The sequence below is a fragment of the Actinomyces sp. 432 genome (genome assembly GCF_009930875.1).
Classification (GTDB): domain Bacteria; phylum Actinomycetota; class Actinomycetes; order Actinomycetales; family Actinomycetaceae; genus Actinomyces.
Window position 1 is genome coordinate 634,387 of the sequence record NZ_CP025249.1, and the last position, 57,671, is coordinate 692,057.

The 57,671-nt window shown below is 69.2% G+C and carries 40 protein-coding genes and 7 pseudogenes (2 of these 47 only partly in view); 30 read left to right on the top strand and 17 right to left on the bottom strand.

Annotated elements, in window-relative coordinates; translation table 11 throughout:
* The 16 genes and pseudogenes from CWT12_RS02580 to pth form a co-directional block, all read left to right on the top strand.
* A protein-coding gene (locus tag CWT12_RS02580; protein ID WP_237564278.1) for a LamG-like jellyroll fold domain-containing protein crosses the window boundary here: on the top strand, window positions 1-3,045 show its 3' portion. 51 nt of this gene lie to the left of the window's left edge; the window shows 3,045 of its 3,096 coding nt (coding positions 52-3,096); the start codon falls outside the window, past its left edge; the stop codon is at window positions 3,043-3,045.
* A gap of 3 nt (window positions 3,046-3,048) precedes the next feature.
* The gene (locus CWT12_RS02585; RefSeq protein ID WP_161923587.1) at window positions 3,049-3,720 is read left to right on the top strand and encodes a hypothetical protein; all 672 of its coding nucleotides are present in this window, start codon (window positions 3,049-3,051) and stop codon (window positions 3,718-3,720) included.
* An 84-nt stretch (window positions 3,721-3,804) separates the two neighbouring features.
* Window positions 3,805-5,154: a hypothetical protein gene (locus CWT12_RS02590; protein WP_161923588.1), complete on the top strand. Its 1,350-nt coding sequence runs from the start codon at window positions 3,805-3,807 to the stop codon at window positions 5,152-5,154.
* A gap of 1 nt (window position 5,155) precedes the next feature.
* Window positions 5,156-6,118: a glycosyltransferase family 2 protein gene (locus tag CWT12_RS02595; protein ID WP_161923589.1), complete on the top strand. Its 963-nt coding sequence runs from the start codon at window positions 5,156-5,158 to the stop codon at window positions 6,116-6,118.
* Window positions 6,119-6,232: 114 nt separating this feature from the next.
* On the top strand, window positions 6,233-7,321 hold the full coding sequence (locus CWT12_RS02600) for a polysaccharide pyruvyl transferase family protein (RefSeq protein WP_161923590.1): 1,089 nt from the start codon (window positions 6,233-6,235) through the stop codon (window positions 7,319-7,321).
* Between the two features lie 83 nt (window positions 7,322-7,404).
* Complete coding sequence (locus CWT12_RS02605) at window positions 7,405-8,922, top strand: lipopolysaccharide biosynthesis protein (protein WP_161923591.1); 1,518 nt, start codon at window positions 7,405-7,407, stop codon at window positions 8,920-8,922.
* 68 nt (window positions 8,923-8,990) lie between these two features.
* Entirely contained in the window at window positions 8,991-10,280 is a 1,290-nt protein-coding gene (locus CWT12_RS02610; protein WP_161923592.1) for a Coenzyme F420 hydrogenase/dehydrogenase, beta subunit C-terminal domain, read from the top strand.
* 63 nt (window positions 10,281-10,343) lie between these two features.
* Window positions 10,344-14,084: a transcription-repair coupling factor gene (gene mfd, locus CWT12_RS02615; RefSeq protein WP_161923593.1), complete on the top strand. Its 3,741-nt coding sequence runs from the start codon at window positions 10,344-10,346 to the stop codon at window positions 14,082-14,084.
* A 329-nt stretch (window positions 14,085-14,413) separates the two neighbouring features.
* Window positions 14,414-14,971 (top strand): hypothetical protein, encoded by a 558-nt coding sequence (locus CWT12_RS02620; RefSeq protein ID WP_161923594.1) that lies wholly within the window; start codon window positions 14,414-14,416, stop codon window positions 14,969-14,971.
* A 218-nt stretch (window positions 14,972-15,189) separates the two neighbouring features.
* Window positions 15,190-16,476, top strand: a complete 1,287-nt coding sequence (eno, locus tag CWT12_RS02625) for a phosphopyruvate hydratase (protein WP_161923595.1) — start codon at window positions 15,190-15,192, stop codon at window positions 16,474-16,476.
* Window positions 16,477-17,154: 678 nt separating this feature from the next.
* The gene (locus CWT12_RS02630; protein WP_237564279.1) at window positions 17,155-17,886 is read left to right on the top strand and encodes an FtsB family cell division protein; all 732 of its coding nucleotides are present in this window, start codon (window positions 17,155-17,157) and stop codon (window positions 17,884-17,886) included.
* On the top strand, window positions 17,883-18,374 hold the full coding sequence (locus CWT12_RS02635; RefSeq protein ID WP_161923596.1) for a DUF501 domain-containing protein: 492 nt from the start codon (window positions 17,883-17,885) through the stop codon (window positions 18,372-18,374). Before CWT12_RS02630 ends, CWT12_RS02635 begins: the two co-directional genes overlap by 4 nt.
* A 60-nt stretch (window positions 18,375-18,434) precedes the next feature.
* Window positions 18,435-19,465 (top strand): annotated as a pseudogene (locus tag CWT12_RS02640) (Ppx/GppA phosphatase family protein).
* Between the two features lie 47 nt (window positions 19,466-19,512).
* A complete protein-coding gene (locus tag CWT12_RS02645; protein ID WP_161923597.1) occupies window positions 19,513-20,475 on the top strand; it encodes a type I 3-dehydroquinate dehydratase in 963 nt (320 codons plus the stop codon).
* 283 nt (window positions 20,476-20,758) lie between these two features.
* Complete coding sequence (locus tag CWT12_RS02650; protein WP_161923598.1) at window positions 20,759-21,367, top strand: 50S ribosomal protein L25/general stress protein Ctc; 609 nt, start codon at window positions 20,759-20,761, stop codon at window positions 21,365-21,367.
* Window positions 21,368-21,389: 22 nt separating this feature from the next.
* Window positions 21,390-21,985: pseudogene (gene pth, locus CWT12_RS02655) on the top strand (aminoacyl-tRNA hydrolase).
* Between the two features lie 56 nt (window positions 21,986-22,041).
* Here the strand turns inward: pth and CWT12_RS02660 are convergent.
* The 4 genes and pseudogenes from CWT12_RS02660 to CWT12_RS02675 all read right to left on the bottom strand — a co-directional run bounded on the left by CWT12_RS02660 (window position 22,042) and on the right by CWT12_RS02675 (window position 26,471).
* Window positions 22,042-22,779 (bottom strand): response regulator, encoded by a 738-nt coding sequence (locus CWT12_RS02660; RefSeq protein ID WP_442862541.1) that lies wholly within the window; start codon window positions 22,777-22,779, stop codon window positions 22,042-22,044.
* 145 nt (window positions 22,780-22,924) lie between these two features.
* Entirely contained in the window at window positions 22,925-24,319 is a 1,395-nt protein-coding gene (locus tag CWT12_RS02665) for a sensor histidine kinase (protein WP_237564280.1), read from the bottom strand.
* A gap of 155 nt (window positions 24,320-24,474) precedes the next feature.
* Entirely contained in the window at window positions 24,475-25,452 is a 978-nt protein-coding gene (locus CWT12_RS02670) for an ABC transporter permease subunit (RefSeq protein WP_161923600.1), read from the bottom strand.
* 81 nt (window positions 25,453-25,533) lie between these two features.
* Window positions 25,534-26,471 (bottom strand): annotated as a pseudogene (locus tag CWT12_RS02675) (ABC transporter ATP-binding protein).
* 322 nt (window positions 26,472-26,793) lie between these two features.
* On the opposite strand from CWT12_RS02675, the gene CWT12_RS02680 reads away from it, so the two are divergent.
* Both CWT12_RS02680 and CWT12_RS02685 read left to right on the top strand, forming a co-directional pair.
* A complete protein-coding gene (locus tag CWT12_RS02680; protein WP_161923601.1) occupies window positions 26,794-27,765 on the top strand; it encodes a Bax inhibitor-1/YccA family protein in 972 nt (323 codons plus the stop codon).
* A gap of 178 nt (window positions 27,766-27,943) precedes the next feature.
* Window positions 27,944-28,351: an FKBP-type peptidyl-prolyl cis-trans isomerase gene (locus CWT12_RS02685; RefSeq protein WP_161923602.1), complete on the top strand. Its 408-nt coding sequence runs from the start codon at window positions 27,944-27,946 to the stop codon at window positions 28,349-28,351.
* A gap of 329 nt (window positions 28,352-28,680) precedes the next feature.
* Here the strand turns inward: CWT12_RS02685 and CWT12_RS02690 are convergent, their stop codons facing one another.
* The gene (locus CWT12_RS02690) at window positions 28,681-30,048 is read right to left on the bottom strand and encodes an amidase (RefSeq protein ID WP_161923603.1); all 1,368 of its coding nucleotides are present in this window, start codon (window positions 30,046-30,048) and stop codon (window positions 28,681-28,683) included.
* A gap of 294 nt (window positions 30,049-30,342) precedes the next feature.
* Here CWT12_RS02690 and ilvD point away from each other — a divergent pair, with 294 nt between their 5' ends.
* Window positions 30,343-32,238, top strand: coding sequence for a dihydroxy-acid dehydratase (gene ilvD / locus CWT12_RS02695; RefSeq protein ID WP_161923604.1), 1,896 nt, complete (start codon window positions 30,343-30,345; stop codon window positions 32,236-32,238).
* Between the two features lie 72 nt (window positions 32,239-32,310).
* Here ilvD and CWT12_RS14300 read toward each other — a convergent pair whose 3' ends face one another.
* Both CWT12_RS14300 and ilvA read right to left on the bottom strand, forming a co-directional pair.
* Window positions 32,311-32,436 (bottom strand): hypothetical protein, encoded by a 126-nt coding sequence (locus CWT12_RS14300; RefSeq protein WP_272927762.1) that lies wholly within the window; start codon window positions 32,434-32,436, stop codon window positions 32,311-32,313.
* Between the two features lie 706 nt (window positions 32,437-33,142).
* Window positions 33,143-34,717, bottom strand: coding sequence for a threonine ammonia-lyase, biosynthetic (ilvA, locus tag CWT12_RS02700; RefSeq protein WP_161923605.1), 1,575 nt, complete (start codon window positions 34,715-34,717; stop codon window positions 33,143-33,145).
* A 165-nt stretch (window positions 34,718-34,882) separates the two neighbouring features.
* Here ilvA and CWT12_RS02705 point away from each other — a divergent pair, with 165 nt between their 5' ends.
* Window positions 34,883-35,440, top strand: coding sequence for an NADPH-dependent FMN reductase (locus CWT12_RS02705; RefSeq protein WP_161923606.1), 558 nt, complete (start codon window positions 34,883-34,885; stop codon window positions 35,438-35,440).
* Window positions 35,441-35,727: 287 nt separating this feature from the next.
* On the opposite strand, the pseudogene CWT12_RS14630 reads toward CWT12_RS02705, so the two are convergent.
* Window positions 35,728-37,035, bottom strand: a pseudogene (locus CWT12_RS14630) (P-loop domain-containing protein); the annotation flags it as partial.
* Window positions 37,036-37,500: 465 nt separating this feature from the next.
* Window positions 37,501-38,703: pseudogene (locus CWT12_RS14635) on the bottom strand (ABC-ATPase domain-containing protein); the annotation flags it as partial.
* Here CWT12_RS14635 and CWT12_RS02715 point away from each other — a divergent pair.
* A complete protein-coding gene (locus CWT12_RS02715) occupies window positions 38,668-39,387 on the top strand; it encodes a LysE/ArgO family amino acid transporter (RefSeq protein WP_161923607.1) in 720 nt (239 codons plus the stop codon). The pseudogene CWT12_RS14635 and the gene CWT12_RS02715 sit on opposite strands and share 36 nt — an antisense overlap.
* A 181-nt stretch (window positions 39,388-39,568) precedes the next feature.
* Here CWT12_RS02715 and msrA read toward each other — a convergent pair whose 3' ends face one another.
* From msrA to trhA, 3 genes are all read right to left on the bottom strand, one after another.
* Complete coding sequence (gene msrA, locus CWT12_RS02720) at window positions 39,569-40,312, bottom strand: peptide-methionine (S)-S-oxide reductase MsrA (RefSeq protein ID WP_161923608.1); 744 nt, start codon at window positions 40,310-40,312, stop codon at window positions 39,569-39,571.
* Between the two features lie 197 nt (window positions 40,313-40,509).
* The gene (locus CWT12_RS02725) at window positions 40,510-41,004 is read right to left on the bottom strand and encodes a GreA/GreB family elongation factor (protein ID WP_161923609.1); all 495 of its coding nucleotides are present in this window, start codon (window positions 41,002-41,004) and stop codon (window positions 40,510-40,512) included.
* 487 nt (window positions 41,005-41,491) lie between these two features.
* A complete protein-coding gene (gene trhA / locus CWT12_RS02730) occupies window positions 41,492-42,193 on the bottom strand; it encodes a PAQR family membrane homeostasis protein TrhA (RefSeq protein WP_161923610.1) in 702 nt (233 codons plus the stop codon).
* 184 nt (window positions 42,194-42,377) lie between these two features.
* Between trhA and CWT12_RS02735 the strand changes: the two genes are divergently transcribed.
* A complete protein-coding gene (locus CWT12_RS02735; RefSeq protein ID WP_161923611.1) occupies window positions 42,378-43,229 on the top strand; it encodes an undecaprenyl diphosphate synthase family protein in 852 nt (283 codons plus the stop codon).
* Between the two features lie 251 nt (window positions 43,230-43,480).
* Entirely contained in the window at window positions 43,481-44,818 is a 1,338-nt protein-coding gene (locus CWT12_RS02740) for a PhoH family protein (RefSeq protein ID WP_161923612.1), read from the top strand.
* A 111-nt stretch (window positions 44,819-44,929) separates the two neighbouring features.
* Here CWT12_RS02740 and CWT12_RS02745 read toward each other — a convergent pair whose 3' ends face one another.
* Window positions 44,930-45,886: a carbohydrate kinase family protein gene (locus tag CWT12_RS02745; RefSeq protein ID WP_161923613.1), complete on the bottom strand. Its 957-nt coding sequence runs from the start codon at window positions 45,884-45,886 to the stop codon at window positions 44,930-44,932.
* Window positions 45,887-45,958: 72 nt separating this feature from the next.
* Complete coding sequence (locus tag CWT12_RS02750) at window positions 45,959-46,249, bottom strand: exodeoxyribonuclease VII small subunit (protein ID WP_161923614.1); 291 nt, start codon at window positions 46,247-46,249, stop codon at window positions 45,959-45,961.
* Between the two features lie 360 nt (window positions 46,250-46,609).
* On the opposite strand from CWT12_RS02750, the gene CWT12_RS02755 reads away from it, so the two are divergent.
* From CWT12_RS02755 to CWT12_RS02780, 6 genes and pseudogenes are all read left to right on the top strand, one after another.
* Entirely contained in the window at window positions 46,610-47,419 is an 810-nt protein-coding gene (locus CWT12_RS02755; protein ID WP_237564282.1) for an ABC transporter permease, read from the top strand.
* A 28-nt stretch (window positions 47,420-47,447) separates the two neighbouring features.
* Complete coding sequence (locus tag CWT12_RS02760) at window positions 47,448-48,401, top strand: carbohydrate ABC transporter permease (RefSeq protein ID WP_161923615.1); 954 nt, start codon at window positions 47,448-47,450, stop codon at window positions 48,399-48,401.
* A gap of 12 nt (window positions 48,402-48,413) precedes the next feature.
* Window positions 48,414-50,135 carry an extracellular solute-binding protein gene (locus CWT12_RS02765; RefSeq protein ID WP_161923616.1) on the top strand — a complete coding sequence of 574 codons (1,722 nt, stop codon included), beginning with the start codon at window positions 48,414-48,416 and terminating at the stop codon, window positions 50,133-50,135.
* A gap of 143 nt (window positions 50,136-50,278) precedes the next feature.
* Window positions 50,279-51,138: pseudogene (locus CWT12_RS02770) on the top strand (glycoside hydrolase family 32 protein); the annotation flags it as partial.
* Window positions 51,139-51,165: 27 nt separating this feature from the next.
* On the top strand, window positions 51,166-51,765 hold the full coding sequence (locus tag CWT12_RS02775; RefSeq protein WP_237564355.1) for a GH32 C-terminal domain-containing protein: 600 nt from the start codon (window positions 51,166-51,168) through the stop codon (window positions 51,763-51,765).
* Between the two features lie 247 nt (window positions 51,766-52,012).
* Window positions 52,013-53,038, top strand: coding sequence for a LacI family DNA-binding transcriptional regulator (locus CWT12_RS02780; RefSeq protein WP_161923619.1), 1,026 nt, complete (start codon window positions 52,013-52,015; stop codon window positions 53,036-53,038).
* Between the two features lie 100 nt (window positions 53,039-53,138).
* Here CWT12_RS02780 and xseA read toward each other — a convergent pair whose 3' ends face one another.
* Window positions 53,139-54,512 carry an exodeoxyribonuclease VII large subunit gene (xseA, locus tag CWT12_RS02785; RefSeq protein ID WP_374939188.1) on the bottom strand — a complete coding sequence of 458 codons (1,374 nt, stop codon included), beginning with the start codon at window positions 54,510-54,512 and terminating at the stop codon, window positions 53,139-53,141.
* A gap of 70 nt (window positions 54,513-54,582) precedes the next feature.
* Here xseA and CWT12_RS02790 point away from each other — a divergent pair, with 70 nt between their 5' ends.
* Complete coding sequence (locus tag CWT12_RS02790; RefSeq protein WP_161923620.1) at window positions 54,583-55,629, top strand: 4-hydroxy-3-methylbut-2-enyl diphosphate reductase; 1,047 nt, start codon at window positions 54,583-54,585, stop codon at window positions 55,627-55,629.
* Between the two features lie 61 nt (window positions 55,630-55,690).
* Here CWT12_RS02790 and CWT12_RS02795 read toward each other — a convergent pair whose 3' ends face one another.
* The gene (locus tag CWT12_RS02795) at window positions 55,691-56,368 is read right to left on the bottom strand and encodes a hypothetical protein (protein ID WP_161923621.1); all 678 of its coding nucleotides are present in this window, start codon (window positions 56,366-56,368) and stop codon (window positions 55,691-55,693) included.
* Between the two features lie 135 nt (window positions 56,369-56,503).
* Window positions 56,504-57,671 (bottom strand): annotated as a pseudogene (locus CWT12_RS02800) (DNA recombination protein RmuC); it runs 167 nt beyond the window's last position.

Below are 57,671 nucleotides of genomic sequence, written 5' to 3' on the forward strand. Positions count from 1 at the left end.
GATGTCGTCTATGTTGTGGGGCAGTTCAACAATGCGCGCCCCGCTGGGGCCGCTGCCGGTCGGAATGAGACGCCGCGCCGCAACATTCTTGCCTATGACTTGAACAGCGGTGAGCTCATCGAGGATTTCGCTCCCGAGCTCAACAATGCGGGGCGATCCCTGGCGCTGTCCCCCGATAGGACGACGCTCTACGTGGCGGGATCATTTGACAAGGTCAACGGTGAATGGCACGGTCGCGTCGCCGCGTTCGACCTGACGGCCGGGCACGGCACCCTGATCTCAACGTTCCGGCCCATGTTCTCCACCACCGTTAATGACATTGCCGTCACGGAGACGACCGTCTACGCCGGCGGGGCGTTCAAGACCGTGAACGGCGTCGCCCGTACCAAGCTGGCCGCCGTCGATGCCGGCACCGGCGGGACGCTGGACTGGGCGCCGAGCGCCGAGGGGGACAACTCCCAGGTCTATGCCGTCGCGGTGTCGCCGGACGGCAGCAAGGTGGTGGCGGCCGGGTCGTTCCAGACGCTGAACGGCTCCTCCAATCCTGGCTACGGGCTGGCGCTGCTGAGCTCCGCCGACGGCTCGCTGCTACCAGCCCCGGTCAACGACCACATCCGCAACGGCGGACGCAATGCCGCGCTCAATGACATCGCAGTCGACGAGACCGGGTTCTACGGCGTGGGCTGGTCTCAACGGCAGACCGAGGGCAGACTCGAAGGCGCATTCAAGGCGGACTGGGAAGGCAACCTGAGCTGGGTGGAACCCTGCCACGGGGACTCCTACGGAATCGTCCCCGACGGCGATCAGGTCTACGTCACCAACCACGCGCACTCCTGCGAGACCATCTACGGCTTCCCGGACGTCACCTGGCAGCAGAACGGGACGACTCTCACGAAGTACTACCGCGCCATGGCCTTCACGAACAGCGGCGAGGTCCAGGTGCGCTACCAGGGTACCGGCGGCTACTACAACTGGACCGGCTACACCAGCCCGGACATCATCGACTGGTACCCGGACCTTACCGCCGGAACCTTCACCGGCATGGGACAGGCCGCCTACGACGTCACGATCAGCGAAGATGGCCAGTACCTGCTGATGGGGGGAGAATTCGTGCGGGCCAATGGGGCCGCGCAGCAGGGCCTAGTGCGCTACGCCAGACGCGATGCCGCGAATGGCAACCCGCCCGAGGGAAGCGGCTCGGACCTGGCCTTCCAAGCGCGGGCCACAGCCACCGGGGTGTCATTCACCTTCACCCCCACTTGGGACCGCGACGACTCCACGCTTACCTACTCCGTATATCGTGACGCAGAATCCTCCCCGGTCGCGTCCACGACGGTATCCGACCGGCACTGGAACATCTCGGGGCGCAGCCTCCTCGATAGCGGCGCATCCGCCGGAGAGCACAGCTACCGGCTGGTTGTCACCGATCCGGCGGGCAACAGCCTGAGCTCCGATCCGGTTACCGTTACGGTAGGAGGCGCGCAAGAAGTCTCAGCCTACGATCAGCGCAGCCTGGACCTCGGGGCGATTCACCTGTGGACCTTCGATGAGACTGAGGGCAACACGCTTGCGGACATCGCGGGGAACGCGGACCTTACGATCGCCAGCGGTGTCACCCTGGGTGCTACGGGCGCCAGGACCGGATCTGCGGCGGTCTCCCTGTCCGGTTACTACTCGGGCGTGGCCACCTCCAGCGTGACGGACCGTGACATACAGACCTTCACGGTGGAGACCTGGGTGCGCACGAGCTCCCGCCGGGGCGGCGGGATCTTCGGATACACGTCCGGAAGCATGCGCGACCGGATTGTGTACATGGATACGAGCGGCCGCATCCGCTTCGGTGTATACCCCGGCGCCGTAAAGGTGATCACGTCCCCACGCAGCTACAACGACAACAAGTGGCACCACGTTGTGGCGAGCCTTGGCGCGCAGGGCCAGCGCCTGTACGTCGACGGCGAGGAAGTCGCTGCGGACGCGAGCGTGACCAGTGCCCAGTCATTCTTTGGGAACTGGACCCTGGGAGTGGGCTCGCTGTCCGGATGGCCCGGAGGCTCGGTCAGCGGGGTGCTCGCGGCGGCAGTCGACGGCGCCGCCGTGTACCCCAGCCAGCTCTCTGCGGAAGAGATTTCCGCCCACTACGGCCTCAACGAGGCGACAGTCCCGACGGCGGCCTTCACAGCGGATACGCAAGACTTCGTCGTAACCGTCGACGGGTCCGGCTCATCCGTGGCGGGCGGCTCGATCGCGTCCTGGAGCTGGGACTTCGGTGATGGCGCCACCGGCGAGGGCGTCACTGCCGCGCACACCTACGCCGAGACCGGCACCTACACGATTCGGCTCACGGTCACCAGTGACACCGGAGCGACTGCTGCCAGCGCGCAACCGGTGCTGATAGGTCCGGCAGATCCGACGATCGCTGCCGACGACTTCGACCGGACAACCCCCAACGGTTGGGCAGACGCGGCAGCCGGAGGTACCTGGACCGTGAACCCGGCAAGCCGCTTCTCCGTGGCCGACGGGACCGCCACGATCGCGCTCAACCGCGCCGGCTCCACGGCAACGGCCGCACTCGCTGGGGTCTCCTCCGACTCCACCGAACTGACCGCGTCCTACACGCTTAGCGAGCAGCCGACGGGCGGTGGGATCTACACGGCCTTCGCGGCGAGGACCAGCGGGTCGAGCAGCTACAACCTGCGGATCCACTCCAGCGCGAAGGGAGTGCACGTGGCGAGCATAACCGCGGTTACCGGGGCCGGCGAGCGCACCCTGGACAGCGTGCGCGTGGTCGGCGACTGGAGCCCCGGGGAGCCGATCCATATTCGGATGCGTGCTAGCGGGACGGGGGAGACGCAGCTCAACGCCAAGGTATGGACCGGCGATGTCGAGCCTGAGGGCTGGTCCCTGAACGCCCTGGACAGTAGTGAGGAGCTACAGGCTGCGGGTGCGATCGGCATACGCGTGTACACCTCCGGCTCCGCTACCTCGACAACCGGGACGTTCCAGCTCAGTGAGTTCAACGCCCGCCGCGCGGATGCGCGGGGCTGAGCCATGACAGCTCACGGCGACTCCCTCAGCCGCACGGCCCTAGGTACGGCGCTCGCCCTGTCGCTGCTGCTGTCCGCCTGCAGCATCGGCGGGACTGCCCCGGAGAGCGCCTCTGCGACGCCGTCGAGCCCCACCACCGGGGCGCCGACCGGCGCCACCACCGCCCCGCTGTCGTCCCCTGGCGCATCCTCAGGCCCGGCGCCGAGCCGGCCCAGTCAGGCTCAGACCGACGCGCCCGGCGCCGGCCCTGCGCAGCCGGGGGACGCCGGATACGTGCTTCCGGAGGCTGATCCGGTCGAGCTGGACGGCACCGCCGAGTCAGCCGGGACCCAGGTATCCCTGTCCTCCATGCAGGCGGTGGACGCGGTCGCCGGCGGCGTCGGGGAGGTTTCCGGGCCGGCACTTGAGGTTGAGGTCTCTGTCACTGCGGGCGAGGAGGAAGTGGACTTGTCGGTTGCCTCCGTTGAGCTGACCTACGGAGACGACCAGACGCCGGCGGTGTCCTTCACATCCGCCGAGCAGGCGCACGACCTGCCGGCGAAGGTGGGCGCGGGACAAACCGTCACCGGCACCTACGTCTTCGCGGTTCCGACCGATGCGCGCGACCGCGTAGACGTAAAAGTCACGGTTTCGACGGGCGAGCCCGTTGTGGTGTTCAGGGGAGCGGTAGGGTAGGTCGCCCTGGCTCCGCGGGGAGCGTGGCATGAACCCGCGGAGCAGGGCCGTCCGCCCCACCACGCACCCGGACAAGGAGTAGCGGTGCCGCGAAATCTGCTTCTACTGGGGCTGCTCGTCCTCGCCGCAGTCGTGGTGGCGCTACTCATGCGCTGGATAGGCCGGAGGCCGCAGGTCGGGGCACTGGTGTTCCTAGCGGCCACCGCATTCGTGCCGGTATGGGTATACCTGCCGGTGCAGCCCTATGTGCCGCCGGCCAGTGTCGCCGCGATGTGCGTGGCACTAGCGCTGCTGCCCGCATTCTCCTTCAGGATGACGCCGGGGGACATGGTGGTCCTGGGGGCGCTCGCGCTCCAGGTCCTGTCGGTGGTTGTGGGCGGCTCCGGGGGCTATGTTCTTGGTGACGTCGTGTTCGGCGCGCTGCCGGCATACATGGTTGGTCGGGTCCTCTCCGAGAGGCTCGGGGAGCGCAGCCTGTGCGGAATATTCGGCTCGGTCTGGGTGGTAGCCGCGGTGCTGGCTCTGGCAGAGGCGGCTTTGCACTGGAATCCGTTCCAGGTGGTGCATTTCTCCAATGCGCTCTACGACCAGTGGGCCATTGACCAGGTTCGCGGTCAAATGGTGCGCGTCGAAGGGGCGTTCGGGCACTCGATCGCGCTCGGATCGTCGCTCGCGGCGGGTATTCCATTCGTGGCGCGGGCCAACTGGAATCCCGGATGGCGCCTGGCGGGCATGACTGTGCTGCTGGGGGCAAGCCTGCCAACCCTGTCGCGTACGGGAATAGTCTGCTGCGTGACTGCCTTCGTGCTGTCGTTGACCCTGTTGCGCACCGACATCCCCCTGCGCGCCCGGCTGCTCACCCTGGCAGGCGCCGTAGTGGCGACGCTCGTGCTGCTTCCACGGATCCTGGCGGTCTTTGCGAGCGCAGGAAACGAGCAGGAGCGGTCTGCGGACTACCGGAGTGCGCTGCTCGTGCTGGTTCGTGAGCTCGTCCCGCTGGGGCAGTCGCCGGTGGGCGCCCGGATCCAGGGCGAGGTCATGTGGGCCGGCTTCAAGTCGATTGACAATCAGGCGCTGCTGATGGCGCTGCGCTTCGGATGGATGCCGGTGGGCTTACTGATGCTGGGGCTGGCGGTGGTTCTGGTCAGGGTAGTTATGCGTCGCGGCACTCCTGCCGATATTGCTGTGGTCGCATTCTTGCCCGCGTATTTCACGGTGGCGTTCATTACCCAATTAGGTACGGTGGTGTGGTTCGTCGTAGGAGTCGGCGTGGCGCTGCGGGCGCGCGACGGCGTCGGCAGGCGCTCCCGACGGGGCTCCAGGGGATACCCGCAGGTTGCGCCAGCGCCCGGCTCCGGGAGGGCCAGGAAAGGCGGTCACGTGCAGCGGCCGCTGACCAAACCGGGTGCCTGCTCGTTCTTCAAGGGGGTCTGATATGGGCGTGCCAGGGCAGGGGGCTGCGGCCCGGCCCAAGTCGGTGGCGATCGCCGTCTTGACCTATAAGCGGCCCGAACACGCAGCCAGTGTGGTACCAGCACTGGACGCTGCGCTTTCGGAGCTTGACGACGGCAGGGCGCTCAGGCTGATCGTGGTGGACAACGATCCCGACGCCAGCGCCCGCCCGGTGGTGGCGGCCGGCGCCGCGGGTGCCCTGCACCGTGTCAGCTACGTGCATGAACCGGCGCCCGGGATAGCCGCAGCCCGCAACCGGGCGCTGGCGGAATGCGATGAAGACGCGATCGTCTTCATCGACGACGACGAGCGGCCTCGCTCCGGATGGCTGCCGGCCCTGGTATCCCAGTGGGAGCGAGCGGGGGCGGAGGCAGTGGCCGGGCCCGTGGTTCCGGATTTCTCGCGGCAGCCGGACTCGTGGATCCTGGCGGGCGGCTGGTTCAATCACGGGCGCCGGGCCTCCGGCACGCCGATGCCCGCGGCGGCAACCAACAATCTACTGCTGGATATGGCCTTTTTACGCAGTAATGGCCTGCGGTTCGACTTGGACTTCGGCATGTCCGGGGGCGAGGACACCTTGCTTACGCGCCAGCTCGTGCAGGCGGGCGGCAGGATCGTCTGGTGCGACGAGGCCGTCGTCGCCGATCAGCTGCCGGCCGAGCGGCTTACGCGCGAGTGGGTGCGCAGACGCGCGTTCTGGTCGGGAAACTCGTGGGCCGCGGTGGATATTCGCCTCGCGGCCCCGGGCGGACCGCGGCTTACGGCTCGAATGCGGCAATTGGCCAGGGGCGGTGTGCGGGTAGCCGGGGGCATGGCGAAGATGCTCGCGGCGGGCGCTAAGCGGGATGAGGCGGCACAATCGCGCGCCGTTCGGGTTTATGAGCGCGGCCGCGGGATGTGCGCGGGCGCACTGGGGCGGCGTTGGATGCCCTACCGCCGTGACTGAAGAGATAGCATCGTTAAGCACGCTGCGAGACAGGCGCCCGGCCCTGCGGATGCCTGGACTCCTTCATCCGGGTACCGCCGTATTCAAGCGGTATTGAAACTGACTAAGGAACCCATGCGCATTCTGATCCTCTGGGCCTCGCTCGATCAGCCCAACCTTGGCGTCAGGGCGCTGGCCGTTGGGACCAGGGCGCTCGCCGCACAGGTGTTTCCAGGCGCGGAGGTACAGATCCAGGGCACCGGCCACGGCGACGCCCCCACCTCCCTGTTCATGAGCCGACGGGGGCTGCTCAAGGAGCGGGTGACCGGTGCGCGGGGCATGTTCGACTGGCTCGCCTCCTTCGACCTGGTGCTTGATACCCGCTCCGGCGACTCCTTCGCCGACATCTACGGGCTGGAGCGACTGCGCAATATGTCCCGGGTGCCCGAGGTCCTGCACCACCTGGGGGTGCCGTTGGTGCTCACCCCGCAGACCATCGGCCCCTTCAACACGCGCCGGGGCACGGTGCTGGCACGCCGCGCGCTGCAGCAGGCGCGGCTGGTAGCCAGCCGGGACAGGCGCTCGGCCGCCTGCGCGGCGCAGCTGGGGCGCCCGGTAGATGTGGAGTCCACGGATGTGGTCTTCGCAATCGACCACCCGCCGGTGGCGACCACCAGGGATGTAGTGCTCAACGTCTCCGGGCTCCTGTGGAATGACAACCCGCACGTGGACGCCGCGCGCTACCGCCGCGACATACTTGCGCTCGCGCGCAGGCTCCAGGCCGAGGGGCGTACCGTCACGCTGCTGGCACACGTCGTCGGCCCCGACGATTCCGCCGGCGACAATGACCGCTACCCGCTTGCCGACCTGCGGCGGGAGCTCGGGGACGTGGAGGCCATCGTGCCGCAGGGGCCCGATGCCCTGGACCAGGTGCGCGCCGCCGTGGGCTCGGCCCGGGTGGTACTGGGCTCGCGCATGCATGCCTGCCTGAACGCCCTGTCAATGGGAACCCCCGCCGTCCCCCTGGCGTACTCCCGCAAATTCGCGCCACTGCTAGCCGGAATCGGCTGGGACCACGTGGTGGAGCTGCAGGCCGACGACGTCGTCGACCGCGCCCTGGCCGCGGTTGCCTCGCCGCGGCTGTCCGAGGACGTGCACGAGGTCAGACACCGCGCCGACCGGGACCTCAGCCGCTTCACGCGGGCCCTGGGAGAGCTGCTGTGACCGGCGCGGACTCGGAACGTACTGAACGTGCTGAATGCGCCGAACGTACTGGGGCCCAGCAGCCCCCCGCGTCCCCGCGGCCCGTGCCGCCTCGGCAGCCCCTGCCCGCCTCGCCGCCCGGGATCGGCCCGCACCCGCCGGGCGGGGACCGCGCCGGTCTGGGTAAGCGAGCCGCCAAGGCGGCCGGACAGACGGTGTGGACGCAGGGTCTGCGCATTCTGCTCCAGCTCGGCAACGTCGTGGTGCTGGCACGCCTGCTCGACGACCGCGCCTACGGCGTGGTCGGCATGGTCACGGCCGTGGTTGGTGTGGCCGCCATCTTCCAGGACTTCGGCCTGTCCACGGCAGCCATCCAGGGGCGCACGCTCAGCCACGGCCAGCGCTCCAACCTGTGGTGGATCAACACGGCCGCCGGGCTCGTCCTCACCGGGCTCGGGGTGGCGATTGCACCGCTGCTGGCGGGCTTCTACCACGAGCCCGCAGTGGCCGGGGTCTGCGCCGCCATCGCCCCCACATTCCTCATGGCCGGGATGGTCAACCAGTACCGTGCCGACCTGAATCGCAAGCTCCTGGTGGGGCGGGCACTGGCAGTTGACCTGACCGCCGCGGCCGCAGCCCTGGCCCTCGGGGCGCTGACCGCAACCTGGGGATGGAGCTACTGGGCACTGGTGGTCCAGCGCATTGTCACCGCGCTCGTCCCGTTCATCTGCCTGCCCATAATCGCGGGCTGGCTGCCGCGCTGGTACGACCGGCGCGAGCCCATGCGCGCCCTGCTCGGTTTTGGTGTGCAGATGGCAGGCACCCAGATGGTCTCCTACCTCGCCTCCAACCTGGACTCCATCCTCATGGGGCGCCTATTCGGCGCCGGCACCCTGGGGCTGTACAACCGCGCAGTACAGACACTGCGCACCCCGCTGAATCAGTTCCGCCCCCAAGTCACCACGCTTGGGCTGTCCGTTGTGGCCAAGCTTCAGGACGACGACGAGCGCACCCTGGCCTACCTGCGGCGCGGACAGCTTGCGCTGGGCTACCCGGTCTTCCTCACCATGGGCATCGTGGTGGCCGCAGCCCCGGCGGTGGTCTCGGTGGTGCTCGGGGACCACTGGCTGAGCGTAGTCCCGTACATGAGACTGGTTGCGGTGGGCGAGGGCCTGACCACGCTGTCAATGGTTGGGGGCTGGATCTACACCTCGCGGGCGCTGGGGCGCGCATATCTGCGCTACACGCTGTTCTCCGCAGTGATCCGGCTGGCCGCGATCATCGCGGGGGCGCAGTTCGGTGCGCTTGGTGTCGCATACGCCTACGTGGCCAGCCCGCTGATCCTCTGGCCCGTCTCCCTGCTGTGGTCCGGACGCGCCTCCGGGCTCGACACCGCGCCGCTGGTGTGGAACGGGATGCGGATTCTTGCCGTGTCCGCCGCGGCCACGGCCGCCGCGTGGGGGCTGTGTGCCGTGGTCCCCGTATCCTCCGCCGTCCTGGCCTGCCTGGTTGCGGTGGCCGGCATGGGTCTGGCCATGGCGCTGCTGTGGCTGGTGCTGCCGGTTGTCCGCTCCGACATGCGCGACCTAGCCACAATGGCGCGGATGATGCTCAGGCGCTGACGCTCCTGCGCACCCCGATTCGGATGAGAGACTCGGAACAGAAAATGACCAGAAGCACCTTGCGTTCCGTGAGCATCGCCACGGAGATTAACCGCGTGGTCGACTCGCTCAACTGCTCGGGGTGCGGCCTGTGCGCCCAGTTCGAGGGCGTCATCATGCAGCTGCATAACGGCTTCATGCGTCCGGTGGTAGATCCCGAAGCGGTTTCCCGCACGGGAGCCGCCGAGTTGGCAGAATTCCGTGCCTCCTGCCCAGGTATCCGGATACAGGCGCAGCGCGGCGCGGGTATCCACTGGGACCCGGACTTCGGGCCGGTGCTAGGCGCCTGGGAGGCGTACGCCACCGATGAGGGCATGCGCCATGAGGGCAGTTCAGGCGGCGTACTCACCGCCATCGCGTCATGGCTGCTGGAGTCGGGACGTGCCTGCCGTGTGGTCGGTGCTCGCAAGGACCAGGCCGATCCCTCCCGCACCAGGTCCGTAAGCGTTCAGGACCCGCAGGAGGCACGCGCCCTTGCCGGCAGCCGTTACGCTCCCGCGGCCAATGCGGCAGCGCCGGATGCGGCCAGCAGCGGGACAGCGTTCATCGGTAAGCCCTGTGAGGCGCAGGCGATACGCAGCCTCAGCCGGGAACGCGGGCAGCGCCCCATCATCCTGAGCTTCTTCTGCGCCGGTACGCCAGACCAGCGTGCCACCGACAGGCTCCTCGACGAGCTCTTCGCAGGAACGGGCGCTGACCGCGACTTGCCGCTGTGCGATATGCGCTACCGCGGCCACGGCTGGCCGGGGGAGTTCACCGCCGTGGCCGCAGACGGCACCACGGTGAGCACCTCCTACTCCGAGTCCTGGGGCAAGGCCCTGGGGCCAACCGTGCAGTGGCGCTGCCGGCTGTGCCCCGACGGCGTCGGGGAGTACTCCGATGTCACCGCGTCGGACTTCTGGCGGGCCACCCCCGACGGATACCCGGACTTCACGGACGGAGAGGGCGTCAGCGCCCTGCTGGCCCGCACCCCGCGGGGCCTGGAGATAATCCGGGAGGCGGAGAAGGCGGGCGTGATCACGGTGACTCCGCTGCGTCTGGACGACTTGCGTCAAGTCCAGCCCTACCAGCACGAGCGCCGGGACTACCTGGTGCCCCGCCGAACGGCCGCCCGGCTCATGGGGCTGCACACCCCGCGCATGCGCGGCTTCGGAGCCTGGCGGCGGGCGCTGGCACGTCCCCGGGACTCATGGCGCCAACTGCGCGGCTCCGTCAGTCGGCTCCGGCGCAAGTTCGCCGTCGACTGGCCCTGGAACAGGTCCCTGAAGCAGGGCGGGCGCGACCGGGGCGGTGCCGGGACCGGGCCGCGGCGGGGCTGACACGGGCCTGCGGTCCACTCGCAGCGAGCGCGGGAGGGGCACGGGCCTCGTACACTCCCCACCGTGCGTCTGACTGCCCTCCTGCCCCCGCTGCTGACCGACCCCGCCATCGACGCCCTGGTGACGAGGGCCGCCGGCCGCTCGCGCACCGACCGCAGCGTCGTCGTCGCCCCCGGCGCCCGCCCCGCCGTCTTGGCCGCCATGGCGCTGGGGGAGGCCGGCATCGCCCGCGCGACCGGGGGCGGCCCGGACGCCTCGGGGCGCATAGCGAGCCCGGGAACCGAAGTACCCGCTGACGGCACGCCCCTGCTGGTGGTCACTGCCACCGGCCGGGAGGCAGAGGAGCTGGCCGCCGCCCTGCGCTGCTACCTGCCCGACCCCGACGTGGCAGTCTTCCCCGCCTGGGAGACCCTGCCCCATGAGCGGCTCTCCCCGCGCGCCGACACCGTCGCCACCCGGCTGGCCGTGCTGCGGCGCCTGGCCCACCCCGAGGACGGCGACCCGGTCGGCCCCGACGCGATGCCGGACCCGTGGCGCGGACCCATCCGCGTGCTCGTGGTGCCCGTGCGCGCCCTGCTGGCCCCGGTGGTGGGTGGCCTGGGGGAGCTGGAGCCGATCCACCTCGCTCCGGGGATGCGCGTCGACCTGGAGCAGCTCGCCACCCGCCTGGCCGAGGCCGCCTACACCCGGGTGGACATGGTCACTGCTCGCGGCGAGTTCGCGGTGCGCGGCGGCATCCTCGACGTCTTCCCACCCACGCAGCCGCGACCGGTGCGCGTGGACTTCTTCGGTGACGAGATCGAGTCCGTGTCCTCCTTCGCCGTCACCGACCAGCGCACCATCGCCGACCTCGGCGCCGTCACCGCCACCGCCTGCCGGGAGGTGCTACTCACCCCCACGGTGCGCGAGCGCGCCCGCGCCCTGGCGGAGGTCATCCCCGCCGCCGCCGACATGCTGGAGAAACTGGCTGCCGGCATTCCGGTGGAGGGCATGGAGTCCCTGGCCCCCGTCCTGACCGAGCGCATGGTGCCGCTGCTGGACCTGGTGGGGGAGCGGCTTGTGGTCTTGGCCGAACCGGAGAAGGTGCGCAAGCGCGCCGAGGACCTGGCGGCCACCACCGAGGAGTTCCTCGCCGCCGCCTGGACCTCGGCCGCCTCCGGCGGCACCGCCCCCATCGACCTTTCAGCCGCCGCCTTCGCCCACCTCGCCGAGGCCCGTGCCCTGGCCCTGTCCACCAACCGCGGCTGGTGGTCCTTCACGTCCCTGAAGGCATCCCCGGACACCCTGGAGCTGCCGCTTCGCGACCCCGAGAGCTACCGGGGGCGCCTGGACGCCGCCGTGAAGGACATCGGCGAGCTGACCCGGGGCGGCTGGAGCGTCGTCGTCGCCACCGAGGGACCGGGCCCCGGCCGCCGCATGGCCCAGCTGCTGGCCGACGGCGGCGTGCCCGCCCGCATCGTCACCGGCCTGGATGACGCCGACTCCCTGTCCTACCAGGCCCCCGACGGCGTCGTGCGCGTCACCCAGGCCTCTGCCGGGCACGGCTTCGTCGCCGAGGGCCTGCGCCTGGCCCTGGTGGCCGAGTCCGACCTGACCGGGCGCGCCCCCGCCGCCGCCCGCTCCGCCAAGACCCTGCCCGCCCGCCGCACCCGCAAGAGCGTGGACCCCCTCTCCCTGCACCCCGGCGACCTGGTGGTGCACGCCCAGCACGGCGTCGGCCGGTTCGTGGAGCTGCTGCGCCGCGACGTCGGCTCCGGGCGGGGCGCGGGCAAGGAGAAGGCCACCCGCGAGTACGTGGTCATCGAGTACGCCCCCTCCAAGCGCGGCCAGCCCGGCGACCGGCTGCTGGTGCCCACCGACGCCCTGGACCAGGTCACCAAGTACGTCGGCTCCGACAACCCCGCCCTGAACCGCATGGGCGGGGCGGACTGGGCCAAGACCAAGCAGCGGGCCCGCAAGGCCGTGCGGGAGATCGCCGGGGAGCTGGTGCGCCTGTACGCCGCCCGCTCGGCCACCACCGGCCACGCCTTCAGCCCCGACACCCCCTGGCAGGCCGAACTGGAGGAGGCCTTCCCCTACACCGAGACCCCCGACCAGCTGGCCACCATTGACGACGTCAAGGCCGACATGGAGAAGACCCAGCCGATGGACCGGCTCATCTGCGGGGACGTCGGCTACGGCAAGACCGAGATCGCCGTGCGGGCCGCCTTCAAGGCCGTCCAGGACGGCAAGCAGGTGGCGGTGCTGGTGCCCACCACCCTGCTGGTGTCCCAGCACGCCGAGACCTTCACCGAGCGCTACGCCGGCTTCCCCATCAACGTCGCCCAGCTCTCCCGCTTCCAGACCGCCGCCGAGTCCGAGCGGGTACTGGCCGGCCTGGCCGACGGGACCATCGACGTCGTCATCGGCACTCACCGGCTGATCACCGGGCAGGTGCGCTTCAAGGACCTGGGGCTGGTGATCATCGATGAGGAGCAGCGCTTCGGCGTGGAGCACAAGGAGACCCTCAAGGCGCTGCGCACCGACGTGGACGTGCTGTCCATGTCCGCCACCCCCATCCCGCGCACCCTGGAGATGGCCGTGACCGGCCTGCGGGAGATGTCCACCCTGTCCACCCCGCCGGAGGACCGCCACCCCATCCTCACCTACGTGGGCGCCTACGAGACCAAGCAGGTCAGCGCCGCCATCCGCCGCGAGCTGCTGCGCGACGGGCAGGTGTTCTTCGTGCACAACCGGGTGGAGGACATCGAGTCCGTCGCCGCCCGGCTGGCCGACCTGGTGCCGGAGGCGCGCGTGGCCACCGCCCACGGGCAGATGCACGAGTCCCGGCTGGAGCGGGTCATCGACGACTTCTGGCACAAGGAGATCGACGTCCTGGTGTGCACCACCATCGTGGAGACCGGCCTGGACGTGTCTAACGCCAACACCCTGATCGTGGACCGGGCAGACCGCATGGGCCTGTCCCAGCTGCACCAGCTGCGCGGCCGGGTGGGGCGCGGCCGGGAACGCGCCTACGCCTACTTCCTGTACCCGGCGGACAAGCCACTGACGGAGACGGCGCTGGAGCGGCTGCGCACCATCGCCACCAACACCGACCTGGGGGCCGGCATGCAGGTGGCCATGAAGGACCTGGAGATCCGCGGTGCCGGCAACCTGCTGGGCGGCGAGCAGTCCGGGCACATCGCCGGGGTCGGCTTCGACCTGTACGTACGCATGGTCTCCGAGGCGGTCGCCGCCTACAAGAAGTCCCTCCAGGTGGGGGACGCGGGCGGCGCGGCGGCGGAGGCGGCCGAGGATGAGGACCTGGAGCTGCGGGTGGACCTGCCCGTGGACGCCACCATCCCCGAGGAGTACGTGCCCCACGAGCGGCTGCGCCTGGAGGCCTACACCAAGTTCGCGGCCGCCCGCAGCCAGGCGGACGTGGCCGACGTGCTGGACGAGCTCACCGACCGCTACGGGCCGGTGCCCGAGCCGGTGCGCCGTCTGGCGGCCCTGGCACGGCTGCGGGCCCTGGCCGCCGAGCTGGGGGTGCGGGAGATCGTGGCGCAGGGCAAGTCGATCCGCTTCGCGCCGGTGAGTCTGCCCGAGTCGGCACGCATGAAGGTCACCCGCCTGTACCCCGGCACGGTGCTCAAGCCCGCCACCCGCACCATTGTGGTGCCGGCCCCCGGCACCGCCCGCATGGGCGGCGGCGCCATCGAGGGGGAGGAGCTGCTGCGCTGGGCGGAGGTGCTGCTGCACGCCGTCGTCGCCGGGGAGGCCGAGTACGAGACCGAGGCCACCAAGTACCGCCGTCGGCGCTGAGACCGGCACTAGTAACGTGCCGAAACCGGCACTTGTTACGTGCCGAGACCGGCACTTGTTACGTGCCGAGACCGGCACTTGTTACGTGGCGAGACCGGCACTTGTTACGTGGCGAGACCGGCACTTGTTACGTGGCGAGACCGGCACTTGTTACGTGCCGAGTTCGGTACCGGCTGCGGGGCGGCCGCGACGCCTCGGCGGCATAGGGGCGTATGGTGACGAACTGTCGTGTGCAGCGTCCGGGACCGGTGACGGTACTCACCACCGCTTCGGAGCCCGCCCGTTGCGCCGGGACTCCTCACCGACGTCGACCTAGCAAGGAGCAGACCGTGACCCGATACGCCGCCCGCCCCGCCCTGCCCACCCGTCTACTCGGAGCCGGCGCCGCTATGCTGCTCGGCGTCGGCGCCCTCGCCGGCTGTTCCGCCCACCCGGGGCAGGTCGCGATCGTGAACTACACCGACGCCGACGGCGTCTCGCGCACGGTCGCGATCTCCGAGCAGGAGGTGCAGGACGCCGCCGAGGAACTCGGTGAGTACTCCGCCGTTGCAGGCGATCAGGGGTACAGCGCGGTCTATGTGGCTAACGCGCTTATCGATCTGCCGGTGATCGAGCAGCTCGGAGCCGAGTTCGGGGTCGCGGTGACGGATGCTGAGGCGCTGGAGGAGCTGCAGCAGGTAGCGGCCGACGTCGACTACTCGCCGGCCGCAGTCGGAGCCTTCCGCTACCAGAAACTCGCTTTGCTGATCAACACGCTGGAGGACCAAGAGGCTGTCGGCGCCCGGTATCAGGAGCTGTGGAACGGCATCAGCGTCGAGGCCGCGCCGCGCTATCAGGGTGATGGGGGCTGGCTGCTGCAGGACGACACCCAGCTGCAGCTGGGCTGAGGCTGATGCCGGGGCAGGGTGAGTCCCCGGCTGTCGGGGATGGTGGGGCGACGTCGAGGAGGACTGGGGGACGCCGTCGTCACCCGGCCCTGTCTCGCCCGGCGTGAACAAGTTTCGAACTGACCGGGGCAATGCACTCGTGGTGAACGGCGCGGGCCGCTAGGCTGGCCTCGCATGTGCCTGTCCCCAGGCAACACAACTTCAGCAAGGAGCATCAAGTGGCCCTCATCGAGAACGTTCACGCGCGCGAGATCCTAGACTCCCGCGGCAACCCGACCCTCGAGGTCGAGATCCTCCTGGAGGACGGCTCTTCCGCCCGCGCCGCCGTCCCCTCCGGCGCCTCCACCGGCGCATTCGAGGCCGTCGAGCTCCGCGACGGCGACAAGGGCCGTTACCTCGGCAAGGGCGTCGAGAAGGCGGTCGCCAACGTCAACGACACCATCGCCCCGGAGATCATCGGCTACGACGCCGCCGACCAGCGCGGTCTCGACCGCCTCATGATCGAGCTGGACGGCACTCCCAACAAGGGCAAGCTCGGCGCAAACGCCATTCTCGGCGTGTCCCTCGCTGCTGCGGCCGCCTCCGCCGACTCCGCCGGCCTGGACCTGTACCAGTACATCGGTGGCCCCAACGCCCACACCCTGCCTGTCCCCATGATGAACATCATGAACGGTGGTTCTCACGCGGACTCCAACGTGGACATCCAGGAGTTCATGATCGCCCCGATCGGCGCCCCCACCTTCCGTGAGGCGCTGCGCATGGGCGCTGAGGTCTACCACTCGCTCAAGGCCGTTGTGAAGGGACGCGGGCTGTCCACCGGTCTGGGTGACGAGGGCGGTTTCGCTCCTAACCTCGACTCCAACCGTGAGGCCCTGGAGCTGATCGTTGAGGCGATCGAGAAGGCCGGCTACACGCCCGGCAAGGATGTGGCCCTGGCCATGGACGTTGCCTCCACGGAGTTCTTCGACGCCGAGACCAAGACCTACCAGTTCGAGGGCGAGGCCCGCGACAACGCCTACATGGTTGACTACTACGAGAAGCTCATCACCGATTTCCCGATCGTCTCCATTGAGGACCCGCTGTCCGAGGACGAGTGGGACGACTGGAAGGCGCTTACGGACAAGATCGGCGACCGCGTCCAGCTGGTTGGTGACGACTTCTTTGTCACCAACCCGGAGCGTCTGGCCAAGGGTATCGAGCTCGGTGCGGCCAACGCCCTGCTGGTCAAGGTCAACCAGATCGGTTCTCTGACCGAGACGCTGGAGGCCGTGGAGATGGCGCACCGCGCCGGCTACAAGACGATGACCTCGCACCGCTCCGGCGAGACCGAGGACGTCACGATCGCCGACCTGGCGGTTGCCACCAACTCCGGCCAGATCAAGACCGGTGCTCCGGCCCGTGGCGAGCGCATCAACAAGTACAACCAGCTGCTGCGCATCGAGGAGGCCCTCGGCGAGGACGCTGTCTACGCCGGCGCCAGCGCCTTCCCGCGTTTCAAGGCCTGAGCTGAAGCGGTAGCGGAGGCTCGGGGCGGGCACGGCGCACAATGCCTGTCTGAGCCGAAGCTGACGGTTTCCGGTTTCGTCCCGGGGTATGCACGCGTTGATCGTGTGTATACCCCGGGACTGCGCATTTCGCCGTATTCCTGGCGACGCCGTCGTGCAGCTACTAGCGCGTGTCCGGGAGTGCGTTTCTTTGGGGGTGTCACCGCAAATGTTGCGGTGTGGGTCGGCGTGTGGCGGGGTGCCAGCCGTAGGCATTGTCAGCTGGGCCGCGGTTGTGTACTTGGACCGTCTGAGAGCGCCGCGGAGTTGGACCCAAGTGGAGGCAGGTGGCCGTGTTCGGGGCGATTCAGCGTTGCGGGGCGGTGGCAGCCTCCGGCGCGGCGCCCGGCAGCGGGGTCGTCTGCTACGCCACATCGCCGCCTGCTACGCCACTTCGGGGTTAACAACGCCTGTTAACGGTCTGCTGAAGGGCTGGGAGGTATACAGCAGGCCGTTAAGTAGCGTTGTTAACGTCCAACCGGCGCACCAGACACCACCATCTCGGGACGTAACGTCTACCGACCTGTGCACGTAACGTCTACCGACCTCGGCGGTGGGGGACGGTTCGTGACACGTCGTATCCGACGCACCGGCTTCGCACCCTCGCAACGGGCCTGTCCGTGAGGCAGTATCGGTCGTATGACGCCGCGCCGACCCGTACCTGCACGCCCAGGTGCCCGCAGGACATCCCGCCCCGGACAGGCTCGCGATGCCCGCTCGGCCACCAGCCGGGACCAGGCGGATTCCGCCGCGGTCCGCGAAGCGGGACACGCCGTCGGGGCCGATTCCGAGCGCGCCCGCACGAGCGACTCCCAGCGGGCCGCCGCATACGCAGGACCCCGCCTGGGCGGCGCCGACGGGCTGTCCACGCCGATGCGTCTGCTGATCCTGGCCGGTGTGGTGCTGTTGGCATTCGTGGTCGTATTCCCGTCATTGCGCGGATACCTCACCCAGCGCGCTCAGTACGATGCCGTGTTGGAGCAGATCGATGAGGCGCGTGCCACCTCAACCGCTCTGGAGGAGGAGATGGCCCGTTGGGAGGATAATGACTATGTCAAGGCTCAGGCCCGCGAGCGCCTGTCCTACGTGATGCCGGGGGAGACTACCTACGTAGTCGTCGGCGCCGACAGCTTTGGTGACGACGCCGACGCCGCCACTTCCAAGAGCGCTGCCGAGGCGCGTCTGCCCTGGTATCAGGAGTTGCGAGAATCGGCCCGCGTGGCCGGGCAGGTTGAGGAGGAGCCCGCGGACCCGGCCCGGCAGGGATGGTCCACTGCCACCCCGACCCCGCCTTCCGCTCCAACCCCGGATGCGACTGCCACGTCCTCTGACAATGCCACCCCGTCCGCAGAACCAGGAGACCAGCAGTGAGTGTCAGTGAAGCCGACCTGGAGACCCTGCGCGTGCAGCTGGGACGCATTCCGCGCGGCGTCGTCGAGATCGCGGCTCGCTGTGCGTGTGGACGCCCCACGGTAGTGCGCACGGCTCCGCGCCTGCCGGACGGCTCGCCCTTCCCAACCACCTACTACCTCACGCATCCGACGGCGGTACGAGGCTGTTCCACCCTTGAGGCGGAGCACCTGATGGAGGACTACAACCGGCGCCTGGCTGCTGATCCGGAGCTGGCCGCCGCCTATGCCGCAGCTCATGCCGACTACCTGGCCCGCCGGGCCGAACTGGGCAGTCCTGCGGAGATCGACGGTATTTCGGCCGGAGGCATGCCCACGCGGGTCAAGTGCTTGCACGCGCTGGTCGGGCATGCGCTTGCCGTTGGCCGCGGCATCAACCCGATCGGCGACCTCACCCTGGATGTGCTGCGCGAGCGCGGCCTGTGGGATCCCGCCCAGTGCTCGTGCTGAACGCCTTCGGCAGTCACCATAGAGTCGCCGGTGTAGCCGCCATCCAGAGGGGAACCAACCATGACCCGCGTAGCCGCCGTTGACTGCGGCACCAACACCATTCGCCTGCTCGTAGCTGACATCGTTCGGGACGGGCCCGACGGCGCCGTCCGGCTCCGGCCCCTGGACCGGTCCAGCTCCATCGTCCGGCTGGGGCAGGGGGTGGACCGCACCGGGCGCTTCGATGCCGAGGCCCTGAAGCGCACACTCGCGGTGGTGCGCGAGTACGCCGACACCTGCACCGCGCTGCAGGTACCCCTGGACGCCGCCCACGCTCGTTTCGTCGCCACCTCCGCCACCCGCGACGCCGAGAACCGGGAGGAGTTCGTGGCAGGCGTGCATGATGCCCTCGGCATCCTCCCGAGGTCGTCACTGGTGAGGAGGAGGCCCGCCTGTCCTTTGCCGGCTCCCTGCTGGGAACGGGGGGAGGAGTGGTGGCCGGGGACGAGGACGGGGAAGCGGCTGGGGGCGGCGCCCTGAGCAGCCCCAGGCTCGTCGTCGACCTGGGCGGCGGGTCCACCGAGCTGGTGCTGGGGGTTGCCGCCCCACAGTCCGCCTATTCGATGAACACCGGGTCGGTGCGCATAACCGAGCGGTACCTGGCCGACGGCGTCACTCCTGCCGCGGAGGCGGCGGCCCGTGCGGAGGTACGGGCGCTGCTGGACCGGGCCGCCGACGCCGTCGACCTGGGCGCCGCCGCCCGGCTGGTGGGCCTCGCCGGCACCATCAGCACCGTCACCGCGCACGCCCTTGGCCTGGAGTCCTTCGACCGCGAGGCCATTGACGGCGCCGAGTTGAGTGTTGAGCGGGTACTGGCCGCATGTGACGCAATCGTCCACTCCACCGCTGCGCAGCGGGAGTCCTGGGGGTACCTGCTGCCGGGGCGCCGTGACGTCATCGCCGCCGGGGCGCTGGTATGGAGCGAGGTGGTCGCGCGGGTGGTGGCTGACACCACGGCCGCCGGGCATCCGCTGACCATGACCGTCACCAGCCTGTCGGACATCCTGGACGGCATCGCCGTCTCGCTCGCACCCGCCGGTGAGGCGGCATGAACATGGGCGGCGGGCGCGGGAGCGAAGCCGCGGCGGCGGGAGGTCCGGTGGATCTGCGCCGGTACGCGCAGAATCTGAGCTCCCGCCTGGAGGCGCGCGGTGTAGCGGTGCCGGGGTCGGCGGCCTGCGCCCGACCGGTCACCTGGCGGGGCGCGGTTCTGGGTGGTGTCCTCCCCGCGGTCGCCGTCGCCACCACGGGGAGCGACCCAGAGGCCTGCGCTGCGCAGGCCCGGGCGGCCCGCCAGGCGGGAGCAGACCTGGTCGAGTTGCGCGCCGACCTGCTGGCGGCGCCCGTGGCCGATACGGCGGGGAATGAGCCGGAGCCAGGTGCGCCAGAGGAGTTGGCGGCCCTGTGGCTGCGCGGCGCCGCAGCAGTCGCGCAGGCGCTGCGCGGCTCGGACATGCCGGTTCTGCTGACCGTGCGCACCGCCTCCGAGGGCGGCGGGCTGGACGCCGACGACGCCGTTTACCGGGATGCGCTCGCCCGCGTCATCGAGCGGCTGGGGCGGGAGCGCCATGCCGCGGCCGACTGCCGGGACGCCGCCGCCGGAGAGGACGGTGCAGGCGGCGCTTCCGCCGCGGCCGTGGTCGCGGCGGTGGACGTCGAATTGGCTCGCGGTGGCCTGCCGCGGATCGTGCAGCTGGCGCGGGGCGCCGGACTGGACGTGGTCGCCTCCAGCCACGATTTCACTGCCACCCCTGGCGAGGCAGAGCTGCTACAACGTCTGCACGCCATGCAGGGTGCGGGTGCTGCCGTTGCCAAGGTCGCTGTCACACCGCGGGCGACGGCCGATGTGGAGCGAGCGCTAGGCGTGGCGGCGCGTGCTCGGGAGGAGCTGGAGATCCCGGTGGTGGTCATTGCTATGGGGGCCGGTGGCGCTGTGACGCGGTTGGCCGGCGGAGTATTCGGATCGGCGCTGACCTTCGCAACCGCCGGGTCGGCCGCGTCCGCACCGGGCCAGCTGCCCGTGGCTCAGGTGCGTGCGGCCCTGGCCGCGCTCCACCCCTGACGCCGCCAAGCCCCGTCCATTCACCGAGGTCGGTAGACGTTACGTGCCGAGTTCGGTAGATCTGACGGGCATGGGCGGTTAGCGGTCGGCCGTGGGGCGGGTCACCGTCGGCGACGTCGTCGGACGGTGCTGTCATCGCGTAGAGTTGCGGCATTGCCCCGGCGAGGGATGCGGCCAACGCATCCGTGATCGACGTGGTGGTGCCGGAAGGTGCTGCACGTCGTCGTGCCCGCCGGACCACCGAACCGCGGGGCGCGCTCCCCGCCGATACCGAGGAGAATGCATGTCCACCAACGCCATCTCGCTTGACGCCACCGACCGCACCGAGTTCGGCAAGGGCTCCTCCCGCCGGGCCCGCCGCGCCGGCCAGGTCCCCGCCGTCGTCTACGGCCACGGCACCGACCCCCGCCACCTGCTGCTGGAGGAGCACGCCACCCGCCTGGCCCTGCGCGGCAACGAGAACGCTCTGGTTGAGCTGAACGTCGAAGGGGAGACCCTGCTGGCCATCGCCAAGGACGTGCAGCGCCACCCCATTCGTCCGGGCGTGCAGCACGTCGACTTCCTCCTGGTCAACCGCAACGAGAAGGTTGAGGTGGATGTGCCCGTCGTCGTCACCGGTGAGTCCGCCCCCGGCACCATCCACATGATCGAGCTCGCCCATGTGCTCGTGTCCGCTCCGGCCATCGCCATCCCGGAGACCATCGACGTCGACATCACGGGTATTGAGGCCGGCACCGCTGTGCGCGTGGCCGACCTGGCCCTGCCCGAGGGCGTTGAAGCGATCACTGACGCCGACGCCGACGTCGTCAATGTTGCCGCCGAGGCCACTGCCGCATCCGCCGAGCCCGCCACCGATGAGGCCGCTGGTGAGGCCTCCGACGGCGACGAGTGACGCCGTCGCACGCGGAGTATCCATGAACGCCCCTTGGCTCGTGATCGGGCTGGGGAACACCGGGTCCCGGTACGCCCGTAACCGCCACAACGTCGGCCACATGGTGCTTGACGTTCTGGCTGGGCGTGCCGGGTCCCGCCTATCCAGCCACAAGACTCGCACGCAGGTTGCAGAGGTGCGTCTGGGCTTCCTGCCCGGCGGCGCTCCGGGGCCGCGCGTGATCCTGGCGCGGACCACCGGTTACATGAACGAGTCCGGGGGCCGGTCAAGGCGCTCGCGGGCTTCTACGACGTCGATCCCGCCGCCCGGCTGCTGGTCATCCACGACGACCTCGACCTGCCCGCACACGCGCTGCGGCTCAAGCGCGGGGGCGGGGAGGGCGGACACAACGGCCTGCGCTCGATCTCGACGGTGCTCGGTACACGGGACTACGCGCGCCTGCGCATAGGGGTGGGGCGCCCCCCGGGCCGACAGGACCCGGCCGACTTCGTGCTCAGTGACTTCCCCACGCGGGAGCAGGCGGAGCTGGCCGTCACCTTGGAGCAGGCGGCCGACGCCGTCGAGCAGGTGGTTACGGACGGCTTCACTGCCGCGCAGCAGCGGCTGCACTCCGCCTGAGCCGACCGGCGCCGCACCGCGCCATATCGACCGATCTCGGTGGTGGGTTGGGCGCATCAGCGCATGAGGCCGGTCTCGTAGGCGACGACGACGGCCTGCACGCGGTCGCGCACGTTCAGTTTGGTCAGTACATTGCCTACGTGCGTCTTCACGGTGGTGGCGGATACGACCAGGTGGTCGGCGATTTCCGAGTTGCTCAGACCCTGCGCCATTAGGGTCAGGATCTCGCGCTCGCGCGGGGTGAGCGAGGCGATGCGCTCATCCTCCTGCGACTGGGAGCCGCCGCTATCGGGGAAGTGCGAGGAGAACATTTCCAGCATGCGGCGGGTGATGCGCGGGCTGACTACCGCCTCGCCGTCGGCAACAGTGCGGATCGCCTCCGCCAGCTCGCCCGGGCGGGTGTCCTTGAGCAGGAAGCCACTCGCCCCGGCGCGCAGGCCGGCGAAGGCGTACTCGTCCAGGTCGAAGGTGGTCAGGATGAGGATCTTCGTGTCCGGGCACTGCCGGGTGATCGCGGCCGTGGCGTCGATTCCGTTCATTCCCGGCATCCGCACGTCCATGAGGATCACGTCGGGCTTCAGGGCCCGTGCCTGCGTTACGGCGGTGGCTCCGTCGGAGGCCTCTCCGACGATCTCAATGTCCTCGGCCGGATCCAGCACCATGCGGAAGCCCATACGCATCAGCGCCTGGTCGTCGGCCAGCACCACCGTGATCGGCCGGTTGCGGCCGGGAGTGCTGGTGGCCTCAAGCGGATCCGGGGCGTCGGCCCCGGTCGGATCGGATGCGTCACTCACTGCGGCATCTGCCACGGCGCTGTCCCTTCGTCGTAGTCGTCCCAGTCCTCGTCCCAGTGCAGTATGGCGCGCACGCGCCACCCGGTCGCGGTCGGCCCGGCCTGCACAGTGCCACCATAGACGGCTGCACGTTCCCGCATGCCGATCAGGCCCTTGCCGGACCCGTGCAGCGGCTTCGATCCGGGGCGGCGTCGTTGTCGATGGTCAGGACGGCCGTGCCCGCGTACCTGTCAACGGTGATGGCGACCTGGCGCGTAGTGGGGGCGTAGCGCAGCACATTGGTCAGCGCTTCCTGGGCGATGCGGAACAGTGTCAGCTGCAGGCCCTTGTCCGCGGGAAGCTGCCGCCCGGTCCACCGATAGGTCACGGGCACCCCGGCGGCACGGAAGCGCTCCACCAGCACCTCCAGGTCGGCCTGCTCGGGTGCGGGAGCGAGTGGCGTGTTCCCGCCGGACACATCCGCGTCAGCCGCGGTCGCCTGCCGGCGTAGGTCTGCGATCTCCTGGCTGGGTTCCACCGGGGCGACGGTTCCGGGCGGGGCGAATTCTGGAACCGGAAGGTCACGGATGGTTGCGCTCGCGGCGGCGGCGGTGACGGCGCCGTGCGGGTGTTGTGCCGTGGCGTCGGCGTCAACAGGCGCGGGCAGGCTCTTGCCGTTACCCGGGGACGACGTCGTATCCGGCGAGGTGGGGGAGAGGGCCGGGTCCTCGCGCAGAACGCCCACGAGCCGGCGCGTGTCAGCCAGGGCGGTGCGGCCGGTCTCGGCCAGGGTGGTGAGTGCTTCCCTGGCCATGGCGGGGTTGCGGTCGACGGCGGCGGCAGCGCCGTCGGCGAGGGTGATCATCACGGCCAGGGAGTGGGCGACTACGTCGTGCATCTCGCGGGCGATCCTGCTGCGCTCGTTGGCGGCGGCGAGGGCAGCCTCCTGCTCGCGGGCCAGCATCAGGCGCGCCGAGCGCGTCTCTGCCTCCCGCAACTGGGCCGCCTGGGCGCGGATCACGGTGCCCACGAGCACGCCGATGATATTGGTCAGCCCGTAGGGCATGATCAGCGCCCCGAGCGTGTCGATCGCGTATCCGCCGAGCAGCGCCTGGCCGATCACGGTGACGAAGGTGGAGACCACGCAGGCGGTCCACACCCAGGCCGAGCGGTAGCGCATGGCGAGCGTGGCCAGGGTGAACGGCACGCCCAGCAGGGTGAAGGCCCGCAGGGCGTCGGCTACGTAGCCGATCTCGACGATTCCCATATCGGCGAGGCCGAGCGCTATTACAGCTTCGTGCAGGATCGGCAGGAAGGTCAGCACCGCCCAGGTGGACACCAGGTGGCGACGGCGGAAGACCAGGGAGAGGGTGCAGATCAGGCATGCCGCCAGGGTGAGTGGCAGCCAGGAGCTCGCGGAGGGGATGCCGGCCTGGCGCAAAGGCCACAGGCCCATGAAGACGTTCAGTACCAGCACCACCGTGGCCATGGCGGCGTCGGCCAGGTAGGGATGAGCGGTCTGCCAGCGCAGCAGGTGAGCTGCGGTAGACGGCGTACTCATCACGTGGGCTCCCCTCTGCTCGACGGGCCAATTGTGCCCCGTGCCGGTGATGTAGGCGATGTATCGGTGAAGCGGTGCGTAGGCGGACTGGCGGCCGAGGGGTGGTGGCGCCGCCCGGGAGAACTGGGCTTCACCACCACCCCTCGGGGGCGCGCTCAGGCGTCGCGACGGGTGAATACCACCCAGCCGAGTGCGAGCGGAACGAGCGCCCAGGCGCCGAACACCAGCGCCGCCTGCCACTGCTGGAGGAAGTAGATGGAGCCTGCCGTGCCCCAGCTCACGATGTGGTGGAAGGGGTCGTAGACCGCCATGGCGGTCTGCAACGGCTCGAGCCCCTGCAAGGAGACGGCCCAGTCCCACTTGATGCTCATCGCCGAGAGCGGGATGTCGACGACGAACAGCAGCGTGATCGCCAGGGTGATCGCCCCGGCTGTTGAGCGCAGCAGGAAGCCCAGTCCCAGGGACATAAGCGCAATCCCGGTGAAGGACAGCCCGGTGCCCCACACGAATCCGAGGTACTCCGGGTCGGTCAGTGAGCCTCCGTGCCCGTCCATGAAGGGCGTGGACACCGCCCAGGTCAGCAGCGTGGACACTGCGCCGATGGCGAAGCTCAGTGCGCCCACCACGATGGCCTTGGCCACCAGCAGCCGCCAGCGGTGGGGTACGGCTGCGAGCGAGGAGCGGATCTGCCCGGAGGAGTACTCGCCGGTGATGATGAGCGCCCCGAGCACGGCTACAACGATTTGGCCGAACTGGTTGCCGGCGATCACCGCGTCGGCGGCGGAGTCCGCAGCCTCCGGGATGGAGGCGTAGGCAATGGAGATGGCTGTGCTGAACAGCACCGTGATGGCGACTGCGATCAGCGAGGTGATCCAGGTTGAGCGCAGGGAGGCGACCTTGATCCACTCGGCGTGTACCGCGCGCGCGAAGGTCTGGCCGTCGGCGAGCTCGGTGGGACGGGTGGATGCGGAGCGGTGGGGCGGGCCCGCCTCGGTGCGAGCGTCCTGCGTGCGGGTCCGCTTCCGGCCGCCTGATTCGGCGGCGGAGTCCGCGACGGCGCGTGAGTCGGCGGGGCCTGTGGATGCGGCGGATCCAGTTGTGCCGGTGGTGTCTGATAGGGCGGTGGTGGTCATGAGGCTGCTTTCGTGTATCGGAAGGCTTGCGGGATGCTCGGAAGGGACTGCCGTGCCCACGTGCAGGCCGCGGAGTCGTGTTCAGGCGCGGGCGCCGGCCGGGGCGGGCGCCTGCTCTGATCCGGTGGTGTATTCGACGTCGTTGCCGGTCAGCTCCAGGTAGGCGTCCTCCAGGGAGGCGCGCTGGGTGGCCAGCTCGTGCAGCACGATGCCGTGGGCTGCGGCTATCTCGCCGATGCGGGTGGCGGGGCCATCGTGGTGGTCAGCACTCCCGGCTCGGGGGTGGAGGTATCGATGCCGGCGGTGTTCAGCGCGGCCGCCAGGTCGGTGGCCTGTGGTGAGACCACCCGGACGACGTCACTGGTTGCGGAGGCGATTACCTCGCCGACGGGCCCGGAGCTGAGGATGCGGCCCCGGCCGATGACCAGCAGGTGATCGGCGGTCTGGGCCATCTCGCTCATCAGGTGGGAGGAGATGAATACGGTGCGGCCCTGCTCGGCGAGGTGGCGGCAGGTGTCACGCACCCATTTCACGCCCTCGGGGTCCAGGCCGTTGACAGGCTCGTCAAAGATCAGCACCTGCGGGTCGCCCAGGAGGGCCGCGGCAATGCCTAGGCGCTGGCCCATACCCAGGCTGAAGCCCTTGACCCGTTTCTTGGCCACCGGGGTCAGTCCGGTCAGTTCCAGCACCTCGTCCACGCGGCGGGTGGGGATGCCGTTGGAGACGGCGAGCTGAGTCAGGTGGGCGCGGGCAGAGCGGGAACCGTGCAGGCCCTTGGCATCCAGGAGCGCGCCGACCTGGCGCAGCGGGGCGGACAGCTCCTGGTAGGCGTGGCCGTTCACCTTCACCGACCCCTCGGTGGGCTTGTCCAGCCCCAGGATCAGGCGCATGGTGGTGGACTTGCCCGCCCCGTTGGGGCCCAGGAAGCCGGTTACGGTGCCTGGCTCAACGGTGAAGGAAATGTGGTCGACGGCGGTCTTGGAGCCGTAGCGCTTGGTGAGATCGACAGCTTCGATCAACAGGATCAACTCTTTCCGGGATTCTCGGTTGCGCGGCGGCTGTACCGGTGGGTACCGGTCGGCGCCCGAACAGCTCCAGGCTAGAATTGTCGCGCACGTTGTTTATCGGCCCGGTTGGGGAATCTGGGAGCCGCGGCAGTGGGCTTGGCGGAGGAGCTGCGGTCCTCCTGGAGGAGGAGTCGGCCTGAGCACACGCCGGGTGACGTGCATCCCCGGCTCTGCAGCAGCGCCGCCGTCGGACCCGTGCGGGCGGCAGCGGTGCCGGGGATGCGGCTGCAGAACACACAGGACATCTTCAGGAAGATCGGGGACAATACTGGCGATGAGCAACCCGTACTTCTCTCACAGCCCCGTTTTCAACGGGAGTGCCGCTACGGCGTCGGCCCCGCAGCGCACCCCCAACGGCTACCCGACCATGCCGGGATATCAGCCCGGTCAGGCTGACACGCAGGCCACCCAGGCCTACGGCCAGGCACCCGCCTACGGCTACCAGACCGGCGGCCAGTACGGCCAGGCGCCCGCTTACGGCGACGTTTCCCCGCAGCAGGTCTCCGACCTGGAGGCCCAGTACGGTGCGCCGTCGGCCACCAATGTGGACCGCGGCCGCATGACCTATGACGACGTCATCGTCCGTACCTTCGGCATCTTCGCAGTGATTCTCGCCGCCGGTGCCGTCAGCTGGATGCTGGCGGTCAACGAGGCCACCATGGGACTGGGCATGCTGGCACTGATCGTTGGGGCGATCGGAGCCCTCGCCCTGGGTCTGGTCAACTCCTTCAAGCGCGAGCCCAGCCCCGCGCTGATCCTGACTTACGCCGTATTCGAGGGCACCATGCTGGGGGCCTTCTCAGGCGTAATGGAGATGATCTACCCGGGCATTGTGATGCAGGCGGTGCTCGCCTCGGCGACGACCTTCGGCGTAGTCCTGCTGGCATACAAGTTCGCGGGCTTCCGCCTGAGCTCGCGGGCGCAGCGTATTCTGCTGACCGCCATGGGTGGCTACCTGGTCTTCAGCGTGGTGAACCTGGTGCTCAGTCTCACCGGCGTGGTGTCCGATCCGTGGGGTCTGCGCGGCGTCACGATCATGGGCCTACCACTGGGGCTGATCATCGGACTGGTCGCGGTGGTCATGGCGGCCTTCAGCCTGACCATGGACTTTGAATTCGTTCAGCGCGGTGTCGAGCAGGGTCTGCCGACGCGGTACGCCTGGGCCGGAGCCTTCGGCCTGGTTGTCACCCTGGTGTGGCTGTACGTTGAGTTCGTGCGCATCCTCGCCATTTTGCGCGACAACTGACGGTGCGCTCCCGAATCTGACACTGGACGCCAACAGCGGCGTCGGCGGTGCCCGCGGTCCGGTTTCCGGTTCCGCGGGCACCGCCGCGTCTTGTACGCGGCGGGTCCGCTCCCGGCGTTGCCCAGCCCGGGTGTGCGGCTTTGGCTGATTCGTCCTCTCCTGCCGTAGCCTGTCCCGCATGATCAACATCAACATGCCCACCGTTTCCGGCGCCAAGGGCGCTAAGCCCACCCTGACCTTTCCCGGGCCGGAGGCCCCCGAGGGTCTGCAGGTGCAGGTGCTTGACGCCGGCGACGGCGCCGTCATTGAGTCCGGCGACACCGTCGTGTGCCACTACCTGGGCCAGGTTTGGAACGGGCGCGTCTTTGACAACTCCTACGACCGCGGTCAGCCGCTCAACTTCCAGGTCGGCGTAGGCATGGTCATCCGCGGTTGGGACGACGGGCTGGTTGGCCAGCGCGTCGGCAGCCGGGTGATCCTGTCCATCCCCTCTGAGCTCGGCTACGGCTCGCGCGGGGTGCCGCAGGCCGGCATCAAGGGCGGCGACACCCTGGTGTTCGTCACCGAGATCCTCGGCACCATGTGACTCGGGCCTTCCCCAGTACGGGCGCCTCGCGAACGTCGCTGACGCTGGGCGCGCTCTGGCCCTCGGGACTTCCCCAGTACGGGCGCCTCGGACGCCGCATTGGCGGCCTCGGCACCATGTGACACGGGCCTTCGCCTCCCGGCATGAGGCACGGAACCGTGCACTGGTACGAGCTTTTGTCCCCCGACACGAACTTTTGCACCCTGGTGTGCGGCAAAAAGGCGTACACCAGGGTGCAAAAGCTCGTAGTAGAAGGCAAAGGGTCGTAGTAGGGGCGGGGCGCGGCTGGCGGGGACGAGGTGGCGTCCTCCGGAGTGAGTCTCCGTCGCCTAGTGGGTATGCAGTTGCGCCGCCACCGCCAGTAGCAGATCCTCTCGTCCCGCGCGGGCCACGAGCTGTGCACCTACGGGGAGGCCGTGTGAGAACCCCGCCGGCACCGATAATGCCGGATGTCCCGAGACGTTGAAGATCGCAGTGTTGGAGATCGTCGGCGTCGAAGCGAGCATCGCCGACAGCCAGCTTTTACCGTGCAAGTCGTGCGCGGCGCCGGGCAGGTCTAGCAGGGTGGGCAGTAGCAGCAGGTCTGCCCGCCCGAAGGCGGCCTCGACGCCGTCGTGCACGCGCTTGGCCTGACTCAGCGCCGCGCGCACCACCGGTTGTGGAATGAGCGCGCCCAGACGCGCCGAGGTCCTGGTGCGCGACTCCAGACGGTTCGGGTGCTCAACCTGCTGCGCCTCGACGTGCATGCCGGCGAAGTACAGCGTCAGGAACGGTGCGGTCGGTACCGGCCAGGCCACCCGAGCCGGGCGCACATCATGGCCCAAGCCCTGTAGGACGGCGCTGACGGAGCGCACGGACTGGGTGATGGCCGGCGTCGGGCGCGCACCCGGCATGACCGCATTGGATGCGGAGAGGATGCGTAGTTGAGGCGGTGGTGCGCTTACGGCGTCAATGAACCGCCGAGTAGGAGCGTCGAGCCGCCACCGATCCACCGGCTCATTACCGCTGACGACGTCCATGACCACGGCCAGGTCATGGGCAGTGCGGGTGATCGCGCCGAAGCTCGCCAGTCCGAACCAGTGCTCGTCCAGCGGTGCCGAACTGACCCTGCCGCGAGTCGGCTTCAGTCCCAGCACCCCGCAGGCCGAGGCCGGAATGCGTAGCGAGCCCCCGCCGTCGGCACCCATGGCTACCGGAACTGCGCCGGTGGCGACGGCGACCGCCGAGCCTGCCGAGGAGCCGCCGGGGGAGCGGGCAGGGTCCCAGGGGTTCAGACAGTCGCCGTGATACGCGGATTCTCCCACCGGGAACTGGCCGAACTCGGGCATGTTCGTGCGCCCGACGATGATGGCGCCCGCCTGCCGCAGCCGTCGGACGACGGCGCAGTCCGCCTGGGCGGGATTGCTATTGCCCCGGCCACCGACAGTGGTGACCTCCCCGGCGACGTCGTACTCCTCCTTGACCGCCACCGGTACTCCCGCTAGCGGTCCGGCTGCGCTCGGGCCGGCTGCCGCGATGCGCCGGTCGAGGACGTCGGCCTCCCGCAGGGCGGCTTCACGCCGCACCGCGGTGAAGGCATTGAGACCCGGGTCGAGTGCATCAATGCGTTCCAGCGCGGCCTGGATCGTGGCCCGTGCGGTGATGTGTCCGGCGCTGACGGCATGGGCGATGTCGACGGCGTTGCGCGGAATGGTCATGCGGCCTCCGTTGATCCGGTGCTCAAGAGTGTAGGGGGAGCGTTGTTTCGGCTCGGGCGGCTGGGGAGGGCATGTCGGCGGCGGGGCAGGAGATGGGAGGCGTGAGGGGCGTGTGTCGTAATTCGGCAGGTAGAGGCGAGGCTTTTCGCTCACCGGCGAGCGGAGGCGGCGTCGTCGGAACGTTGCAATGCCGCAGGAAACTTAAGGCTCAGTGAGTGAACGCACAGGGACTGTCGACGCCGCTGACACTACGCTGTGGCCATTCGAAAATCGTCCGCATCCCAGGAGACGCTCATGCCCCGCTATCGCAGCGCTACCTCCACCACTGGCCGCAACATGGCCGGCGCCCGCGCCCTGTGGCGCGCCACCGGTGTCAAGGACTCGGACTTCGGCAAACCGATTATCGCCATCGCCAACTCCTTCACCGAGTTCGTTCCCGGGCACGTGGGCCTGCGGGACGTCGGCCGGGTGGTCGCCGAGCAGATCGAGGCCGCCGGCGGCATTGCCAAGGAGTTCAACACGATCGCCGTCGATGACGGCATCGCCATGGGGCACGATGGCATGCTCTACTCCCTGCCCAGCCGCGAACTGATCGCCGACTCGGTGGAGTACATGGCGAACGCCCACTGCGCCGACGCCCTGGTGTGCATCTCCAACTGTGACAAGATCACCCCCGGCATGCTCATGGCCTCGATGCGCCTGAACATCCCCACCATCTTTGTTTCCGGTGGTCCGATGGAGTCCGGCAAGATGGTGGCCGCCGACGGCACCACCCGCAAGCTCGACCTGATCGACGCCATGATGGACGCCGCCGACCCTACCGTCCCCGATGAGACCATTTCCGCCATTGAGCGCCTGGCCTGCCCCACCTGCGGCTCCTGCTCCGGCATGTTCACTGCCAACTCCATGAACTGCCTGACTGAGGCCCTGGGCATGGCGCTGCCGACCAACGGATCGCTCCTGGCCACACACGCAGACCGCAAGGCCCTGTTCCAGGAGGCCGGCCGCCAGATCGTTCAGATCACCAAGGCCTACTACGAGGAGGACGACGCCTCCGTCCTGCCGCGCTCGATCGCCACCAAGGCCGCCTTCGAGAACGCCATGAGCCTGGACGTCGCCATGGGCGGGTCCACCAACACGGTGCTGCACCTGCTTGCTGCCGCCCAGGAGGCGGAGGTCGACTTCAAGATGGCCGACATCGACCGGCTGTCCCGCAAGGTTCCCCACCTGTGCAAGGTGGCTCCCTCCACCAACGTCTTCCACATGGAGGACGTCCACCGTGCCGGCGGCATCATGGGCATCCTTGGGGAGCTGGACCGCGGGGGGCTGCTCGACACCGCCACTCGTACCGTATTGCGCGGCACCCTGGCGGACGAGCTCGACCAGTACGATATCGGCCGCCCCGACGCCGACGGCCTGCGCGACCCGCAGGCAAGCCGGGTGGATGAGATGATCCGCACCCGCTACCTGGCCGCACCCGCGGGCGTGCGCACCACTGAGATGTTCTCCCAGTCCTCCCGCTGGGAGGCACTGGACACTGATCGTGAGAACGGTGCCATCCGCGATGTCGCCCACGCCTACTCCGCCGACGGCGGGCTGGCGGTGCTGTTCGGGAACATCGCCGAGAAGGGATGCATCGTCAAGACCGCCGGGGTGGATGCCTCGATCCTGACCTTCTCCGGGCCCGCCGTCGTCTTCGAGTCCCAGGATGAGGCGGTGGAGGGCATCCTCGGCGGCAAGGTGAAGGCAGGCGACGTGGTGATCATCTCCCACGAGGGGCCCCGCGGCGGCCCGGGCATGCAGGAGATGCTGTACCCGACCACCTACATCAAGTCCATGCACCTGGGTAAGGAGTGCGCGCTGCTAACCGACGGGCGCTTCTCCGGCGGTACCTCCGGACTGTCCATCGGGCACGTCTCCCCGGAGGCCGCCGCGGGCGGGCTCATTGGGCTGGTGCGCACCGGGGACCGCATCGTGATCGACATCCCGAACCGCTCCATCGAGCTGGATGTAGATGAGGGAGAGATCGCCCGGCGTCGCGCCGAGGAGGAGGCCCGCGGGCAGGACGCATGGACGCCGCACAAGCCGCGTCCCCGCCACGTGTCCAAGTCGCTGCGCGCCTACGGCATGCTCGCCACCAGCGCCGACCTCGGCGCCGTCCGTGACCTTAGCCGGATCCGCGTTCGCTGACGCCTGTCGCATTCGGAATTAACGCAGCTGAGCGGGTGTTCGCGTCCCGTCGTCGTCGGGGCGCGCACCCGCTCAGCGCGTGAGCGCCCAGCACGCGGTGGAGAGCACGCAGGCGACGAGCGCGGGAACGTACTTGCGCGGGTGGCGGATTACTTCGCGCTCGGACTTCCAATCGAGCAGCGGCCGGCGCCACTTCATCTGGATGGGATCTGGCACGTAGGTCGGCGCGGGGCTTGAAGGTTTGTGCCCTTGGCCGACGGTTCGGGCACTGCGAGGTGCGTACCGTTGCAGGAAAGCACTAATCGTTGAACTGAAGAGACGTAGGGTCGCGTGAAGGATGGAATCGTCTGCACGAGGAGGAACCGTCAGGCGAGCGTCCTAGCCTTCCCAAAGGAACCGCAGCATTCCACCGGGATCCGCCGTGGTCCCCCAGACTCGCGGCGATCAATCGCACCCATCGTGCCCGCCAGAGCCCTCCCGCCGGGACATCAACAGCAACCGACACCAGGGGTTCACTGGTACACCACCACACCCGCGAACGCGACGAGACTTTGATCCCCGACTGGCTTGTGCTTCGCAAGATGACCGTCATGTCGATTTACGACCTTGGGGTGCGATTCGTGACCACCCTGTGGTCGTAAACCACACGCCAAGGTCGGAAACCAGTGCTTCGTGCGCGCGGATACGGTCACTCGAAATGACGACGAGAAGACCGTCCTCGACCGCGGCAGGCAGCGTTCAGGTGCGGGAGGCTGTGCGTTGGTGCGGGAGAGGCCATTGCTGGACCTACCAACACACACTGCCAACTACCCCCAAACACGGAGAGCCTGTTTAGGCGGCGACCGACCTCGGCACGTAAGGTCTACCGACCTCGGTGAAGGGGTGGGGGAGTGGCTTGGCGGATTCAGCGGGCCAGGAAGAAGCGTGCGGAGGGGTCGTCCGTCTCCTCCTGGTAGGCGTAGCCGAGTCGGTCCATGTGTTCGGTCAGCTCGGCGTCGTCCGGGCCGGCCTCGAAGGCGGTCAGAATGCGTCCGTAGTCGGCACCGTCGGTGCGGTAATGGAACAGGGTGATGTTCCAGCGGGTCCCTAGGATCTCCAGGAACCGGGTCAGTGCCCCGGGGGACTCGGGGAACTCGAAGCTGAACAGCCGCTCCACCAGGCCCTCGGGGGCGCGCCCGCCGATCATGGAGCGCACATGCACCTTGGCGAGCTCGTCCTCGGTCAGGTCCACCACGCCGTAGCCGGCGGCTTCCAGGTCGGCGACGATCTCGCGGCGCTCCTCCCGTCCGCGAGTGAGCCGCACACCCACAAAGATTCGGGCCGGTGCGCCCGCGGGCGCCGAGGCGGAGACCCGGTAGTTGAATTCGGTGACCGCCCGGCCGCCCAGTACGGAGGCGAAACGCAGGAACTCTCCCTGCACCTCTGGGATGGTCACGCCCAGGATCGCCTCGCGCTGCTCGCCGATCTCGGCTCGCTCGGAGATGTAACGCAGCTGGTGGAAGTTCAGATTCGCCCCTGACAGCACGCAGGCCAGTCGCTCTCCGGACAGATCGTGCGCTGCCACGTACTGCTTCAACCCCGCCAGGGCAACGGCGCCGCTCGGCTCCGGCACGGCGCGCAGGTCCTCGAACAGGTCGCGCACGGCGGCGGAGACCTCGTCGGAGGAGACGGTGACGACGTCGTCGAGCAGCTGCGCACACAGGCGGAAGGTCTCATCCCCGATGCGGCGCACTGCCACCCCCTCGGCGAACAGGCCGACGTGCTCCAGCGTGACCGGCTCCCCGGCGGTAAGGGCGGCGCTCAGACAGGCCGACTCCTCGTGCTCGACGCCGATGACCTGAACCTGCGGCATCAGCTGCTTGATCAGTACAGCGATGCCGGAGATCAGGCCGCCGCCGCCCACAGGCACGAACACGCGATCCAGATTGGCGTCCTGCTGGATCATCTCCAATCCGATAGTGCCCTGGCCGGCGATCACCCGCGGATCGTCGAAGGGGGCGATGTATGTCAGCCCGTCGGCCTCGGCCAGGCGGAGGGCCTCGGCCTTAGCAGCGTCGAAGTTGTCGCCGGCCAGAAGCACCTCGCCCCCCAGGGCGCGTACGGCGTCGACCTTGATGCGGGGCGTGACGGTCGGCATGACAATCAGCGCGTGCACACCCAGCAGGGCGGACGAGCGGGCTACTCCCTGCGCATGGTTGCCGGCGGAAGCGGTGACCACGCCGCGTTCGCGCTCGGCGTCGGACAGGGAGCGCATGGCGTTGTAGGCGCCACGGATCTTGAAGGAGTGGACCGCTTGCAGGTCCTCTCGCTTGGCCTCGACCGTGTTGCCCAGGCGGGCGGACAGGGCGGGCATGATTTGCAGGGGGGTGTGCTCGGCGGCCTCGTAGACAGGGGCGCGCAGGATCTCCCGCAGGTAGCGGGCGCCCTCCCAGGGGGAGTCGTGGACCGCGTGGTTTCCGTTGCTTCCAGCATCGCTCACGATCTCAGCCTAACCGGGGCTGCTTCCCGGGCTCACGCGGTATTTCAGAGGTGGCGACAATGAGTATGGGCAAGATCATAAAATGCACTATAGGTTGACTGGGACCTATGGCCTACAGTCTGGCCTGTTCGTTTTGCTTCCAACTGTGCTTTCAAGGAGCGCAACATGACCAAGATCGCCGTAATCACCGGATCTGTCCGCCCCAACTCCATAGGCGGGCCGGTCGCCCAGTGGGTTGCCGACAAGGCCAACACCGTTGACGGCGTGCAGGCCGAGGTCCTCGAACTCGGCTCATTCGACCTGCCGGTCTTCGCCGAGGAGCTTCCCCCGATGAACGCCCCCGCCAAGGACCCGGCCGCGGTGAAGTGGAACGAGGCCCTGGCTGCGTACGACGCCTACATCTTCGTCACCCCGGAGTACAACCACTCCGTTCCGGGCGCGCTGAAGAACGCGATCGACTTCATCACCCCGTCCGTGCTGGCCAACAAGGCCGTCGGCCTGGTCGGCTACTCCTTCTCCGCCGGGCACCGCCCGATCGAGGCCCTGCGCCTGATCCTGTCGAACTTCACTACCGGCGTGGTGGGCGCCCAGGTCAACCTGCACCTGGCCACCGACTTCGAGAACATGAGCGTCTTCGCACCCGCCGCCTACCACGACGCGGAGGTCCCCGCGATGGTCCAGGCCATCGTCGCCCAGGATCGGGCCCTGGCCGCGCTGCGCTGAGGCCGGCAGGGCGTGCGGGCCGGTTGTGTGCCGCACGCTTACGCACTTCGAGCCCAGTCACGCCGACTGTCACTAATCGCTGCAATAGCAGCAGAAAATAGAGATTCGCCGGCACTGGTCAGCGAAGAGATAGGGGCTTCCAGCGTGCGCCGCAGCCTCGGCCGCACGCTGGAAGCCCCTTATCCATTTCGAGACAATCAGCTAAACCGCTTGATTACGCGGTTCTCTCTGAGCCCACTCGAACGTTAGCGTGCGGTGCGACGTCACCTGACGCCGCGCCGCACACCTCAGGCCAGCTTGAGCCTCCGGTAGCGGTTCACCGCGGCTGCCACGTCCACCATGCGTGGGCGCACTAGGAAGGCAGGGCGGCGGTCCAGGGCGTCCAGGCCCTCGTCATCCAGCAGGGCGTCCAGGTCCTCCAGGCACTGCGCCAGCGTCGACTCCCCGTCGAAGCGCTGCTCCAGCAGTGCCCGCAGGGCGTAGGCCACCGCCTCCGCTTGGCCGGACTCGACGACACCCGCCACATCGGAGATGTCGATGTCCTCGCGGTCCAGCGTGAGCGAGTCGGTGCCGCGTGAGCGGGTGCGCACCGGGCCGCGCTGGGTGCGCTGCGAGGGCAGTGGCACCCGCGGCGTCTGCATGGGGAAGTCCACCAGTGCCGTCGTCTCCCGCGGCTGCGCCGCGGTGACCTCGGCTGCGCGCTCGGTGGCGTCGTGCAGCACGTAGGAATCCAGCAGCAGCACCCGGTCGGCCACGTCCAGGTAGTCCCCTGAGCCGCCCATGACCAGCACTGTGGAAACGCCCGCCTCGGCCAGCGCCCCCACCCGGTCCACGAAGGGGGTGATCGGCTCCTGGTCGTCGGACACTAGCGTGCGCATGCGGGCGTCACGGATCAGCAGGTTGGTGGCGGAGGTGTCCTCATCCAGCAGCAACGCGGAGGTCCCCGCCTCGATCGACTCCACGATCGAGGCAGCCTGGGACGTCGAGCCCGAGGCGTTGGTGGTGGTGAAGGAGGCGGTGTCGCGGTCTCCGGGCAGGTGGGAGATGAAGGGCGTCAGGTCCACGCCGGTCACTGCCCGCCCGTCGGCGGCCCGCACCTTGACGGCGTCTGGGACCGTGGCCACCAGCTCGCGGCCGTCGCCCGGAACGTGCGGGTAGACGCCGCGCTCGATCGCGCTCAGCAGCGTGGACTTGCCGTGGTAGCCACCGCCGACCACGAGCGTGACCCCGGAGCCGATCGCGGTGCCGCGTACCTCACCGGCATGCGGCAGGGTCACGGTTGCGGCCAGTGAATCGGGGGCGGTCAGTGCGATGGCGCCCTCCTCCATGGGGGCGTCGCTGACGCCGGAGCGGCGCGGCAGGACTGAGCCGTCGGCGAGGAATGCCACCCAGCCGTTGTCGAGCACCGCCTGGGTCAGGGCCCGGTGGTCCTCCAGGGCGGCAATGTGCTCCAGCAGGCGCTCGCCCCGCTCGCCGGTCAGGTCCAGGGCGGCGTTGATCTCACGGGTCAGGTCGTGGCTGAAGATGTTGGCCGCCTCCCGCCCACGGATGGAGCGGCCACGGGCAGGCAGCGCCACTCGGGCGCGAATCTCAATGACGACGCCGGAGCCCGCAGGGGCCTCGCGCTTACCGGTGCTTTGCGCGGCGTCGGCGTCCGCATCGGCTTCGGTGTCAAAGTCCGTGGCGGCACTGGCGGAGGGAGCTGATTCCTCGGGCGCCTCCCCCTCGTCGGTGGGGGAGCCGGGCTCCTGCGCCGTGTCGCCTTCCCCGGTGAGGTCGGTCGGCTCAGTGGAGCCGATGGCGGCGGCGAACGCGTCAGCTGCGGAGCCGTCCACCGCTTCATCAAGGTCGGTGCCTGCCGACTCGGAGGATGCGGTGGCGGGAGCGGCGTCCTCGCCGGTGCTCGCATCGGCGTCCTCATCGCTTTCGGTCAGCACAGTGAAGAGGTCCAGGACCTCGTCGCTCTGCTGGTCCGTGGTAGGCGATGCGTCGGTGGCCGCACCGTCCGTCGCGGGCGCGTCGGCGTGGTCATCGGCGTCGGCAGGGGCGGAGACGATTACGGAGCAGCGCTCGAGGATCTCCTGCCCGGGCGAGGCGATCGACAGGTTGGTGCCGCGGAAGCCCCGGTGCAGCTCGCGGGTCAGGAAGTCGCCGACAGCGATGCGCCGGTCGCGAGTGGAGGTCAGGTCCGCATCCTGCAGCAGTTTCAGGCCGGGCAGATCGGCCGGAGCCTGGATGCGGATCCGTGTGGGCGGGGCGTATGGGTCCGGCTGAACGTAGTCCACGTGCAGCATCCAGCCCTCGGAGGCACGGTAGTGGCCGACGGTGTCGCGGTAGGCGCCGTAGGGGCGGTTGTCCAGCACGTGCAGGTAATCCACCAGGTCGCTGAGCGTTCCCGTGCGCGGACCCTTGTCGTGACGGCGGCCCTCGTGCCGGTAGTCGCGGCCCCGGCCGTCGCGGTCGTATCCCCGGTCGCGGCGGTCCTGGTTGTAGCCGCGGTCCTGGTTGTAGCCGCGGTCGTAGCGTCCCTCCCGGTCACCCTCGCGGCGGTCGCCGTAGCCGCGGTTGTTGTCCCGTTCGTAGCCCCGGTTGCCGCGATCGTAGCCACCGCGGCCGTAGCCGCCGCGACGGTCGCTGAAGTCGCGGTCGCGGCCATAGCCCCGGCCACCCCGGTCGTATCCCTGGTCGCGGCGGTCCCGGTCGTAGCTGCGGTCCTGGTTGTAGCCGCGGTCGTAGCGTCCCTCCCGGTCACCCTCGCGGCGGTCGCCGTAGCCGCGGTTGTTGTCCCGTTCGTACCCTCGGTTGCCGCGGTTGTAGCCGCCGCGGCGGTCGCTGAAGTCGCGGTCGCGGCCATATCCCCGGCCACCGCGGTCGTAGCCGCGCCCGCCGTCGTCCCGGTAGCCGCCGCGGTCGTTCCGCTCGCCCCGGTCGTATCCCCTGTCATATCGGTCGTATCGGTCGCGACGGTTGCCGCGATCACCGTAGCCGCGGCCGTCTGTGAAGTCACTGCGTTCAGTCATGCCCTGATATTGGCACATTTCCGGCGTAACACCTGACGCGCGTGCCGATGACGGCGGGTCGTGCCCGCCGGGCGCGGGTGGCGCGATGAGCCCTGCGCAGTGCCTGCGGGTGCACCGGGCGGCCGGAGGGAGCCGCGCAGTCTCGCGCCGGTGCTTTCGGCGTCCGCCCGTCTTACGGGCTGACGCCATACCCCATAGGGTCGACCCATGACGATTCTGCTCGCGCCGTCGACGTCCCCACATGCCCTGGCGGCTGCGGGGGCGGCATCAGCGGCCCCCGCAGCCGCGGGCCTGATTACTGCCTCGCTGGCGGTCTGCGGCTCCTGGTCCGGCTTCGCGCCTGCCATCACCGGCTTCGCCACCGGGCTGGGGCTGATCGTGGCCATTGGCGCGCAGAACGCCTGGGTGCTGCGGCAGGGCGTGCGGCGCGAGCACATCGGGCTGGTGATCGCCATCTGCGCCCTCAGCGACTTGGCGCTCATCGCCGTCGGCACCGGCGGAATCGGCGTGGTTGCGCGCCTGGCGCCGTGGGTGCTGGAACTGCTGCGCTGGGGCGGTGTGCTGTACCTGATCGGCTTTGCGGTCTCCAGCTTCCGGTCGGCCATGCGTCCTGGTGCGCTTGAGCAGGAGCAGGCGCGCCCGGCGTCGTCGGTCGTGCTGACCACGTTGGCGCTGACCTGGCTGAACCCGCACGTCTACCTTGATACCGTGCTCATGCTCGGCATGGTGACCAACGGTTTCGGGCAGGCGCGGTGGTTGGCCGCCGCCGGCGCCGGGACGGCGTCGATCCTGTGGTTCACGGCGCTGGGCCTGGGGGCGCGCGCCCTGTCCGGGCCGCTGTCCAGCCCGCGCACCTGGCGGGTGGTGGATGTGCTGGTCGGCCTGGTCATGCTGGGGGTGGCGCTGAACCTGGCGCTGGGCTCTTGACCCGGGTCGTATCCCCTCCCGCCGTGCTCGCGCCTCTCCTCCCCCTCACGCCGAGACCGGCACTAGTGACGCACCCAGACCGGCACTAGTGACGCACCCGTACGGGTAGGCCACGGGCCGGCCGGAGACCTCTAGCGCCTCCGGCCGGCCCGCGCCGACTATGTGCGACCTACTTGAGCACTTACACCGTCTCCGGCGGCAGCACGTCCGTCTGCGCGGGCACGTTCGCGATCCCCACCGGGCAGGTGATGCCGTTGGGGCCATGGTTGCAATAGCCGTTCGGGTTCTTGTCCAGGTAGCCCTGGTGGTAGTCCTCGGCCAGGTAGAACGGCCCGCCGAACTCGTCATACAGCTCCGTGGCCGGGGCGATAGTGGTCACGCAGGTGCCGCGTCCGAGGCGGGTCAGCTCGCCCTGGAAGGCAGTGCGGATTGCCAGCGCGGCGTTGGCCTGCGCCGCCGTCGTGGTCCATACCGCTGAGCGGTACTGGGTGCCGATGTCATTGCCGTGCCGGTTCAGCTGCGTGGAGTCGTGGTTCTCCCAGAAGGTGCGCAACAGGCTCTCCCCGCCCTCGCCGCACACGGCCGGATCGTAGGCCACGCGCACCGTCTCGGCATGACCGGTGGCGCCGGTACAAACCTCCTGGTACGTGGCGTTCGGGGTGGTGCCGCCCATGTAGCCCACGGCGGTGGCCACCACGCCGGGCTGGCGCCACAGGAAGCGCTCCACACCCCAGAAACAGCCGCCCGCCAGGTAGAGCACCTGGGTGCCTTCGGGCCAAGGGCCGTCCAGGGGTGTGCCCAGGACGACGTGCTCGCCTGGGAGTGGCAGAAGCGAGGCTTCGCGTCCAGGAAGCACGGCATTACGGGCCGGGCGGGGCCGCGCCGCCGAGCCGGTAGCTGGAGTGGACTGCGTAGATGCTGTCATGGGGGCGACCGTACTCGCGGGAGCCGAACAGGTTAAGGGCCAATCATGGGAGTACGCCGGGGGCATATGAGCGGGAGCCACGGAATAGGGCGGATGCGGCACGGGAGGCGCGACGGTCGGGTGGGTCCAGGTAATGAGCGTCCCGCTCCAGTCACGGGTGACAGGAGCGGGACGTGAGGGTGATACGCTGCGGCCAGTCAGAGCGCCTTGACGTCGACGATCTCCGCGGTGATCTCCCTGCCGTTGGGCGCGTTGTAGCTGACCGTGTCGCCGGCGCGGTGGCCCATGAGGGCGCGGCCCAGGGGGGCGTCGGGGGAGAAGACCTTGACGCCCTCGGGAACGTCCTCGGTGATCTCCTGGCCGCCCAGGGCGAAGGTCTGCTCGCGGCCGGCCACCTTCGCGGTGACGATTGTGCCCGCGGTTACGGAGCCGTCGAAGGCGGCTGCGCCGACCTGCGCGTGCTCCAACATCTCGGTGAGCGTGACAATACGGGCCTCATTGAGTGAGGCCTCCTCGCGAGCCGCGTGGTAGCCGGCATTCTCGCGCAGATCGCCCTCCTGGCGGGCGGCCTCCACGCGCTGGGCGATCGCCTTGCGCTCAACGCTCTTGCGGCGTTCAAGCTCCTCGGTGAGTCGGTCATACGCCTCCTGGGTGAGCCAGGTGCCCTGCGGTTCGGTGGTCTCGTCGGCCATGGTCCCTCCTTGAGAACGGCGGAAATGATGCTCAGGGGCTGTTCGGGTATAAGGCGCAAGTCTATACGTTCCTGCCGGATCGTGCTGCAAGGGTGACCAGGGCGCCAGGCGGGCTCGGGCTGCTTTGCCCGATCCGGGGTGGCTCGCGGAGCAGGCGGAGCTGGCTGCGCAGGGGCAAAGTGTCCATTCTTCGCCACTTTGACTCCGGCGGTGCCGTTAGCGCCTGCGGGAAACCGGTTCTGACCTGCGGAAATGTGGTAGCAAGTGCCTTCGGGGGTGGGTACGCGACCGCAAAGTGGCGAGAGATGGACACTTTTTCTGTGGTTCGGCTCGGCAGTGCGGTAGCGTCGACGGCCAAGAGTCGTGCGCCTTCGCCAGTTCGCCCGCTGGCCGAGTTGCGCGGATCATGCAGCCAAGAGCACTTTCGACGGTTCGCGTACTCGGGGTGGCCGCGTCGCGATAGGGAGCGGCCGCCCTGGGCAGGACCTCAGCGGCCCAGCACCGCCAGATAGCAGGCCACGCAGTGGCAGGCCCACGCGGCCACCGTGCAGGCGTGGAAGATCTCGTGGAAGCCGAACCAGCGGGGGAAGGGATCGGGCCGCTTGCGGGCGTAGATGACGCCGCCCACCGTGTAGACGAGGCCGCCGGCCACCAGCAGCCAGAAGATCGCCGGACCGCCCGTGACCCAGAACTGGGGCAAGAACCACAGTGCCACCCAGCCGAGCAGGATATAGAACAGGGTCGAAAGCCAGCGCGGCGCCGTTGGCCACAGCAGTGTGGTCAGGATGCCGAGTACGGCCCCGCCCCACACGATTCCCAAGACCAGGCGCGCGGTTCCGGCATCGAGCAGGGCTACGGACAGCGGTGTGTACGTGCCTGCGATCAGCAGGTAGATGTTGGCATGGTCGAATCGCTGCAGAACGGTGGAAACCGTCCGGGGGAAGTGTCCGTTGGAGATGTGGTAGACGCCCGAGTTGGCGAACAGCAGCAGGGAGCAGGCCAGGTAGGCGGCGCATGCCCACTTCAGTCCTGCGCCCGGCGCCAGCGCTGTCAGCACGATGCAGGCCGCCAGCGCCAGCGGCGCGGTGCAGGCATGGATCCAGCCGCGCAGCTTGGGTTTGACGGCGCGGGCGAGGTCGCTGGCGGCGCTGACTGCGGCCGCGCCACGCGACTGGATGGTGGTGCGCATCAACGGAACTCCTCACGGGCGGTGGCTCAACAACAACTTACGCTACCGTAGGTTACGCTGCCGTAGGTTACCTGGAAAGGTGGGCTGTGGCTCAGTCTCGCGCTACCCTCGGACCTGGGCGCGCCCGCCGACCCTGGCGCGGTGGCGTCATGGCCAACCGGCGCGCACAGGAAAGAGACGAGTGATGGCGGGCGACAACCTCCTCTACAACCTCTATGAGCGCCGCCTGGTCGCCCAGGTCAAGCCTGATCGTGTGCCCCAGCACGTGGGCGTCATCCTCGACGGCAACCGGCGCTGGGCCCGGGCCATGGGCATCGGCACCGCCCAGGGGCACAAGCGCGGCGCAGACAAGATCGAGGAGTTCCTCGGCTGGGCGGAGGATGCCGGTGTTGGGGTGGTCACCCTGTGGCTGCTGAGCACGGACAACCTCTCCCGCGACCCCGCGGAGCTCTCCCCGCTGCTGGACATAATCGTCTACGCCGTCGACGAGCTGGCCGCCGCCGGCCGCTGGCGGCTGCGCCTGGTCGGGGCGGTAGACCTGCTGCCCGCGCCGGTGGCCGACCGCTTGCGTGCCGCTGTCGCCTCCACCGCCCGCAGTGGCAAGGGCGGCGGTCAGGACTCCGGTGCCCGGAATGGCGGTGACTCCGCGACCGCGGCGGAGGCTATGACGCCCGCCGACGACGCGGATGCGCGCATGCAGGTAAACGTCGCCGTCGGCTACGGAGGACGCCAGGAGATCGCCGACGCCGTCCGCGACCTACTGCGGGAGCGTGCCGCCGCAGGCGCTACCCTGGAGGAGGTTGCGGGCTCCCTGTCCGAGGAGGACATCACTGCGCACCTGTACACCAAGGGGCAGCCTGATCCGGAACTCGTCATCCGCACCTCGGGGGAGCAGCGCCTTTCCGGCTTCCTGCTTTGGCAGTCGGTTCACTCCGAGTACTACTTCTGCGAGGTCTACTGGCCGGCCTTCCGGCGTATCGACTTCCTGCGGGCGCTGCGCGACTACGGCCAGCGCGAGCGCCGCCTGGGCAGGTAGCCCGGGGAAGGGGCGGGCGCGCGACCGTCCGGGTGAGTTGCCGCGGGTGTTGTTGGTGCCGTCAAGGCAGCGCCTGCTTAGCGGGGGCTGGCTGTACCCGCCTATGGTCGACGCCGAGCACGTCCTCGATCCCTTCTGCACACAAGCGAGTATGGTGAGCAGTATCACAGACGCGCTGTTTCTGGGCGTCCGGCGCTGCTCGCCGAGAACAGATGGAGACGGCACAGGCGGAGATACAGCTGGAGGCGACCATGCGAACCTACGTCCTGGACACTTCGGTCCTGCTTGCCGACCCGCGCGCCCTGCTGCGCTTCGACGAGCACGCCGTGGTGCTGCCGGTCGTGGTGGTTACGGAACTGGAGGGAAAGCGGCACCATCCCGAGCTCGGCTACTTCGCCCGCTCAGCGCTGCGCCTGCTCGATGGCCTGCGTGAGCAGCACGGTCGGCTGGACCGTCCCATCCCGGTCGGTGACCGCGGCGGTACGGTGAGGGTAGAGCTCAATGGTGCTGACGATCACGTGCTGCCCGCCGCCATGCGCCTGGGCGACAACGACTCCCGCATCCTGTCGGTGGCGGTAACGCTGGCACGCCGCGCCCACCAGGGCGCCGGCGCGGACGACGGAGAGGTGGTCGTCGTCTCCAAGGACTTGCCGATGCGCATTAAGGCCGCCGCCGTGGGGCTGACCGCGGAGGAGTACCGGGCTGAGCTTGCCAGCGAAGACATTTACTCCGGCATGACCGCAGTGGCTGTCACCGACGAGGAGATCTCCCGGCTATGGGGCGACGGCGTCCTGGACCTGTCCGGGCTGGCGGATGAGGAGGCGGCCGACGACCTGGCGGCCCAGCCCACCCACACCGGCGTGGTGGTTAGCTCCCCGCGTGGCTCGGCCCTGGCGACCGTTGTGGGTGGAGCCTTGCACCTGGTGGACGCTTCCCGCGAGGTCTTCGGTGTGCGTGGGCGCAGCGCCGAGCAGCGCATCGCCATCGATCACCTGCTCAACCCTGACATCGGCATCGTCTCGCTCGGTGGGCGCGCCGGCACCGGCAAGTCGGCCCTGGCGCTTAGCGCCGGGCTGGACGCCGTCGTCAACCGGGGCGAGCACCGCAAGGTCATGGTGTTCCGGCCGCTGTACGCGGTGGGGGGACAGAGTCTCGGATTCCTGCCCGGCGACTCCGCGGAGAAGATGTCGCCCTGGGGGGATGCGGTTTTCGACACCCTCAGCTCGGTGGTGCCCACGGACCGGATCGATCGGATCGTCGCCGCCGGGCAGCTGGAGGTGCTGCCGCTTACGCACGTGCGCGGCCGCTCCCTGCATGATGCCTTCGTGATCGTGGATGAGGCCCAGTCGCTGGAGCGCAATGTGCTGCTGACGGTGCTGTCCCGGATCGGCCAGAACTCCAAGGTGGTACTGACTCACGACGTCGCCCAGCGGGACAATCTGCGGGTGGGCCGCTGGGACGGCGTGGTCAGCGTGGTGGAGTCCCTGAAGGATCGGGACCTGTTCGCGCATGTGGACCTGGTACGCACCGAGCGCAGCGATATCGCCGAGCTGGTCACGCGCATGCTCGACGAGGTGCCGCTGTACTAACGCGTGCCCGCGTTGGCGCCGAAACCCGCAGTCGCCTGCAACGTCTACCGATCTCGGCATGTAATGTCTACCGACCTCGGTGAAGGGGGGCGAGTGTGCGGGGGCGGGGGGTTAGACGGTGGGTGACTCCAGCTCGGCGCGGGTGGGCGGGTTGGCGCCGGCGCGAGAGACCGTGATGTCGGCGATGGCGGCCGCGTGCCGCAGGACGCGCTCCAGGGCGGCGGCGTCGATGCTGCGCAGCGCCTCGCGCTGCTCGGCGCCCACCAGGCCCTCGGCCCAGATGCCGTCCTCGAGCCCGCCCATGAAGGAGTCGCCCGCACCGACGGTGTCGGAGACCACCACGGTGGGGTCGGCGGGCACCTCCATGCGCAGCCCGGACGCGGTCACCGCCAGCGAGCCCTGCTTACCCCGGGTAACGACGACGACGGCCGCGCCCAGGGCCAGCCACTCGCGCGCCACGGCCTCGACGTCCGCGTCCTCGCCATAGAACCACTCGATGTCCTCATCGGAGCACTTGACCACATCGGCAAGGGAGATCAGCCGCTCCACCTGGGTGCGTGCCTGCTCGGGGGTGCCCATCAGCTGCGGGCGGGCGTTGGGGTCGTAGCAGATCGTGGAGGTGGCCCGGAAGTCTGACAGCACGCGCTCGACCGTGGCCGCGCCGGGCTCCAGGATCGCTGCGATCGAACCGGTGTGCACCAGCAGCGGCGCCGCCGTGCCCTCAGTGCGCTGCGGGTACGGCGGGTTCCAGTCCAGGTCGAACACGTAGGTGGCGGCACGGTCGGCCCCGATGGTGGCCTGCGCGGTGGAGGTGCGCGCGGCGCCGTCGGAGCCTGGCGTGAGCCGCACACCGGAGGCCTCGAGGTGAGAGCGCACCGCCTGGCCGCGCGGGTCGGTGCCGATCCAGCAGTCCAGCTCGGCGTCGCGGCCCAGGCGGCTGAGTCCCAGGGCGACGTTGGCGGGGGAGCCGCCGGGGATGTCTTGGGCGGGCTCGCCGGGGTGGATGACGACGTCGACGAGTGCCTCGCCGATGACAAGGGCGGTTCCTGCGGGGCCGGGTGCTGACATGTTGGGGCTCCTCATGGTTGGTGGGCGGTGGCGAGGGCTGACGGTGACAAGCGAGTGCGGGTGGAAGAGCGCTCAGAAGGGTGTGGAGCTGGCGCCGGGGCCGGCGGAGTCGGCGGACTCGCTCCCATCGCCGGCGACGGCGGCCAGGCGGGCGCGGGCGTCATCCAGCCAGGACTGGCAGCGGGCGGCCAGGGCCTCGCCACGCTCCCACAGCTTCAGCGCCTCTTCCAGCGGAACCTGACCGGCCTCCAGGCGCTGGACGACGCCGACCAGCTGCTCGCGAGCCTGCTCGTAGGGCAGGGAGGCGACGTCGGCGTTGGCGTCTGCGGGGCCGGTCGGCTCAGCGGGGGAGGGCGCGCTCATGGCACTGATTGTTGCATGTGCGCGGTCACTGCGCGCCGGTTATCACGGCAGGGTACTGGCTCGGCTTGCCGCCCTGTGTCATCTGGCGGCTCGCGCAAAACCGCTCGCAAAAACGTCTTGACAGCAGGATGGGAGGCGGGCAAGATATGCCTGCCAAATCGTTTAGGGCGCTCGTATCTTGCCGTCTCAAGCGAACGGCGCTCACTCCCCGCCTAGATGGAGGACAACGATGTCTAGTCCCGCCCCGCCGCCGCCAGGCGGCGTCGCACGTCCCTGTGGGCGCGCGTAGCCCGCCATTGGCAGCTGTACCTGCTGCTGGCCCCGGCGCTGATCTACCTGGTCGTATTCAAGTACTGGCCCATGTACGGCGTGCAGATCGCCTTCCGCAACTACAACCCCATTGACGGCTTCCTGGGCAGCGAGTGGGTGGGGCTGGAGCACATCAGCCGCTTCCTGCACTCCTTCCAGTTCACCCGCATCTTCTTCAACACCATCGCCATCAACGTCCTCGGACTCGTCTTCGGCTTCCCCGTGCCGATCATCCTGGCGCTGCTGATCAACCAGCTCGCCTCCCGCAAGCTGAAGTCCTTCATCCAGACGGTGCTGTTCTCGCCCGCCTTCATCTCCACCGTGGTGGTGGTCGGCATGCTGTTCGTGCTGCTCTCGCCCCGCTCCGGGCTGGTCAACAACATCATCACCCTGACGGGCGGGAGGCCGATCAACTTCATGAACGAGGAGGGCTGGTTCCGGCCCATCTACGTCATGAGCGACATCTGGCAGAACGCCGGTTTCTCCATGATCGTCTACCTCGCCGCCCTGGCGGGCATCGACCCCAGCCTGCACGAGGCCGCGCGCGTGGACGGCGCCAACCGCTGGCAGCGCCTGTGGCACATTGACCTGCCCGGCATCCGTCCGATCGTGTCGATCATGCTGATTCTGGCGGTCGGCAACCTGCTCAACCTGGGCTTTGAGAAGGCCCTGCTGATGCAGACGGACCTGAACCTGGGCGCCTCGCAGATCATCCAGACCTACGTCTACGACGTGGGCCTCAAGAGCGCCCAGTTCTCCTACTCGGCCGCCATCTCCCTGTTCAACTCCGTCCTCAACATGATCCTGCTGCTGGTGTTCAACCAGGTCGCCAAGCGCGCGGGTCAGTCGAGCCTGTTCTGACCGCCCGCGAGATACTCGAGGAGACCCCATGACCACCGCACCCGCGTCAGTGCTCGACGCCGCCCCCACCTTCCGCAGCTCCGGCCCGCGCCGCCTCATGGAGCGGATCGCCGACCCGCTCTACACCGCCTTCGTCGTCCTGCTGCTGGGCGGCGCCGTAATCGCGATCATCTACCCGCTGTACTTCGTCGTCATCGCCTCGATCTCCGACCCCAACCAGGTCTACGAGGGCAACGTGTGGCTGTGGCCCAAGAACATCACCTTCGAGGGCTACCAGCGCATCTTCTCCACCTCCACCGTGCTGCGCGGCTTCGGCAACTCGCTGCTGTACACGGCGGTGGGAACCGCCATCTCGGTGTGCTCCATCCTCGGGGCCGGCTACGCCCTGTCCCGCAAGTCCCTGCCCGGCCGCAACTTCTTCATGGTGCTGTTCATCATCACCATGTTCTTCGACGGCGGCATGATCGCCCGCTACCTGGTGGTGCGCGACCTGGGGATGCTCAACACCATGTGGGCCGTGGTGCTGCCCGGCGCCATCGGTGTCACCAACCTCATCATCGCCCGCACCTTCTTCGAGACGACCATCCCCGAGGAACTGCACGAGGCCGCCGCCCTCGACGGCGCCAGCGAGTGGCGCTACTTCTTCCGCATCGTGCTGCCGCTGTCCAAGGCACTGATCATGCTGCTGGTGATCACGCACGCGGTGGCCTACTGGAACTCCTTCTTCGACGCCCTGATCTACCTCAACGACGACGCCAAGTACCCCCTCCAGCTGGTACTGCGCAACATCCTCATCCAGTCCGACGTGTCCGGCTCCGGCGTATCGGCCACCGGCATGGACTCCTACGCCGAGTCCCAGCGCATCGCCGAGCTGATGAAGTACGGAATGATCGTCGTCTCCACCTTCCCGCTGCTGTCCATACTGCCCTTCACCCAGAAGTACTTCGCCCAGGGCGCCCTCATCGGCGCCGTGAAGAGCTGAGAGGTCCCCCAAATGCTGCCCCGTAACACCGCTACCACCACTGCCGCCGTCAGCGCACCGCTCCCCACCGACCGTCTGGCCGCCGTCTCCGGCGTCGCCCGCCGACCGGTCAGCCGCCGCCTGCTGCTGCGCGGCACGCTCGCCGGCGCGGGCCTGCTCGCCCTGGCCGCCTGCTCGAGCAAGAAGAGCGACGCCGACTACCGCGTCCCCGACGAGTCCGCCTCCGCCGGCCTGGCCGACGCTCCAGACTCCCTGCCTATCGTCTCCACTCCGATCACGGTCACCGCCACCGGCTCGCGCTCAGCCCTGTCCGTGCCCTACGGCCAGATGGAGCTGACCCAGCAGTGGGAGCAGGAGACGAATATCCAGGTGCAGTGGAACATGCTCACCGAGGACGTGTACGCAGAGAAGAAGAACCTGCTGCTGGCCTCCGGGGACCTGCCGGACATCCTGTGGAACACCGGGCTGACCGACGCCGAGGTATCCACCTACTCCGCCAACCACACGCTGGTGCCGCTGGACGAGTTCTTCGCCGACAACTGCCCCAACATCACCGCGCTGCTGGACGCCCGCCCCGATATCCGCTCGGCCATCACCAGCGAGGACGGGCACATCTACACCCTGCCCAGCGTGGAGGAGCTCGGGCTCGTACCCTTCCCGAACTTCCTGTACCTGAACACCGACTGGCTGGACGCCGTCGGCCGCGACATGCCCACCACCATCGAGGAGCTGCACGAGACGCTGCTGGCATTCAAGGAGCAGGACCCGTCCGGAACCGGGAAGCTGCTGCCGCTGTCATTCATCCCGGGCTCCTTCTGCGCCAACCCGTGGGACATCATCGCCGCTTACGGCGGCCAGGCGGACAACAATGACCACCGCATCGTGATCGACCGGACGGCCGTATTCACCGCCTCCACCGAGGAGTGGAAGGAAGGGGTCAAGCAGCTGCACACCTGGTACGCCGAGGGCCTGATCGACTCGGAGTCCTTCTCTCAGGATGACACCGCCTACCTGGCCAAGGGAAAGACGGAGCAGGAGTCCTTGGCGGCCTTCTACTGGTGGGAGGCGACCGAGTTCGTGGGGGAGGACCGCGAGGGCCATTACGCGCTGTGCCCGGTGCTGGCGGGAGTGGACGGCGTGCGCCGCGCCTCGGTGTCCAACAACCAGGAGATCTCCCGCGGCGCCTTCGCCATGACCCGCACCTGCCGCTACCAGGCGGCGGTGATGCGCTGGGTGGACCGCATGTATGACCCGGTCATGTCTGCCCAGAACAGCTGGGGGCCGATCGGCGTGACCCTGGAGTACGACGAGGACGGCATGCTGGCCCAGATTCCGGCGGCCGAGGGCGAGTCGGAGGGGGAGCGGCGGCAGAAGGTGGCTCCCGGCGGCCCGAAGTCCACCACTGCGCGTGACTTCGAGGAGGTCGTGCTGCCTGAGCCGCGTGCCTCCCTGCGCCAGGAGCAGGTGGCCGCCGAGTACGCCGAATGGGCCGCCAATGACGCCTTCCCGCCCGTGGTGTTCACCAATGCCGAGCTCGATGACCTGTCCCTGATCGACTCGGATGTGTCCACCCTGGTCAAGCAGAAGTTCGCCCAGTGGGTGGTGGGCGGCGGCATCGACGCCGACTGGGACGGCTATCTTAAGGACCTCGAGACCACGGGCCTGAGCCGAATGATGGAGATCTATCAGGCGGCGCTGGACCGCTACTACGAGGAGCTGGACGCACGCTCATGACTACCGCCTCCACCACCGCATCAGCGCGGCCCTGGCTCATTCGCTCGGAGGACCGCCTCAGCCTGGCCCCGGCCGAGCAGGCGGCTCACGCCCAGGCGGACCCAGCCCGCCCCCGCTGGCACGCGACCGCTCCCTGGGGGTGGATGAACGATCCCAACGGCCTGAGCGTATGGCCCGGTCCCGACGGCGAGCCCCTGGTGCACCTGTTCTACCAGCACAATCCCCACGCCCCGGTGCATGAGCGTATCGAGTGGGGCCACCAGTACTCGGCCGACCTGGTGCACTGGCACGACCTGCCCACCGCGATTCGGCCCAGTGAGGGCGGCCCGGACGCATTCGGCTGCTGGTCTGGCATCGTGCTGGCCGATGAGCGCGTGGCGGCGGACGGCACCCGCACCACTGTGCCCACCATGGTCTACTCCGGAGCCTCGGAGCGCGCCACCCAGACCGCCTGCCTGGCCACGGCCCTCCCGGAGGACCCGCTGCTGACCCATTGGGTGAAGCACCCGGGCAATCCGGTCATCGACGCCGCGCCCGCCTCCACCGAGGGGCTGGTGGTGCCGGAAATGCGCGACCACTCGGTGTGGCGCGAGAACGGGCGCTGGTTCCAGGTGATGGGGAGCGGCGTGCCTGGGGCCGGTGGCGATGACAGGCAGGTAGGCGCGGCCCTGTGCTTCTCCAGCGAGGATCTGCGCCACTGGGCCTACGAGGGGCCGCTCGCCGTCGGCGACGGCGACGTGGATGTCACGGGCACGGTCTGGGAGTGCCCGGAGCTGGTGCGCCTGGGGGAGACGGACATCCTGTTCGTCTCTGCCTGGCACGCCTCGCGCACACTGCGCTCAATGTGGATGCGTGGCTCGCGTAACGGTACCCGCATGCGCATCGACGTTGTCGGCCGCTCGGACCTGGGGGAGAACTACTTCTACGCCCCCAATCGGTGCTGCTGCCCGACGGGCGGCGCGTGACCATCGGCTGGATGCAGCCCAATGCCACACGCGCCCGGCGCCTGGAGGCGGGCTGGGCCGGCTCCATGAGTGTTCCCCGGGAGATCAGCCTGGGTCCGGACGGAACTGTCCGGTTTCACCCCATCGCGGAGATCGACTCCCTGCGCTCCCAGGTGCTGGCCGATGCTGCCGGTGCGCGGGAGGTCACTGCGGCCGGCGCCCGCCTCGGCGGCGACAGCCTCGATCTGGTGCTGACCGGACGGCTGGGGGAAGCGGAGGGGCTGGTCATGGATCTGGCCGTGTCCGCGGACGGCACGCGGCGCACGCGCCTGCGTCTGGCCCGCCGTACCCCGAGCGGGCCGAAGGGACAGGACGCCTGGACGGGGTGGCTGTCCCTGGACCGCTCCGCCTCCGCCGCACCCGGTTCCCCCTGGGAGGCGCCGGACCGGCGGGAGCTGGCCGGGCCCGTGCCCTTGGGCCCCGAGGGGCAGGTGCACCTGCGGGTACTGCGCGATCGCTCCAGCCTGGAGGTCTTCGTCAACGGCCAGCCGCTGTCCGCGCGCCTGGGGACGGCCCCGGGCGACGACGGCGTACGCATCGACGCCGGCTCGCTTGCGGACGCGCGCCTGCAGGCCTGGTCCATGGCCGACGCCTACACCACCAGGCTCGACCCCGCCGCATCCTGAAACCGGCCCGGTCCACGGACCGCGGCGCCGACACCGCCCTCGCTGTCGCCGTAACTCGCGCCGAGGTCGGTTGATATAACCGCCGAGTTCGGTAGACGTTACGTGCCGAGATCGGTCGAAACTGCGGGGACGCGCAGGAGCACGCTTGCTCCCGATACGGGCGCGATTCGGCCTGTGCCTGCACCCGCGACGGACTGCATGGGGGATACTTACCGCCTGCCCGAGCGTTTGCAGGAGGGAGTGACCGATGAGTCCTGGTCGCGCGACTGACCGGGTCACCATCAAGGACGTGGCCCGCGAGGCTGGCGTGTCCGTCACGACGGTCTCGCACGCATTGAACAATCCGGAGGGGTCGCGCGTCTCGGAGGAGACCCGCAGCCACGTCAAGTCCGTCGCTGCCGCCCTCGGCTACCGCGCCAACCCCTCCGCCCGCGCCCTGCGCACTCGGCGCACGGACACGATCGCCCTGGTTGGGCGCCAACTGGCCACCACGGAGCACCTAGGCCGCATGGTGCTGGGCGCTCAGGACGCCGTGCGTGCCCACGGCGGGCTGCTCATCGTCGCTGACACCGCCGACGACGAGGACGACGTGATCGGCACGCTCATTGACCACCAGGTGGACGGCATCATCCTCGGTGCGCTCTACCACCAGGCGGTTACTGTGCCCTCCGCATTAGCCGGTATCCCAACCGTGGTGGTCAACGCCTTCACCAGTGACCCCCGCTACTCCTGGGTGGTGCCCGACGAGGTGGCCGGCGGCCGTGCCGGTGCCGAGGTTCTGCTCGCCTCCGGGCACCGGCGTGTGGCGATGATCAATAATCACGATGACATTCCCGCGGCTCACGGGCGCGCGGAGGGCTTCATTGCCCGTTGCCGGGAGAGCGGCGTCGAGCCCGTCGTCGTCTCCTGCAAGCCAGCTGGTAGCGCCGCCTATGACGAGGCCGTGCGGCTACTTCAGGCGGCACCCGATGAACGCCCCACTGGAGTGTTCTGCTTCGCCGACGCGATGGCCATGGGCGTGTACGCAGCCGCCGCGCAGCTGGGCCTGCGCATCCCGCAGGACCTGTCCGTGGTCGGATTCGATGACATGATCCTGATCAACGAGTCACTGTCCCCGCGGCTGACCTCCATCGCCCTTCCCCACGCGGAGATGGCGGCGTGGGCGGTGGAACGGCTCTACGAATTGCTGGACACCCCGGGAGCCCAGGCGCAGAACCTGCGGATTGTCGGGCGGGTGGTGGAGAGGGACTCGGTGGCGCGGCCGGATCACTGAGGCCCCGGGCCGCGCCGGCGCGCCCATGGGCAGCAGAAGTCGTCGGTGCCAGCTGTGAGTCCGGGGCTGGCTCCCGCCCGGTGCCAGGCGAGGGGAAAGACTAGGTGGCGGACTCGCTGGAGGGCTTGGTGGTGCCGACTACCTGCGCCACCAGGCGCCCCGAAGCCAGCACTCCCTCGATCAGATCGCCCTTCTTCAACTGCTGAGCAGACTTGACGACGCCGACGCCGGGGCTGCGCAGGATCGCGTAGCCGCGGTCCAGGACTCCCTGCGGGGACAATGCGCGCAGTCGGGCCTGGTCGGCGCGCAAGTCGGCGGTGGCCAGGGACAGGGTGGCGGATAGTGCCCGGCGCATGCGCTCGCGGGCCTGCTCCAGCTCGGCAACCCGGTCGCGCACGATGACAGTCGGGTCGGACATCACTGGGCGGGCCATCACCTGGTCAAGGCCCTGCTGCTCGGTGTCCAGGCGGGAGCGCAGCGCCGTGCGTATACGTTCGCGCGCCTGGTCCAGCCCCACCGTCTCCTCCGCCAGGTCCGGGACGATGCGGCGGGCCGCGTCCGTGGGTGTGGAGGCACGGTAGTCGGCCACCAAGTCCAGCAGCGGGCAGTCGGTCTCGTGCCCGATTGCGGAGACGATCGGGGTGCGGGCGGCAGCCGCTGCCCGCACCAGGCCCTCATCGGAGAAGGGCAGCAGGTCCTCGACGGCGCCGCCCCCGCGGGCCACCACGATCACGTCGACCCCCGGGTCGGCGTCCAGCTCGCGGATGGCGGCGGTGACCTCCCGCACCGCCTGCGCACCCTGCACGGCAACCTCGCGGATCTCAAAGGGCAGGCCGGGCCACCGCAGGCGCGCGTTGACGACGACGTCGTCCTTGGCCTTGGCGTTGCGTCCGCACACCAGCCCGACCTTGCGGGGAAGGAATGGCAGCGGGTGCTTGCGCTCGGTGTCGAACAGGCCCTCGGCTGCGAGAATCCGGCGCAGCTGCTCGATCCGGGCCAGCAGGTCACCGATGCCGACCGGCCGGATGTCATCGGCGCGCAGTTCAAGGCTGCCGCGCTTGGCCCAGAAGCGCGGCTTGGCATGGACGACGACGCGGTCGCCCTCGGTCACCTGCGCTCCGGTGTTCCGCTCTATGGCAGCGAGCTCTCGGGTGAACACGGACACGGACATGGACATGTCGGCGTCGGCGTCACGCAGGGTCAGGTACTGCATTCCCGAGCCGGGGCGCCGGTTGAACTGGACGATCTGCCCCTCCACCCACACGTAGGTCATCTTGTTGATGTACTCGTCGATCTTGGTGGACAGCAGCCGCAGCGGCCAGGGGTTGTCCGGGGTGGTCTCGCGGGCCAGGCGGGCCAGCTGCCGCCCCGCGCCACTGGCCGCAGGCGTACCGGCCGACGTATTCATGGGAGTGCGCGCGGGCGAGTGCGTGGGTGCACGGCGGCTGGGCGGGAACTCGGTCACGGGCTCCACTGTGCCACGTTAAACGCCCCGCGGGCGTGTTCGCCGGGCAGGCTCCTGTGGCACAGTGGTGGGCGTGACCATGAGCGAAACCACCACCGACAGTGCTGCGCCGGGGCGTACCCGCGCTGCCAAGCGCATACTGCTGGCCGCTCCGCGCGGCTACTGTGCCGGCGTGGATCGCGCCGTCGACGCCGTGGAGCAGGCCCTGGCCCATTACGGCGCGCCGATTTACGTGCGCAAGGAGATCGTGCACAACAAGTACGTGGTGGAGGCGCTCACCAAGCGGGGGGCCGTGTTCGTCTCTGAGACCGATCAGGTACCAGAGGGTGCGCGCGTGGTGTTCTCTGCGCACGGCGTGTCCCCGGCCGTGCACGCGCAGGCTGCCGCCCGGCACCTGCAGACCATTGATGCCACCTGCCCGCTGGTGACCAAGGTTCATAAGCAGGCGATCCGCTTCGCCAAGGATGACTACGACATCATCCTTGTAGGTCACGCCGGCCATGAGGAGGTTGAGGGAACCCAGGGGGAGGCGCCTGACCACATCCAGGTAGTCAACGGCCCGGCAGAGGTCGACTCGGTGCAGGTGCGCGACCCGGACAAGGTCGTGTGGATCAGCCAGACTACGCTGTCGGTGGATGAGACCATGGAGACGGTGCGGCGCTTGCGCGAGCGCTTCCCCCACCTGAGTGACCCGCCGGGGGATGACATCTGCTACGCCACGCAGAACCGGCAGGGCGCCGTCAAGGCCATCGCTCCGCAGGTCGACGTCATGATCGTGGTCGGCTCCGGCAACTCCTCCAATTCGGTGCGGCTGAAGGAAGTCGCCCTGGAGGCCGGCGCGCCCGCCGCCCACCGGGTCGACTATGCGCGGGAGCTGGACGCGTCCTGGTTTGACGGTGCCAGCACTATCGGGCTGACTTCCGGGGCCTCCGTGCCGGAGATACTGGTGCGCGAGGTCATTGAGAGGCTGGGGGAGATGGGCTTCTCCGAGGTCGAGCAGGTGCGCACGGCCACGGAGAAGATCGCCTTCTCCCTACCGAAGAACCTGCGCGCCGATCTTAAGGAGGCGGCCGGCGGCCAGGCACCCGAGCGACGGCGTCGTCCGGCCCAGGACCACACCTGCTGACCGTTCCGGCAGTGGGCCGGTAGGCCGCCGACACGGCTCGGCCGCCTACCGGGACCGCCGATCAGCTGATGATGCTGCTCAGGGTTTCGGCGTCGGCCACCACCCGGTCGAAGGGAACCAGCCACACCGAGCCGCTCGGGCCGGTGATTTGCACCACCAGCTGCTCGGCCTGCAGGCATTCGAGCCGTGAGGCGGTGTCGTCGCCCTGAGTCTGCCAGGAGGGTTCCTCGCTGGGGATGATGTAGCCGCCGAGGGCCGGATTGGCCCAGCGCAGCAGCAGCACCCGGGCGCCGGCACGCGCCGGCACTGCGGGATTGGTTGCCAGTGAGGAGGCGACGCCTTTCGCTGAGCCGATGCCTACCGCCTCGGCGAGCGCGCCATAAGTAGTGCAGATCGGGGGCTCGTGGGCTACGAGCTTGGCCATGGCCTCGGCCACCCGCTCCCGCGCAGAGGAGTCGGCGGCGGCGTCGGCAATGGCCCGTACGCGCGCGCCCGTCAGCTGGGCCTTCTCGGCCAGCTCGGATGAGCTCAGGCCGCTGGCGAGTCCGCGCAGGATGAGGTCGTCACGCTCGTCCCGGAGCGTACTGAGCTGGTCCTGAAGCTGCTGTTGCCTGGCGGCGAGTGTGTTCAGATGGCTCAGCACCTCGGCGGGGTCGTCGCTCCCGGCCCGCGGGGCGGTGCCGGGGAGCTGGCCCGAAGCGGCGCGGGCCGAGGTGCTGCTTGTGGTTGCGGCTGCCATAGGAAGATGGACCTCCACATGTTGCGGTCGTGGGTTGCCAGGTACGCTATGGGGCGTACCTGGGAGGTTGCTGCAAAATATCGCAGGAGACCAGTTTATGATAATGGTACTGCGTACGTAACCGCAACGTTGTGATCAGCTCGGTGGTGTGAGGCTGTTGGGGGAGGCGACTCCCGGCGCCGTACCGCCCGGCTGGCCGCCATGGACTGGCGCAGCCATGCGAGGTGGTGGCCCGCTACTCGGTGACTGCGGTCAGCTCGGTGCTGGTGAAGCGGCGGATCTGTGCGTCATCCGGGGAAACCGCCTGCGGCGCGGCCAGGTCACCGCCGAAGGTCTCGAAGGAGCGGGCCGTGACCAGTAGCCGCGACTCCATGGACCCGACCACTTGGTTGTATGCGCTCACGGAGCGCGTCAGGGCGGAGCCCAGGGCGTCGAGGTGCTTGGCGACCGTGCCGAGCCGCTCGTAAAGCGTGCGGCCCAGCTCCACTAGCTCCCGTGCGTCGTCGTTGATGGCGGTGCGGGCCCATGCGGATGCGCAGGTGCGCAGCAGTGCCAACAAGGAGGCCGGCGTGGTCAAGGAGACCCCGCGCTCGAGCGCGTGCTCCATCAGCGTGGGATCTGCCTCCAGGGCCGCGGCCAGGATCGGCTCGGCCGGGACGAACAGCACCACGAGCTCCGGGGAGTCCTGAAGCGTGCGGGCATAGTGGCGGTCCGCCAGGGCATCGATGTGGCCGCGCAGCGCCCTGGCGTGTGCGGCGAGCAGCTTGGCACGGTGCTGTTGGGCGTCCGCCTCGGAGGTTGCGGCATCCGGGCCGGAGCCCACGGCGCAGGCCTTCAGGTAGGAGTCCAGGGGACCTTGGCGTCCAGCGCCAGGAAGCCGTCACCGGGAAGGTGCACCACGACGTCGGGACGCGCTCGGCCCGCGCCGTCCCGAGTGCGGCCCGCACCTTGACGGCGGCCCACCAGGGAGGCTACTGAGCGCTGCTCGGAGAAGTCGATGTGCCGTATCATTCCGGATGCCTCGAGCACGCGTGCGAGCTCGACCTCGCCCCATACCCCGCGCGAGGAGCGCGAGCGCAGGGCGCCCTCCAGCGCCGTCGTGGTGCGGCGCAGCTCCCGATCGGACTCGGCGCCCGCCCGCAGCTGCTCGGTCAGTGCGGCGTGCTCGGCTGCGCGCTGCTGCTCCATCTGCTCCACCCGGGCGCCCACCTGCTCCAGCTGGGCGCGAACCGGTGCGAGGGCGCGCAGCACGGAGCCGTCGCGCTCGGAGCGCTCCTCGGCCACCGCGGTGCGCGCCGTCAGC

Bases quoted from the DNA above. Each gene is read 5' to 3' on its own strand.
- CWT12_RS02780 (WP_161923619.1), top strand. From the start codon at position 52,013: ATGAGTCCTGGTCGCGCGACTGACCGGGTCACCATCAAGGACGTGGCC.
- CWT12_RS02765 (WP_161923616.1), top strand. From the start codon at position 48,414: ATGCTGCCCCGTAACACCGCTACCACCACTGCCGCCGTCAGCGCACCG.
- CWT12_RS02705 (WP_161923606.1), top strand. From the start codon at position 34,883: ATGACCAAGATCGCCGTAATCACCGGATCTGTCCGCCCCAACTCCATA.
- trhA (WP_161923610.1), bottom strand. From the start codon at position 42,193: ATGCGCACCACCATCCAGTCGCGTGGCGCGGCCGCAGTCAGCGCCGCC.
- CWT12_RS02595 (WP_161923589.1), top strand. From the start codon at position 5,156: ATGGGCGTGCCAGGGCAGGGGGCTGCGGCCCGGCCCAAGTCGGTGGCG.
- CWT12_RS02630 (WP_237564279.1), top strand. From the start codon at position 17,155: ATGACGCCGCGCCGACCCGTACCTGCACGCCCAGGTGCCCGCAGGACA.
- CWT12_RS02760 (WP_161923615.1), top strand. From the start codon at position 47,448: ATGACCACCGCACCCGCGTCAGTGCTCGACGCCGCCCCCACCTTCCGC.
- CWT12_RS02735 (WP_161923611.1), top strand. From the start codon at position 42,378: ATGGCGGGCGACAACCTCCTCTACAACCTCTATGAGCGCCGCCTGGTC.
- CWT12_RS02690 (WP_161923603.1), bottom strand. From the start codon at position 30,048: ATGACCATTCCGCGCAACGCCGTCGACATCGCCCATGCCGTCAGCGCC.
- CWT12_RS02585 (WP_161923587.1), top strand. From the start codon at position 3,049: ATGACAGCTCACGGCGACTCCCTCAGCCGCACGGCCCTAGGTACGGCG.
- CWT12_RS02775 (WP_237564355.1), top strand. From the start codon at position 51,166: ATGAGTGTTCCCCGGGAGATCAGCCTGGGTCCGGACGGAACTGTCCGG.
- CWT12_RS02650 (WP_161923598.1), top strand. From the start codon at position 20,759: ATGTCCACCAACGCCATCTCGCTTGACGCCACCGACCGCACCGAGTTC.
- CWT12_RS02795 (WP_161923621.1), bottom strand. From the start codon at position 56,368: ATGGCAGCCGCAACCACAAGCAGCACCTCGGCCCGCGCCGCTTCGGGC.
- CWT12_RS02745 (WP_161923613.1), bottom strand. From the start codon at position 45,886: ATGTCAGCACCCGGCCCCGCAGGAACCGCCCTTGTCATCGGCGAGGCA.
- CWT12_RS02670 (WP_161923600.1), bottom strand. From the start codon at position 25,452: ATGACCACCACCGCCCTATCAGACACCACCGGCACAACTGGATCCGCC.
- CWT12_RS02740 (WP_161923612.1), top strand. From the start codon at position 43,481: ATGCGAACCTACGTCCTGGACACTTCGGTCCTGCTTGCCGACCCGCGC.
- CWT12_RS02715 (WP_161923607.1), top strand. From the start codon at position 38,668: ATGACGATTCTGCTCGCGCCGTCGACGTCCCCACATGCCCTGGCGGCT.
- CWT12_RS14300 (WP_272927762.1), bottom strand. From the start codon at position 32,436: ATGAAGTGGCGCCGGCCGCTGCTCGATTGGAAGTCCGAGCGCGAAGTA.
- CWT12_RS02755 (WP_237564282.1), top strand. From the start codon at position 46,610: ATGTACGGCGTGCAGATCGCCTTCCGCAACTACAACCCCATTGACGGC.
- CWT12_RS02750 (WP_161923614.1), bottom strand. From the start codon at position 46,249: ATGAGCGCGCCCTCCCCCGCTGAGCCGACCGGCCCCGCAGACGCCAAC.
- ilvD (WP_161923604.1), top strand. From the start codon at position 30,343: ATGCCCCGCTATCGCAGCGCTACCTCCACCACTGGCCGCAACATGGCC.
- CWT12_RS02790 (WP_161923620.1), top strand. From the start codon at position 54,583: ATGAGCGAAACCACCACCGACAGTGCTGCGCCGGGGCGTACCCGCGCT.
- CWT12_RS02600 (WP_161923590.1), top strand. From the start codon at position 6,233: ATGCGCATTCTGATCCTCTGGGCCTCGCTCGATCAGCCCAACCTTGGC.
- CWT12_RS02725 (WP_161923609.1), bottom strand. From the start codon at position 41,004: ATGGCCGACGAGACCACCGAACCGCAGGGCACCTGGCTCACCCAGGAG.
- CWT12_RS02665 (WP_237564280.1), bottom strand. From the start codon at position 24,319: ATGAGTACGCCGTCTACCGCAGCTCACCTGCTGCGCTGGCAGACCGCT.
- msrA (WP_161923608.1), bottom strand. From the start codon at position 40,312: ATGACAGCATCTACGCAGTCCACTCCAGCTACCGGCTCGGCGGCGCGG.
- CWT12_RS02680 (WP_161923601.1), top strand. From the start codon at position 26,794: ATGAGCAACCCGTACTTCTCTCACAGCCCCGTTTTCAACGGGAGTGCC.
- CWT12_RS02685 (WP_161923602.1), top strand. From the start codon at position 27,944: ATGATCAACATCAACATGCCCACCGTTTCCGGCGCCAAGGGCGCTAAG.